Source organism: Nonomuraea sp. bgisy101 (assembly GCF_057708945.1).
This window is the reverse complement of sequence record NZ_JBYITD010000034.1, coordinates 55085-111968: the sequence shown is the minus strand read 5'-3', so window position 1 is coordinate 111968 and position 56884 is coordinate 55085. Positions and strand designations below refer to the sequence as shown.

The 56884-nt window shown below is 70.1% G+C and carries 55 protein-coding genes (2 of these 55 cut by a window edge); 12 read left to right on the top strand and 43 right to left on the bottom strand.

The window, feature by feature from the left end; all coding sequences use genetic code 11:
• The 7 genes from AC3EO4_RS44230 to argC form a co-directional block, all read right to left on the bottom strand.
• Positions 1–984, bottom strand: the 5' portion of a protein-coding gene (locus AC3EO4_RS44230) for an argininosuccinate synthase (RefSeq protein WP_431901746.1). The gene continues 216 nt to the left of window position 1, outside the view; the window shows 984 of its 1200 coding nt (coding positions 1–984); its start codon is at positions 982–984; its stop codon lies beyond the left edge, outside the window.
• A gap of 2 nt (positions 985–986) precedes the next feature.
• Complete coding sequence (locus AC3EO4_RS44225; RefSeq protein ID WP_379571555.1) at positions 987–1496, bottom strand: arginine repressor; 510 nt, start codon at positions 1494–1496, stop codon at positions 987–989.
• The gene (gene argF, locus AC3EO4_RS44220; RefSeq protein ID WP_431901743.1) at positions 1493–2491 is read right to left on the bottom strand and encodes an ornithine carbamoyltransferase; all 999 of its coding nucleotides are present in this window, start codon (positions 2489–2491) and stop codon (positions 1493–1495) included. The genes AC3EO4_RS44225 and argF overlap by 4 nt, the downstream gene beginning before the upstream one ends.
• Positions 2484–3653, bottom strand: a complete 1170-nt coding sequence (locus AC3EO4_RS44215; protein WP_431901741.1) for an acetylornithine transaminase — start codon at positions 3651–3653, stop codon at positions 2484–2486. The genes argF and AC3EO4_RS44215 overlap by 8 nt, the downstream gene beginning before the upstream one ends.
• Positions 3653–4525, bottom strand: coding sequence for an acetylglutamate kinase (gene argB, locus AC3EO4_RS44210; RefSeq protein ID WP_379571561.1), 873 nt, complete (start codon positions 4523–4525; stop codon positions 3653–3655). Before argB ends, AC3EO4_RS44215 begins: the two co-directional genes overlap by 1 nt.
• Complete coding sequence (argJ, locus tag AC3EO4_RS44205; RefSeq protein ID WP_379571563.1) at positions 4522–5676, bottom strand: bifunctional glutamate N-acetyltransferase/amino-acid acetyltransferase ArgJ; 1155 nt, start codon at positions 5674–5676, stop codon at positions 4522–4524. Before argJ ends, argB begins: the two co-directional genes overlap by 4 nt.
• Before the next feature lie 67 nt (positions 5677–5743).
• On the bottom strand, positions 5744–6769 hold the full coding sequence (gene argC, locus AC3EO4_RS44200) for an N-acetyl-gamma-glutamyl-phosphate reductase (protein ID WP_431901738.1): 1026 nt from the start codon (positions 6767–6769) through the stop codon (positions 5744–5746).
• A 213-nt stretch (positions 6770–6982) separates the two neighbouring features.
• Between argC and AC3EO4_RS44195 the strand changes: the two genes are divergently transcribed.
• The 4 genes from AC3EO4_RS44195 to AC3EO4_RS44180 all read left to right on the top strand — a co-directional run bounded on the left by AC3EO4_RS44195 (position 6983) and on the right by AC3EO4_RS44180 (position 11019).
• Positions 6983–8629: a class I adenylate-forming enzyme family protein gene (locus AC3EO4_RS44195; protein WP_379571567.1), complete on the top strand. Its 1647-nt coding sequence runs from the start codon at positions 6983–6985 to the stop codon at positions 8627–8629.
• Positions 8630–8804: 175 nt separating this feature from the next.
• Positions 8805–9209 carry a hypothetical protein gene (locus AC3EO4_RS44190; RefSeq protein ID WP_379571569.1) on the top strand — a complete coding sequence of 135 codons (405 nt, stop codon included), beginning with the start codon at positions 8805–8807 and terminating at the stop codon, positions 9207–9209.
• 62 nt (positions 9210–9271) lie between these two features.
• Positions 9272–9622 carry a nuclear transport factor 2 family protein gene (locus AC3EO4_RS44185; protein ID WP_431901734.1) on the top strand — a complete coding sequence of 117 codons (351 nt, stop codon included), beginning with the start codon at positions 9272–9274 and terminating at the stop codon, positions 9620–9622.
• A 101-nt stretch (positions 9623–9723) separates the two neighbouring features.
• Positions 9724–11019 carry an MFS transporter gene (locus AC3EO4_RS44180; protein ID WP_379571573.1) on the top strand — a complete coding sequence of 432 codons (1296 nt, stop codon included), beginning with the start codon at positions 9724–9726 and terminating at the stop codon, positions 11017–11019.
• Between the two features lie 2 nt (positions 11020–11021).
• Here AC3EO4_RS44180 and AC3EO4_RS44175 read toward each other — a convergent pair whose 3' ends face one another.
• Positions 11022–11768: a metallophosphoesterase family protein gene (locus tag AC3EO4_RS44175; RefSeq protein ID WP_431901731.1), complete on the bottom strand. Its 747-nt coding sequence runs from the start codon at positions 11766–11768 to the stop codon at positions 11022–11024.
• Positions 11769–11827: 59 nt separating this feature from the next.
• Positions 11828–12061 (bottom strand): hypothetical protein, encoded by a 234-nt coding sequence (locus AC3EO4_RS44170; protein ID WP_431901729.1) that lies wholly within the window; start codon positions 12059–12061, stop codon positions 11828–11830.
• Positions 12062–12136: 75 nt separating this feature from the next.
• Here AC3EO4_RS44170 and AC3EO4_RS44165 point away from each other — a divergent pair, with 75 nt between their 5' ends.
• The gene (locus AC3EO4_RS44165; protein ID WP_431901726.1) at positions 12137–12742 is read left to right on the top strand and encodes a Uma2 family endonuclease; all 606 of its coding nucleotides are present in this window, start codon (positions 12137–12139) and stop codon (positions 12740–12742) included.
• 77 nt (positions 12743–12819) lie between these two features.
• Here AC3EO4_RS44165 and AC3EO4_RS44160 read toward each other — a convergent pair whose 3' ends face one another.
• From AC3EO4_RS44160 to AC3EO4_RS44080, 17 genes are all read right to left on the bottom strand, one after another.
• Positions 12820–15375, bottom strand: a complete 2556-nt coding sequence (locus AC3EO4_RS44160; RefSeq protein WP_431901724.1) for a phenylalanine--tRNA ligase subunit beta — start codon at positions 15373–15375, stop codon at positions 12820–12822.
• The gene (gene pheS / locus AC3EO4_RS44155) at positions 15375–16472 is read right to left on the bottom strand and encodes a phenylalanine--tRNA ligase subunit alpha (protein WP_379571581.1); all 1098 of its coding nucleotides are present in this window, start codon (positions 16470–16472) and stop codon (positions 15375–15377) included. Before pheS ends, AC3EO4_RS44160 begins: the two co-directional genes overlap by 1 nt.
• A gap of 147 nt (positions 16473–16619) precedes the next feature.
• Positions 16620–17702 (bottom strand): sensor histidine kinase, encoded by a 1083-nt coding sequence (locus AC3EO4_RS44150; RefSeq protein ID WP_379571583.1) that lies wholly within the window; start codon positions 17700–17702, stop codon positions 16620–16622.
• 764 nt (positions 17703–18466) lie between these two features.
• Entirely contained in the window at positions 18467–19270 is an 804-nt protein-coding gene (locus AC3EO4_RS44145; protein ID WP_379571585.1) for a TrmH family RNA methyltransferase, read from the bottom strand.
• Between the two features lie 570 nt (positions 19271–19840).
• Positions 19841–20224, bottom strand: coding sequence for a 50S ribosomal protein L20 (gene rplT, locus AC3EO4_RS44140; protein ID WP_379571587.1), 384 nt, complete (start codon positions 20222–20224; stop codon positions 19841–19843).
• Positions 20225–20248: 24 nt separating this feature from the next.
• Complete coding sequence (rpmI, locus tag AC3EO4_RS44135; RefSeq protein WP_379571589.1) at positions 20249–20443, bottom strand: 50S ribosomal protein L35; 195 nt, start codon at positions 20441–20443, stop codon at positions 20249–20251.
• A 120-nt stretch (positions 20444–20563) separates the two neighbouring features.
• Positions 20564–21133, bottom strand: coding sequence for a translation initiation factor IF-3 (gene infC / locus AC3EO4_RS44130; protein WP_431901756.1), 570 nt, complete (start codon positions 21131–21133; stop codon positions 20564–20566).
• 331 nt (positions 21134–21464) lie between these two features.
• The gene (locus AC3EO4_RS44125; RefSeq protein ID WP_431901720.1) at positions 21465–22292 is read right to left on the bottom strand and encodes a shikimate dehydrogenase; all 828 of its coding nucleotides are present in this window, start codon (positions 22290–22292) and stop codon (positions 21465–21467) included.
• Positions 22293–22479: 187 nt separating this feature from the next.
• Positions 22480–23622 carry an endolytic transglycosylase MltG gene (gene mltG, locus AC3EO4_RS44120; RefSeq protein WP_379571593.1) on the bottom strand — a complete coding sequence of 381 codons (1143 nt, stop codon included), beginning with the start codon at positions 23620–23622 and terminating at the stop codon, positions 22480–22482.
• 229 nt (positions 23623–23851) lie between these two features.
• Positions 23852–25138 (bottom strand): endolytic transglycosylase MltG, encoded by a 1287-nt coding sequence (mltG, locus tag AC3EO4_RS44115; protein ID WP_379571595.1) that lies wholly within the window; start codon positions 25136–25138, stop codon positions 23852–23854.
• The gene (gene ruvX / locus AC3EO4_RS44110) at positions 25135–25617 is read right to left on the bottom strand and encodes a Holliday junction resolvase RuvX (protein ID WP_379571597.1); all 483 of its coding nucleotides are present in this window, start codon (positions 25615–25617) and stop codon (positions 25135–25137) included. Before ruvX ends, mltG (AC3EO4_RS44115) begins: the two co-directional genes overlap by 4 nt.
• A gap of 1 nt (position 25618) precedes the next feature.
• Entirely contained in the window at positions 25619–28291 is a 2673-nt protein-coding gene (gene alaS / locus AC3EO4_RS44105; protein WP_379571599.1) for an alanine--tRNA ligase, read from the bottom strand.
• Positions 28292–28311: 20 nt separating this feature from the next.
• Entirely contained in the window at positions 28312–28542 is a 231-nt protein-coding gene (locus AC3EO4_RS44100) for a hypothetical protein (RefSeq protein WP_431901716.1), read from the bottom strand.
• Complete coding sequence (locus tag AC3EO4_RS44095; protein ID WP_379571603.1) at positions 28539–28913, bottom strand: DUF948 domain-containing protein; 375 nt, start codon at positions 28911–28913, stop codon at positions 28539–28541. Before AC3EO4_RS44095 ends, AC3EO4_RS44100 begins: the two co-directional genes overlap by 4 nt.
• Before the next feature lie 96 nt (positions 28914–29009).
• Positions 29010–29402: a VOC family protein gene (locus AC3EO4_RS44090; protein WP_379571605.1), complete on the bottom strand. Its 393-nt coding sequence runs from the start codon at positions 29400–29402 to the stop codon at positions 29010–29012.
• A complete protein-coding gene (locus AC3EO4_RS44085; protein WP_379572095.1) occupies positions 29399–30643 on the bottom strand; it encodes a replication-associated recombination protein A in 1245 nt (414 codons plus the stop codon). Before AC3EO4_RS44085 ends, AC3EO4_RS44090 begins: the two co-directional genes overlap by 4 nt.
• Positions 30644–30712: 69 nt before the next feature.
• Entirely contained in the window at positions 30713–31177 is a 465-nt protein-coding gene (locus tag AC3EO4_RS44080) for a hypothetical protein (protein WP_431901714.1), read from the bottom strand.
• A gap of 189 nt (positions 31178–31366) precedes the next feature.
• Here AC3EO4_RS44080 and AC3EO4_RS44075 point away from each other — a divergent pair, with 189 nt between their 5' ends.
• The 3 genes from AC3EO4_RS44075 to AC3EO4_RS44065 are packed head-to-tail and all read left to right on the top strand — an operon-like array spanning position 31367 to position 34721.
• Positions 31367–32263 (top strand): peptidylprolyl isomerase, encoded by an 897-nt coding sequence (locus tag AC3EO4_RS44075; RefSeq protein ID WP_379571609.1) that lies wholly within the window; start codon positions 31367–31369, stop codon positions 32261–32263.
• Between the two features lie 60 nt (positions 32264–32323).
• On the top strand, positions 32324–33517 hold the full coding sequence (locus AC3EO4_RS44070; RefSeq protein WP_431901712.1) for a cytochrome P450 family protein: 1194 nt from the start codon (positions 32324–32326) through the stop codon (positions 33515–33517).
• Positions 33518–33527: 10 nt separating this feature from the next.
• A complete protein-coding gene (locus AC3EO4_RS44065; protein WP_379571613.1) occupies positions 33528–34721 on the top strand; it encodes a cytochrome P450 family protein in 1194 nt (397 codons plus the stop codon).
• A gap of 49 nt (positions 34722–34770) precedes the next feature.
• On the opposite strand, the gene aspS is transcribed toward AC3EO4_RS44065, so the two are convergent.
• Genes aspS through AC3EO4_RS44050 form a run of 3 tightly spaced genes read right to left on the bottom strand, consistent with a single transcriptional unit; the run spans position 34771 to position 38446 of the window.
• Positions 34771–36510: an aspartate--tRNA ligase gene (gene aspS, locus AC3EO4_RS44060; RefSeq protein ID WP_379571615.1), complete on the bottom strand. Its 1740-nt coding sequence runs from the start codon at positions 36508–36510 to the stop codon at positions 34771–34773.
• Complete coding sequence (gene hisS, locus AC3EO4_RS44055; RefSeq protein ID WP_431901707.1) at positions 36507–37766, bottom strand: histidine--tRNA ligase; 1260 nt, start codon at positions 37764–37766, stop codon at positions 36507–36509. The genes aspS and hisS overlap by 4 nt, the downstream gene beginning before the upstream one ends.
• Positions 37766–38446, bottom strand: a complete 681-nt coding sequence (locus AC3EO4_RS44050; RefSeq protein ID WP_379571619.1) for an MBL fold metallo-hydrolase — start codon at positions 38444–38446, stop codon at positions 37766–37768. Before AC3EO4_RS44050 ends, hisS begins: the two co-directional genes overlap by 1 nt.
• A 139-nt stretch (positions 38447–38585) precedes the next feature.
• On the opposite strand from AC3EO4_RS44050, the gene AC3EO4_RS44045 reads away from it, so the two are divergent.
• The 4 genes from AC3EO4_RS44045 to AC3EO4_RS44030 all read left to right on the top strand — a co-directional run bounded on the left by AC3EO4_RS44045 (position 38586) and on the right by AC3EO4_RS44030 (position 43150).
• Complete coding sequence (locus tag AC3EO4_RS44045) at positions 38586–39440, top strand: peptidylprolyl isomerase (RefSeq protein WP_379571621.1); 855 nt, start codon at positions 38586–38588, stop codon at positions 39438–39440.
• 38 nt (positions 39441–39478) lie between these two features.
• Positions 39479–40729: a DUF349 domain-containing protein gene (locus AC3EO4_RS44040; protein WP_379571623.1), complete on the top strand. Its 1251-nt coding sequence runs from the start codon at positions 39479–39481 to the stop codon at positions 40727–40729.
• A gap of 322 nt (positions 40730–41051) precedes the next feature.
• A complete protein-coding gene (locus AC3EO4_RS44035; RefSeq protein WP_431901704.1) occupies positions 41052–42107 on the top strand; it encodes a TOMM precursor leader peptide-binding protein in 1056 nt (351 codons plus the stop codon).
• Positions 42104–43150, top strand: a complete 1047-nt coding sequence (locus tag AC3EO4_RS44030) for a hypothetical protein (RefSeq protein WP_431901702.1) — start codon at positions 42104–42106, stop codon at positions 43148–43150. The genes AC3EO4_RS44035 and AC3EO4_RS44030 overlap by 4 nt, the downstream gene beginning before the upstream one ends.
• Here the strand turns inward: AC3EO4_RS44030 and AC3EO4_RS44025 are convergent.
• The 14 genes from AC3EO4_RS44025 to AC3EO4_RS43960 form a co-directional block, all read right to left on the bottom strand.
• Positions 43128–45425, bottom strand: a complete 2298-nt coding sequence (locus AC3EO4_RS44025; protein ID WP_379571629.1) for a RelA/SpoT family protein — start codon at positions 45423–45425, stop codon at positions 43128–43130. The genes AC3EO4_RS44030 and AC3EO4_RS44025 overlap by 23 nt on opposite strands.
• A gap of 74 nt (positions 45426–45499) precedes the next feature.
• Positions 45500–46021, bottom strand: coding sequence for an adenine phosphoribosyltransferase (locus AC3EO4_RS44020; protein ID WP_379571631.1), 522 nt, complete (start codon positions 46019–46021; stop codon positions 45500–45502).
• 155 nt (positions 46022–46176) lie between these two features.
• Complete coding sequence (gene secF, locus AC3EO4_RS44015) at positions 46177–47184, bottom strand: protein translocase subunit SecF (RefSeq protein WP_431901698.1); 1008 nt, start codon at positions 47182–47184, stop codon at positions 46177–46179.
• 1 nt (position 47185) lies between these two features.
• Complete coding sequence (secD, locus tag AC3EO4_RS44010) at positions 47186–48979, bottom strand: protein translocase subunit SecD (RefSeq protein WP_379571635.1); 1794 nt, start codon at positions 48977–48979, stop codon at positions 47186–47188.
• A 42-nt stretch (positions 48980–49021) separates the two neighbouring features.
• A complete protein-coding gene (gene yajC / locus AC3EO4_RS44005) occupies positions 49022–49423 on the bottom strand; it encodes a preprotein translocase subunit YajC (protein ID WP_379571637.1) in 402 nt (133 codons plus the stop codon).
• Positions 49424–49735: 312 nt separating this feature from the next.
• Positions 49736–50752: a Holliday junction branch migration DNA helicase RuvB gene (ruvB, locus tag AC3EO4_RS44000; RefSeq protein ID WP_379571639.1), complete on the bottom strand. Its 1017-nt coding sequence runs from the start codon at positions 50750–50752 to the stop codon at positions 49736–49738.
• A 49-nt stretch (positions 50753–50801) separates the two neighbouring features.
• Positions 50802–51422, bottom strand: coding sequence for a Holliday junction branch migration protein RuvA (ruvA, locus tag AC3EO4_RS43995; RefSeq protein ID WP_379571641.1), 621 nt, complete (start codon positions 51420–51422; stop codon positions 50802–50804).
• Positions 51419–51946, bottom strand: coding sequence for a crossover junction endodeoxyribonuclease RuvC (gene ruvC, locus AC3EO4_RS43990; RefSeq protein WP_431901693.1), 528 nt, complete (start codon positions 51944–51946; stop codon positions 51419–51421). The genes ruvA and ruvC overlap by 4 nt, the downstream gene beginning before the upstream one ends.
• Before the next feature lie 215 nt (positions 51947–52161).
• On the bottom strand, positions 52162–53310 hold the full coding sequence (locus AC3EO4_RS43985) for a GNAT family N-acetyltransferase (RefSeq protein ID WP_431901692.1): 1149 nt from the start codon (positions 53308–53310) through the stop codon (positions 52162–52164).
• Positions 53311–53353: 43 nt separating this feature from the next.
• Entirely contained in the window at positions 53354–54106 is a 753-nt protein-coding gene (locus tag AC3EO4_RS43980; RefSeq protein ID WP_379571647.1) for a YebC/PmpR family DNA-binding transcriptional regulator, read from the bottom strand.
• Positions 54107–54109: 3 nt separating this feature from the next.
• Positions 54110–54634, bottom strand: coding sequence for a pyridoxal 5'-phosphate synthase glutaminase subunit PdxT (pdxT, locus tag AC3EO4_RS43975; protein WP_379572097.1), 525 nt, complete (start codon positions 54632–54634; stop codon positions 54110–54112).
• 116 nt (positions 54635–54750) lie between these two features.
• Complete coding sequence (locus AC3EO4_RS43970) at positions 54751–55476, bottom strand: endonuclease/exonuclease/phosphatase family protein (RefSeq protein WP_379571649.1); 726 nt, start codon at positions 55474–55476, stop codon at positions 54751–54753.
• Positions 55477–55644: 168 nt separating this feature from the next.
• Positions 55645–56073: a MarR family winged helix-turn-helix transcriptional regulator gene (locus AC3EO4_RS43965; RefSeq protein WP_431901689.1), complete on the bottom strand. Its 429-nt coding sequence runs from the start codon at positions 56071–56073 to the stop codon at positions 55645–55647.
• Between the two features lie 151 nt (positions 56074–56224).
• Positions 56225–56884: the final stretch of an alkaline phosphatase D family protein gene (locus AC3EO4_RS43960; protein ID WP_379571655.1), read on the bottom strand. Its footprint extends 1032 nt past the window's final position; the window shows 660 of its 1692 coding nt (coding positions 1033–1692); the start codon falls outside the window, past its right edge — the gene reads right to left on this strand; the stop codon is at positions 56225–56227.

Sequence of the window (56884 nt, the reverse complement as noted above, 5' to 3'; positions counted from 1 at the left end):
GGCGATGAGCGTGTCGAGGGCGTTCTTCAGGGGCGAGAACCACAGGCCGTCGTAGACGAGTTCGCTCCAGCGCTGGTCCACGCCGCGCTTGAAGCGCGCCAGGTCGCGTTCGACGGTGACGTTCTCCAGCTCCATGTGCGCGGTGATCAGCGCGATCGCGCCGGGCGCCTCGTAGACCTCGCGCGACTTGATGCCGACGAGCCGGTCCTCGACCATGTCGATCCTGCCGACGCCCTGGGCGCCCGCGCGCCTGTTCAGCTCGTCGATGACCTGGAACGGCGTGAGCGCGCGGCCGTCGAGGGCCACGGGGACGCCGTGCTCGAAGGTGATGACGACCTCGTCGGCCTCGCGCGGCTGGGCGGGGTCGGAGGTGTAGGCGTAGATGTCCTCGGTCGGACCGTTCCAGATGTCCTCGAGGTAGCCGGTCTCGATGGCCCTGCCCCACAGGTTCTGGTCGATCGAGTAGGGGTTCTTCTTCGTGGTCTCGATCGGCAGGCCCTTGTCCTCGGCGAAGGCGATGGCCTTGTCGCGGGTCCAGGCGAAGTCGCGGGCGGGGGCGACGACCTTGAGGTCGGGGGCGAGCGCGGCCAGCCCCGCCTCGAAACGGACCTGGTCGTTGCCCTTGCCGGTGCAGCCGTGGGAGACCGTGGTGCCGCCGAACTGCTTGGCCGCGGAGACCAGGTGCTTGACGATCAGCGGCCGCGACAGCGACGACAGCAGCGGGTAGCGGTCCATGTAGAGGGCGTTGGCCTGCAGCGCGGGTACGCAGAAGTCGGCCGCGAACTCGTCTTTGGCGTCGATGACGACGGACTCGACCGCGCCGCAGTCGATGGCGCGCTTCTGGATGACGTCCATGTCCTCGCCGCCCTGGCCGAGGTCGACGGCGACGGCGATAACCTCGGCGTCCATCTTCTCGGCGAGGAAGGGGATGGCGACGGAGGTGTCAAGGCCCCCTGAGAAGGCTAGGACGACTCTCTCGGACATGATCATGATCCTTTGCGGTTGGCGATGTTGAGCAGGGCGTCGGCGACCGACTGCCCGCCCTGCGGATCGCGGCTGATGACGAGGATGGTGTCGTCTCCCGCCACGGTGCCGAGGATGGACTCCCAGTCGGCGTGGTCGATGGCGGAGGCGAGGAACTGGGCGGCGCCGGGCGGTGTCCTGACGATGACCAGGTTGGCCGAGGCCTCGGCAGAGACGAGGAGCTCTTCGGCGATGCGGTTGAGCCTGGCCGCGGGCGACTCCCCGGTGCCGAGGCGGGCCAGCGGGATGCGGCCGCCGCCCTCGCCGGGCAGCGCGTAGACCAGCGAGCCGTCCTCGGCACGCAGCTTGAGCGCGCCGAGCTCGTCCAGGTCGCGGGAGAGCGTGGCCTGGGTGACCTCGACCCCGCTCTCGGCCAGCAGCTTGGCCAGCTCGGGCTGGGAGCGCACGGCCTGGCGCTGCAGCAGGTCGGTGATCTTCGCCTGCCTGGCGACCTTGGTCATGGGAATGGTCATCGGGCCTCCTTCGTCGGCCCGAACGTACTGTGTTCGCCTGTGCTCTCGCCGCGCCCGGTCACCAGCCAGTGCAGGAGTGCCTTCTGCGCGTGGCGGCGGTTCTCCGCCTGGTCCCACACCACGCTGCTCGGCCCTTCGAGGACCTCGGCGCTGATCTCGTAGCCGCGGTAGGCGGGCAGGCAGTGCAGCACGATCGCCTCGGGCGCCGCGTGCGCCATCAGCGCGGAGTTCACCTGGTACGGCATGAGCGCGGCCACGCGCTCCTCCTTGCCGTCCTGTCCCATGGACACCCAGGTGTCGGTGGCCACGGCGTCCGCGCCGTGGGCGGCGACGACCGGGTCCTGGTGGACGACGACGGAGCCGCCCGTCCGTTCCGCGATCGCCGCGGCCCTGGTGAGGATCTCGGGATCGGGCTGGAAGCCGAGGGGGGCGCCGATCCGCACGTGCATGCCCGCGGTCGCGCCGCCGAGCAGGTAGGAGTGGGCCATGTTGTTGGCGCCGTCGCCGAAGTAGGCGAGGGTCAGTCCCGCCGTCCTGCCGAAGCTCTCCCTGACGGTCTGCAGGTCGGCGAGGATCTGGCAGGGGTGGTACTCGTCGGTCAGCGCGTTCACCACGGGAACGTTCGAGGCCGAGGCCATGGCGACGATGCGCTCCTGGCCGCCGGTCCGCCACACGATGGCGGCGACCTGGCGCTCCAGCACCTTGGCGGTGTCCTCGATCGGTTCGCCGCGGCCCATCTGGGAGGTGCCGCCGTCGATGATCATGGGTAGGCCGCCCAGCTCGCCGATGCCGACGGCGAAGGAGATGCGGGTCCTGGTGGACGGCTTGTCGAACAGGACGGCGACGGTCTTGGGGCCCTCGAAGGGCCGGTAGCCGTACGGGTCCTTCTTCATCGCGGCGGCCAGGTCGAGGACCTCGGCCTGCTCATCGGGCGACAGATCGTCGTCCTTGAGGAAGTGCCTGACGTGCGCAGGGTCCGCGGCGTGCCTAACCATGCGAGGCCTCCGTGAGGATCGAGGGAAGGGCGGCCACGAGCGACCGGATCTCCTCGGCCGTCACGACCAGCGGAGGGGCGAGCCGTACCGCGTCGGGTTGCAGGGCGTTGACCAGGAAGCCGGCGTTCTGCGCGGCCTGCTGCACCTTGGCGGAGACGGGCTCGTTGAGCACCAGGGCGAGCCACAGGCCGCGGCCGCGCACGCCCTTCAGCAGCGGGTGCCGCACGCCCTCCAGCCCCGACCACAGCAGCTCGGCGGCCCGGTTGACGTGGTCGAGGTCGACGTTGTCCAGGACGGCGAGCGCGGCGGCGCACGAGACGGGGTTGCCGCCGAACGTCGAGCCGTGATCGCCCTTCTCGAACAGCGTGCCGGCGAAGCCGAAGCCGACGCAGGCGCCGATCGGCAGCCCGCCGCCGAGGCCCTTGGCCAGGGTCAGGATGTCGGGGACGACGCCGTCGGCCTGGTGCGCGAACCAGTGTCCCGTCCTGCCGATGGCCGACTGGATCTCGTCGGCGACCAGCAGCGCTCCGGCCGAGGTGCAGATCTCCCTCGCGGCCTTGAAGTAGCCGTCCGGTGGCGGCACGACGCCCGCCTCGCCCTGCGTGGGCTCCAGGAAGACGGCGACGCACTCCTCGGTGACGGCCTGGGCGAGGGCGTCGGCGTCGCCGTACGGCACGAAGCGGACCTCGACGGGGAACGGGCCGAACTGGTCGCGGATCGCCTTCTTGCCGGTCAGCGAGAGGGCGCCGATGGTGCGGCCGTGGAAGCCGTTCTCGGTGGCGACGAAGTAGGAGCGGCCGGTGGCCCTGCCGTACTTGAGCGACAGCTTGTAGGCGGCCTCGTTCGCCTCGGTGCCGGAGTTGGCGAAGAAGACCTTGGCGGGCTCTTTCAGCAGCTCGAGCAGCTTCTCCGCGAGCAGCACCTCGGGCTCGTGCAGGAACAGGTTGCTGGTGTGGGCGATGGTGGCCACCTGCTTGGAGACCGCTTCCACCAGCGCGGGGTGGGCGTGGCCGAGCGAGTCGACCGCGATGCCGCCGATGAAGTCCAGGTACGGCCTGCCGTCCAGGTCCCACACCGTGCTGCCCTCGCCTCGGGCCAGAGCCAGCGGCGGGACGCCGTAGTTCGGCATGAAGGCGTTCTCGAACCTCTCATACAGGTTCATCAGGGCATCACCATGGTTCCGATTCCGTGGTCGGTGAAGATCTCGAGCAGCAGGGAGTGCGGCACGCGGCCGTCGAGGACGTGCGCCTGGGGCACGCCGCCGCGTACGGCGGTCAGGCACGCCTCCATCTTGGGCACCATGCCGCTGGACAGCGTGGGCAGCATCTCGGCCAGCTCGTCCGCCTTGAGCTGGTCGATCACGTCGGTGTCGTCGGGCCAGTTGGCGTACAGGCCCTCGACGTCGGTGAGGACGATCAGCTTCTGCGCCTGGAGCGCGACGGCGAGCGCTGCGGCCGCGGTGTCGGCGTTGACGTTGTAGACCTGGCCGTCCTCTCCGCGGGCGACGCTGGAGACGACGGGGATGCGGCCGTTGTCGAGCATGGCCCGGACGGCGCCGGGGTCGACCCTGACGATCTCGCCGACCTGGCCGATGTCGACAGCCTCGCCGTCGACGATGGCGTGCTTGCGCTCGGCGGTGAACAGGTGGGCGTCCTCGCCCGACATGCCGACCGCGAAGGGGCCGTGGTGGTTGATCAGGCCGACGACGTCGCGGTTGACCTGGCCGACCAGGACCATCCTGACGACCTGCATGGCCTCGGGGGTGGTGACCCGAAGTCCGGCGGTGAACGTCGACTCGATGCCGAGCCGGTCGAGCTGGGCGTTGATCTGCGGCCCTCCGCCGTGCACGACGACAGGCTTGAGCCCGGCGTAACGCAGGAAGACGACGTCCTCGGCGAAGCCCTCCTTGAGGGCCTCCTCGGTCATGGCGTTGCCGCCGTACTTGATGACGACGGTGGCGCCGCTGAACCTGGCCAGCCACGGCAGCGCCTCGATCAGCGTGCTCGCCTTGGCGAGCGCTCCGTTGGCTCTCATGAGCTGTACGCCGAGTTCTCGTGCACGTACGCGGCGGTCAGGTCCGTGGTGTGGATGGTCGCCGAGTGCGGGCCCGCCGACAGGTCGACGGTGATGGTGACATCGCGCGGGCGCATGTCCACCTTGGCGCGATCGTCGCCGACGGCGCCGCCCCTGCAGATCCAGATGCCGTTGATGGCGACGTTGATCCGGTCGGGCTCGAAGACCGCGTCGGTGGTGCCGACCGCCGACAGCACGCGGCCCCAGTTCGGGTCCTCGCCGTGGATGGCGCACTTGAGCAGGTTCGAGCGGGAGACCGTGCGGCCGACCTTGACCGCGTCGTCCTCGCTGGCGGCGCCGACGACCTCGATGGCGATCGCCTTGGAGGCGCCCTCGGCGTCGACCAGCAACTGCCGTGCCAGGTCGGCGCAGACCTCGGTGATCTTCTTCTCGAACTCGCCGAGGTCGGGGGTGACGCCGGAGGCGCCGCTGGCCAGCAGCAGGACGGTGTCGTTGGTCGACATGCAGCCGTCGGCGTCGAGCCGGTCGAAGGTCTTCGACGTGGCCTTGCGCAACACCGCGTCGAGCTGTTCCGAGGTGAGGTCGGCATCCGTGGTGATCACGCAGAGCATGGTCGCCAGCGCGGGGGCGAGCATGCCTGCGCCCTTGGCCATGCCGCCGACCATGTAGCCGCCGTCGCCGCGCTTGAAGGAGATCTTCGAGACGGTGTCGGTGGTGCGGATGGCGTCGGCGGCGGCCAGTCCGCCGTCGCGCGAGAGCTGCGTAGCGGCGCTGTCGACGCCCGCCAGCAGCGTCTCCATGGGGAGCCGCTCGCCGATCAGGCCGGTGGAGCACACCGCGATCTCGCCCGCGGAGTCGGCGAGCACGCCGGCGACCTTCTCGGCCGTGGCATGGGTGTCCTGGAAGCCCTCGGGTCCCGTACAGGCGTTGGCGCCGCCGGAGTTGAGGACGACCGCGCGCACCCTGCCGCCTGCCAGGACCTGCTGCGACCACAGGACAGGGGCGGCCTTCACGCGGTTGGCGGTGAAGACGCCCGCCGCGGCGCGGCTGGGCCCCTCGTTGACGACGAGGGCCAGGTCGCGGTGTCCGCTGGCTTTGATGCCTGCGGCGATGCCCGCGGCCTTGAAACCGAGGGGCGCTGTGACGCTCATGCGTCCTCCTTCGTCGGACGCATGAGCGTCAACGCACAGTGTCTGATGGTTCCCTCGCTACGCTCGCTCACGGGGCGACTCCGTTCTGGGGAAGACCGAGCTCTTCGGGTAGGCCGAGGGCGAGGTTGACGCTCTGGATCGCGCCTCCCGCCGTGCCCTTGGTGAGGTTGTCGATGGCGATGACGGCGACCACGCGGCCGGCCCGCTCGTCGAGCGTGACCTGCAGGGCGGCGGTGTTGGCGCCGTAGGTCATCGCGGTGGCGGGCCAGGTGCCCTCGGGCAGCAGCGTGACGAACGGCTCGTCCTTCAACGCGCTCTCGTACGCCTCGCGGAGCGCGGCCCTGGTGAGGCCGGGGGCGGCGGGAGCCGTACAGGTGGCGAGGATGCCGCGGCTCATGGGTGCCAGCATCGGGGTGAAGGCGACGGTGACAGGGACGCCCGCGACGGCCGACAGGCTCTGCTCCATCTCGGGGGTGTGGCGGTGGACGCCGCCGACGCCGTACGCGCTGACCGAGCCCATGACCTCGCTGCCGAGCAGGTTCGGTTTGAGCGCCTTGCCCGCGCCGCTGGTGCCGGTGGCGGCCACCACGACCACGTCGGGCTCGGCGACGCCCGCGCCGAAGGCGGGGAACAGGGCGAGCGTGACGGCCGTCGGGTAGCAGCCGGGTACGGCGATGCGCCGCGCGGCCTTGAGGAGGTCGCGCTGTCCGGGAAGCTCGGGCAGGCCGTAGGGCCAGGTGCCGGCGTGGTCTCCGCCGTAGAATTCGGCCCACGCGGCGGGGTCGGCGAGCCGGTGGTCGGCGCCGCAGTCGACGACCACGGTGTCGTCGTCGAGCTGGGCGGCGATCGCGGCGGACTGGCCGTGCGGGAGCGCGAGGAAGACCACGTCGTGCCCGGCGAGGATCTCGGGCGTGGTCTCCTGGATGACGCGGCCGGCCAGCTGGGGCAGGTGCGGCTGGTGAGCGCCGAGCGGACTGCCGGCGCTCGTCGCCGCGGTCAGCGCGCCTATTTCCAGCTCGGGGTGCATGAGCAGCAGGCGCGCGAGCTCACCCCCGGCGTAGCCGCTGGCTCCGGCGATCGCCACACGCTGCATATCCATTCACCCTTACTCATGTTTTTGCTTAGAAAGATTATGCATGTGAGCCGATGGGCATGCAAGCGAGCCGGGCCAGAGTGTCCACATGCCGAGATCGGACCAAACGGCTATTTAGTGCATAACCACTCACAGTTGCGGATCTAGCGCGACGTACCTACCGGTCGGTACTGTGAAACCTCCGGTTAACAGACCCTGCGGGAGTTCTTGCCCATGAGCATCACGCACGCCCAGGTCCAGGCCCAGCTCACGGCTGCCGGCCAGCTGTTCGAAACCGAAGAGCTCGGCTCCGGGATCCGCACGTGGAAGCACGCACCGGGACACTTCCGCACCCTGCTCGAGAACAGCCGCTTCCAGGGCGAGAAGGTCTTCCTCGTCTACGAGGACGAGCGCATCACCTACGAGGAGCACTACCGGCGGGCGGCGACGCTGGCGCGCAGGCTCGTCGACGACTACGGCGTCGCCAAGGGCGACAGGGTCGCCATCGCCATGCGCAACTACCCCGAATGGGTCGTCTCCTTCTCCGCCGTGCTGGCGGCGGGGGCGATCGCCGTACCACTGAACGCCTGGTGGACCGCGCAGGAGCTCGCCTACGGGGTCTCCGACTCCGGAGCCAAGGTGCTGATCGCCGACGGCGAGCGGGCCGAGCGCCTCGCGGACACGGGCGTGCCGATGATCGTCACCAGGGGCGCGGGCCGCGGGCGGCCGTGGGACGAGGTCATGGGCGAGGTCAGGGCGGACGTGACACTCCCCGAGGTGGAGCTGTCACCGGAGGATCCCGCGACGATCTTCTACACCTCCGGCACGACGGGACTGCCCAAGGGCGCACTCGGCAGCCACCGCAACCTCGGCCAGGCGCCGATGACCGTCGCCTACTCGCTCGTCAGGGCGGTCGTCCTGGCGGGCAAGGACCCGTCGGGCGTGTCCGGGGAGCGGCGGGTCACGCTGCTGACAGTGCCGCTGTTCCACGTGACCGGGTGCTTCGCCGCCCTCATGGGCACCATGTTCACCGGCGGCGGGCTCGTGCTCATGTACAAGTGGGACCCCGAGCTGGCGCTCCGGCTCATCGAACGCGAGCAGATCACCGGCATGACCGGTGTGCCCACCAACGCTTGGCAGCTGCTGTCGCACCCCGACGTGGGCAAGTACGACCTGTCCTCGCTCAGCGGCATCTCGTACGGCGGCGCCCCCGCCCCGCCCAAGCTCATGGAGCGCATCACCGCCGAGCTGCCGGGCCGCGCGCCCAGCAACGGGTACGGCATGACGGAGACGACGGCGCTGGCCATCAACAACTCCGGCGCCGACTACGCGCGCAGGCCGGACAGCATCGGGCTGCCGTCGGCGGTCGTGGACGTCCGTGTCTCCGACCCCACAGGGGCGCCGGTGCCCGTGGGCGAGATCGGCGAGCTGTGCCTGAGGGGGCCCAACGTCATCCTCGGGTACTGGAACAAGCCCGCGGCCACGGCCGAGACGTTCGTCGACGGATGGCTGCACACGGGCGACCTGGCGCGGGTGGACGACGAGGGATTCGTGTACATCGTCGACAGAGCCAAGGACATGGTGATCCGCGGGGGCGAGAACGTCTACTGCGCGGAGGTGGAGGCGGCGCTGTTCGAGCACCCGTCCGTGGACGACGTGGCGGTGATCGGGGTGCCGCACGACGAGCTCGGCGAGCAGGTCGGGGCGGTGGTCCGGCTGTCGGGACCCGCCACCGCCGAAGAGCTGACCACGTTCCTGAAGGAGCGCATAGCGGGGTTCAAGGTGCCCTCCCACTACTGGTTCAGGGAGGCCGAGCTGCCCAGGAACCCGGGCGGGAAGATCCTCAAGACGCGGCTGCGCCAGGAGGTCCTCGCCCTCTGACGCCGCATGACGTCGCGCCGCGCCCCCTTCGGCCGGGGCGCGGCCGATTTTCTTTCTCTTTCCGCAGGTCAGCGCCCCGCAGGGCGGCGCCGTTACCTCGCGCGTAATCGCGGGCTTGATGTCACCGATGACACGGTTGCACCACCGGAACGAAACACCTCCGAAGGAGCACCCGATGACCACCATCCCCGTCACCGCCGACCGGACCAGGTTCCTGCGCATGGCCCTGGCCGCGGACGCCGTCGTCACCGGTGGCAACGGCCTGATCTACCTGCTCGCCGCCGCTCCCGTCAGCGGCCTCCTCGGCCCGGACGCGGGGATCCTGCGCGAGATCGGCGTCTTCCTCCTCGTGTACGGCGCGGCCGTCGGATTCCTCGCCGGCAGGGCGAACATCAGCAGGGCCGCCGCCCAGGTGGTGATCGCCCTGAACATCGTCTGGACCCTCGGCAGCGTCGCCGCCGTCGCCACCGGCCTCATGGAGTTCACCACCATCGGCGCGATCTGGGCGATCGCCCAGGCCCTCGTGGTCGGCGCCTTCGCCGAGCTGCAGATCATGGGCCTGCGCAAGGCCGCCCGCTGACTCCCCGGCCACACACCGACCTGACCGACCATCCTGAACATCACTCGAAAGGGCGAACCATCATGACGATCGTCGAGCGCTACCTGGCCGCGTGGAACGAGACCGACGCCGAGGCCCGCGCCAAGGCCGTCGCCGAAGTCTGGACCGAGGACGCCACCTACACCGACCCGCTGGCCGACGTGGCGGGACATGATGGCATCGCCGCGGTGATCGCCGGAGCCCAGGAGATGTTCCCCGGCCTGGTCTTCACCCCCGGCGAGCTGCACGACGCCCACCACGACCTGGTCCGCTTCACCTGGCACCTCGGCCCCGCCGGCGGCGAGGCGCTGGCCGTCGGGTTCGACGTGGTGAAGCTGGCCGAGGACGGCAGGATCCGCCAGGTGCTCGGCTTCCTGGACAAGGTGCCCGGCTGACTCTCCCCCACCGCAGGCCCCCTGGATACCAGGGGGCCTGCTTCATGCCATGGCGAAAACCCTTTGCGCCGGCAGGCGGACCCGAAACAGAATGAACTCTCGTGTCCGATCGACTCAGGCGCCTGCTCGCTCACTTCACCATCGACCTGGGCCCGCTGCGCGACTCGCGCGACTACCGGCTGCTGATGGCCTCAGGCGTCATCACCATGTTCGGCACGTTCATCACGATGGTCGCGGTGCCGTACCAGATGAAGGAGCTGACCGGCTCCTACGTCGCGGTCGGCCTGGTGAGCCTGGCGGAGTTCGTGCCCATGGTGATCTGCGGGCTGTGGGGCGGGGCGATCGCCGACGCGCTCGACCGGCGCAAGGTCATCCTGCTGGGCGAGGTCGGGCTGATGGTCACCTCGGCGCTGCTGATGGTCAACGCGATGCTGCCCGACCCCCAGATCTGGGTGCTGTACCTGGTCGGCGCCCTGTCGACCGGCCTGGCCAGCCTGCAGCGGCCGAGCCTGGAGGCGCTGATCCCGCAGGTCGTCAGGCACGAACAGCTCGGGTCGGCGGCGGTGCTGGCCAGCCTGCGCTGGAACGTCGGCGCCATCACCGCGCCCGCGCTCGGCGGCCTGCTGGTGACCACGTTCAGCGTGGCCACCGCCTACGCGGTCGACACGGTCTCCTTCGTGCTCTCCCTGCTGCTGCTGTGGCGGATCAGGGCCGTGCCGCCGAAGGAGAACGCCGCCCCCGCGTCGCTGCGCTCGATGGTGGAGGGCGTCCGCTACGCGGTGAGCAGGCGCGACCTGATGGGCACCTACCTGGTCGACATCGCCGCGATGGTGTTCGCCATGTCGACGGCGCTGTTCCCGTTCATCGTCGACCACTACGGCGCGCCGCAGGCGCTCGGCCTGCTGTATTCGGCCGGAGCGGTCGGCTCGCTCGTCGCCTCGCTCACGGGGGCCTGGGCGGCGCGCGTGCAGCGGCAGGGTCTCGGGGTGATCCTGGCGGCCGCGCTGTGGGGAGCCGCGATCGCGCTCGCGGCGGTGATCCCCAACATCTGGGCGATCTTCTTCTGCCTCGCGCTGGCCGGCGCGGCCGACATGATCAGCGGCATCTTCCGGATGACCATGTGGAACCAGACCATCCCGGAAGAACTACGCGGCCGCCTGGCAGGCATCGAGTTGCTCTCCTACGCCAGCGGCCCGATGCTCGGCAACGCGCGGGCGGGGCTGATGGCGCAGGCGGGCGGCGCCAGGTTCTCGATGGGCGTGGGCGGGCTGCTGTGCGTGGGCTCGGTGGCGCTGCTGGCGTGGCTGCTGCCGTCCTTCCGTTCCTACGACGCCAGGACCAGCGAGCACGCCCTGGCCGAGAAGGCCCGCAGGGCGAGCGCCCCCGCGGAGGCGTGAGGCTAGGCGGGCCTGCCCTCGGCCTTGCCGAACACGCGCAGCGCCTCGGCGTCGGAGTGGACGCCTGTGACGTAGTCGGCCACCCAACCCTCGGCGTCGGCGAACCCGCTCTCCGCGACGATCCGGTCCGCCGCCGCCCGGGCGTCGAAAAGTGTGCGACGCAGCGTGACCGCGCCGCTGCCCGCGTCGAGCAGCGCCCAGTGGGCGCCCACCGTGCCGTACGGCATGCCGACCGAGCCCGGGTTGACCACCAGCCTGCGGTCGACGAGCCTGACGAACGGCATGTGCGTGTTGCCGAGCACGACCGTGTCGGCCGTGACACCGTCGAGCACCTCGGCCCACCGCTCGAGCGTGCTGTCGACCAGGATCATTTCGTCGTCGCGCCGCGGCGTGGCGTGCACGAACAACGTCGTGCCGAGCGCGCCCAGCTCCAGCTCCAGCCCCGCGGGCAGGCCCGCCAGCAGCTTCACCTGGTCCTCGCGCAGCCGCTCCCCCGCCCACTGCGAGATCGGGTACGCGCTGGGACTGCCGTGCGCCACCTCCACCAGCTCACGGTCGGCGTTGCCGTTCACCCACAGCGCCCGCTCCCCCAGCGAGACCAGCAGGTCGAGCGTCTCGACCGGCTGCGGCCCCGCCGCCATGTCGCCGGTGAGCACGAGCCGGTCGGCCGCCGCGACGTCGGGCTCGGCCAGGACGGCCTCCAACGCGGGCAGCACGCCATGGATGTCGGAGAGGACGGCGATGCGCATGCCTTCACGCTGCCGGAGCGGGCTGGGCCCCTCAAGGTCTTTCACCCGAGGCGCAACGGTCAGCCGCTCTCGCGCCAGCCGTCCCGCTCCTCCACCAGCGCGTCGACCTGGGGCAGATGCTCTCCGTCGAGCCCTTCGAGCACGACGAGCCACTGCGCGTCCTCGGCGTCGTCCTCGCCCGCGAGCGTCTCCCTGACCACGGCGGGCACGCCGAGCCCTGGAAACCACTCCGACAGCGTCTCGGCCACCTCTTCGGCGTCGTCCCGCTCGGCGAACACCAGCAACTGCCTCATGGACGAAAAGCCTAGAGGTCGGCCCCGCTTCCTCGTTCGCCAGGCCGGAGCGGCGTAGATTGCTACCGTAGACGTATGACGGCCGAAGCGGTGATCCCGGAGATGAAGCCTCCCTCGCTGCCCGACTGGGTCTTTCCTCCGCCGGAAGGGTTCGTCGCGGAGGACCTCGATCACATTCCGGAATTGCCCGCGCACACTGAGTTGATTGACGGAAGCTTGGTGTTCGTGAGCCCACAGCGCGACTTCCATACGTCGATCATGTACGTCCTTCAGAAGGGTCTGCTCGAAAGCGTCCCCACAGGGCACAGGGTGCGTAGGGAGATGGGCGTCAAACTGGGCCCCAGCCAGCGGCCGGAGCCTGACATGCTGGTTCTCGGGCCGGAGACCCCGATCGAGCGGGGCACCACCTTCTTCGAGGCCAGGCACGTCCTTCTGGTCGCCGAAGTCGTGTCGCCCGACTCGGCGGTGCGCGACCGCAGACGCAAGCCACAGCTCTACGCGGAAGCGGGCATCAAGCACTTCTGGCGCGTCGAGAACGACGCCGACCGCATCGTCGTCTACGTCTACGAGCTCGATCCCGCCACGGCCGCCTACGCGCTCACCGGCATCCACCACGACAGGCTGAAGCTCACCGTGCCGTTCGACCTCGACATCGACCTCACCGAGATCGACCGGCTCTGACCGGGGCCCGACGACACGACGCCGGGCATGACGAAGGGGCCCGAGGTGATCCTCGGGCCCCTTCGTCGTGTCCGGGCCTACGCCCCGCGCAGCTGGGCGCCGACGCGGTCGGCGGCCATCGCGACGGCCGCGTCGCGGGCGGCGGTGGTCTCCTCCACCGTCAGCGTGCGGTCGGCGGCGCGGAAGCGCAGCGTGTAGGCCAGCGACTTGTTGCCCTCGCCCACCTGCGCCCCGGTGTAGACGTCGAACAGCCGCACCGCCTCCAGCAGCTCGCCCGCACCGTCACGCAGCGCCGCCTCGACGTCCGCGACGGGAGTCCAGTCGGGGACGATCAGCGCGACGTCCTGGGTGGCGACCGGGTAGGAGGAGACGGGAGGCGTCTCGACCGGGCCCGGCATGGCCTGCTCCAGGCGGGTCAGCTCCAGCTCCATCGCGCTGGTGCGCGGCGGCAGGCCGTACGCCTCGACCACCCTGGGGTGGAGCTCGCCCGCGTGGCCGACGAGCACATCGCCCACGTAGAGGGCGGCGCACCTGCCGGGATGCCACGGCTCGTGCTGGTCGGCGACCACGGTGACGTCCACGCGCGCCTCCCCGGCCACCAGCCGGGCCGCCTGGACGGCATCGGCCCACGTGGCCTGGCGGCCCTTGCCCCACCAGCCGGAGCGCTCGAACTCGCCCGCCAGGACGACGGCGACCCGCTGCGGCTGCCTGGGCAGCGCTGCCTCGATCGACTGGAGCTCCTCGGGCGAGGGGCGGTGGTCGACGCCGAGCACGGGCGCCTTGGCGGGCGCGCCCTCGACGGGCCGGTAGACCAGGCCCGTCTCGAAGAGCGCCACGTCGCCGAAGCCGCGGCCCACGTTGCGTACCAGCGTCTTGAGCAGGCCAGGCAGCAGAGTGGTGCGCAGCAGCGGCTCGTCCTCCGACAGCGGGTTGGCCAGCCGCACGGCTCGGCGGCGCTCGTCGCCGTCCGGCAACTGAAGGTGGTCGAGGTCGCGCTCGCCGATGAACGGGTAGGCGAGCACCTCGACGTAGCCCGCGCCGGCCAGCGCGCGGCCGACCCGCCTGCGCAGGCGCTGCGCCTCGGTCAGCCCCGCTCCCGCGGGCGCCTTGGGCAGGATCGAGGGCAGGTCGGCGTAACCCTCGAGCCGGATGACCTCTTCGGCCAGGTCGTTGGGGTCGGTGAGGTCGGGACGCCACGACGGCGGCGTCACGGTGATCATGTCGTCGCCCGTCACCGCCAGCAGCCCGTCGGTGTCGCCGCCCGACACCACGCCCGTGGCGTCGACTCCGCCGCGCTGCGGCGCGGGGTCGGCGCCCGCCACGACCTCGCAGCCCACCTGCTCCAGGCGGGTGACGACCGTCTCACGCGAGTACGGCACGCCGGCCACGTCGCCGGGGTGCGAGGTCGGAATCGCGATCCGCACCCGCGACACCTCGGTCTGGGCATGCGTCACGCCGGGAACCTCGGTGGCCCCGCCGAGCGAGGTCAGCAGCTGCACCGCCCGCCACGAGGCGACCAGCGGCAGCTCGCGGTCGACGCCGCGCTCGAAGCGCTTGGACGCCTCCGACACCAGGTTGTGCCTGCGGGACATGCGGGCAGTGCCGGTGGCGGAGAAGTGGGCCGCCTCGATCACGATGTCGGTCGAGGCGTCGGAGATCTCGGTGCGCAGGCCGCCCATGGTGCCGGCCATCGAGATCGCGCCCGATCCGTCGGTGATCAGGATGTCGTCGGTCTCGAGCTTGCGGACGACGTGGTCGAGGGTCTCCAGCGTCTCGCCCTGTGCCGCGCGCCGTACGACGATCTCGCCGGTCAGCTTCGAGCGGTCGAAGGCGTGCAGCGGCTGGCCGAGCTCCAGCATCACGTAGTTGGTGACGTCGACGGCCAGCGACACCGGTCGCATGCCCGCCCTGGTGAGCCTGGTCCGCATCCACAGCGGGCTGGGCGCCGACGGGTCGAAGTCGCGCACCTCGCGCAGCACGAACCTGTCGCACGCGGTCGGGTCGCCGATCGAGGCGGGGTAGGACGCCTCGGTGTCGGCGGGCAGCTCGACGGCCGCGGGGTCGTGGAAGGCCACGCCGAAGGCGACGGCGGCCTCGCGCGCCACGCCCCTGATCGACAGGGAGTAGCCGATGTCGGGGGTGATCTCCAGCTCGAGCACGTCGTCGCGCAGGCCGAGCAGCTCCACCACGTCGGTGCCGATCGGGGTGTCCTTGGGCAGGACCATGATGCCGTCGTGGTCGTCGCCCAGGCCGAGCTCACGCTCGGAGCAGATCATGCCCTCGGACAGCCGCCCGTAGGTCTTGCGCGCGCCGACCTCGAAACCACCCGGCAGCACGCCGCCGGGCAGCACGACGGGCACGCGGTCGCCGGCCACGAAGTTGCTGGCGCCGCAGACGATCTGGCGCGGCTCTGCCTCGCCGACCTCGACCATGCAGTGGCGGATCGGCTTCTTGAAGCCGGTCAGCTCCTCGACGGTGAGCACCTCGCCGACGACGACGTTCTTCACGTCGTGGCCGTGGGAGGTGATGCTCTCGAGCTTGAGGCCTGCGGCGGTGAGCTTGTCCGCCACCTCGTGCGCGGTGACGGCGGGGAGGTCGACGTGCTCCCGCAGCCAGGAAAGCGGGACCTTCATCAGATCTCCATTCCGAACGGGAGGGTGAAGCGGACGTCGCCCTCGACCATGTCACGCATGTCTTCGGCGTTGTGGCGGAACATCAGCGTCCGCTCGATGCCCATGCCGAAGGCGAAGCCGGAGTACTTGCGCGGGTCGACGCCGCAGGCGACGAGCACGCGCGGGTTGACCATGCCGCAGCCGCCCCACTCGATCCAGCCCTCGGACTTGCAGGTGCGGCACGGCGGGTTGCCCGGGACGGCCGAGGCGCCCCTGCACACGAAGCACTTCAGGTCCATCTCGGCCGAAGGCTCGGTGAAGGGGAAGTAGTTGGGCCTGAACCTGGTCGTGATGCCCTCGCCGAACATGACCTCGGCGAACCTGTCGAGCGTGCCCTTCAGGTGGGCCATCGTCAGGCCCTCGTCGATCGCCAGGCCCTCGACCTGGTGGAAGACGGGCGTGTGGGTGGCGTCGAGCTCGTCGGTGCGGAACACCTTGCCAGGCGAGACGACGTACACCGGCACGCCCCGCTGCAGCAGCGCCCTGATCTGCACCGGCGAGGTCTGGGTGCGCAGCACCTTGCCCGAGTCGGTGGACTCCACGAAGAACGTGTCGTGGTCGGAGCGGGCGGGGTGGTCCGTCGCGATGTTGAGCGCGTCGAAGTTGAACCACTCGCCTTCGAGCTCGGGACCCTCGGCGACCTCGTAGCCCATCGCGACGAAGGTGTCGGCGATGCGCTCCTGCATGGTCGTGAGCGGGTGGCGGGCGCCCCTCGGGGCGCGGTCCCACGGCAGCGTGACGTCGACGGTCTCCTCGACCAGGACGCGGGCGTCGCGCTCGGCCTCCAGCTCGGCCTGGCGCGCGGCGAGGGCCTCGTTGATCGCCTTGCGGGCGCCGCCGATGCGCTTGCCCGCCTCGGCGCGGGCCGCGGGCGGCAGGGCGCCGATCTCGCGGTTGGCCAGCGCGATCGGCGAGCGGTCTCCGGCGTGCGCGAGGCGCACCTGCTTGAGTTCGTCGAGGTCGCCCGCCGCCTTGATCGCGGCGACGGCGTCGGCCTCCGTGCGCGCCAACTCGTCGGCGTGCAGAGGGGTGACCTCGACGGGGTCGTAGTCAGACAAGAGAGAGCTCCGTATCCAGGGCTTGAGCGGACCCGAGTCTAGTCGGATCGGCAGGAAGGGTCGTGCGCGGCGACACCTGCCTGTGGAAAACGGGAGGCCGCGCGCCGCGCCTGTGGAAAGCCCGTCGGGGTCCTTGCTCGCCGTACGTCAGGCGAAGTCGGGGGTCCCGGCGGGCATGGTAAATCGGAACTCAGCCCCGCCCTCGGGCGCCCGCTGCACGGTGATCGTGCCGCCGTGGGCCTCGACCAGGCCCTTCACGATGAACAGGCCAAGACCCGTGCCGCCGCGCCTGCGGCTGTTGCCTCGCCAGAACTGCCTGAACACGCGCGGAGCCAGCTCGGGCGCGACGCCCTCGCCCTGGTCTCGCACGGACACGGCAACTCCCCAGCCGACGGATTCGATGTCGATCGTGACGGTGCCCCTACCGTGGCGCACCGCGTTCTCCACCAGGTTACCGAGAATCTGGTCGATCTTGTCGCCGTCGAGCCACATCTCGGGCAGCTCGTCGGCGACCGACAGCCTGAAGCGGCTCTCCGGCTCCCCCGCGGCCACCCTGCCTGCGATGATCTTGCGGGCTCGGGCGGGGATGTCGACGACGGCCCGGTGGATCTCCAGCCGCCCCGACTCGATCCTGGAGACGTCGAGCAGCTCGGTGATCAGCCTGGTGACCCTGTCGGCGTCGTTGTTGACCGTCTCCAGCATCACGAGCTTCTGCTCTTCGGTGAAGCGCGACCACTTGGCCAGCAGCGTCGCGGTGAACCCCTTGACGCTGGTGAGCGGGGAACGCAGCTCGTGGGCGACGGTGGAGACCAGGTCGGCTCGGCTGCGTTCCAGCCTGGCCCTCGCGCCGCCGTCCCTCAGCGTGATCGTGACGCGCGTGACGTCGCCGCCGCGCTCGGGCTCGCGCACCAGCCTGGCCGACACGTGCAGCTCCTGCCCGCCGGGCAGGTGCAGCGGCCGCTCGGGCACCCTGGTCCTGGTGCGCAGGCCGCCGTCGGGGTCGAGGCACTTCCACCACTCGCGGCCGTCGTGGTCGCGGAACGGGAACACCTCGTTGAGGTCACCGCCGACCGCGCGCTCACGGCTGACGCCGGTGAGCCTGGCCGCGGCCCTGTTGACGGCGAGGACCACGCCGAAGCGGTCGGTCACGATGAGGCCGTCGGGAAGGTCGTCGATCGGCACCGTGCACGCCGGATCGGCCGCTCGCCAACCGGTATCTTCGCCCTGCACGAACCCCGCCTCCTCGACCTACAAGGGCGACAATAGCGGGTTTCGCACGCCCGAGGGCACCCGCGCACATGCCGCGAACCCCTGTACGGCACCGGTTTTCCGCCGTTCGCCACCCACCGTGCACGACCACCGCCGAGCCGCCACCCACCGTGCACGGCAACCCCAGACACACCATTCATCGTGGACGGTCACGACCGTCCCGTGCCCACCAGAGGCGCGGCTACTCACTCCCGCAAGAAGACAGCACATCGCGTACGGCCACCGCCGCACCCGACATGCAGGCCCCCACCTGTTCGACTAGATGGCACGTCGTGTACAGCCACCGCCGCGCCCGATGCGCGGCCCTCCACTCGTTCGAGGAAACGGCACATCGCGCACGGCCACCACCCGCCCGATACGCGAGCCCCCACCCGTTCAGGAGACGACACGTCGTGTAGGACCATCGCCCGCCCGATGGGTGGGCGCCCAGCTGTCCAGCGAGGCGGCGAACAAGTTCGCCGGCGGGCCGAGATGACGAGGCAGGCACCCCCACCCGTCGGGAGCGAACCTCACCCGGCGAGCGCGACCGGTCCCGCCGGGCGGCCGTCCGCGCGCGAGGCCGTCCTGCCTGGCGGTCGCGCGTCCCGTCGGTCCGCCTGGTGGGCGCGTGTCACCCGCCCGTCCGCCGGGCGGTCGCGTGTCACCCGCCGGTCCGCCGGGTGGGCGCGTGTCACCCACCCGCCCGTCTGCCGGGCGATCATGCCCCGCGGGTCGGCCGTGCGGGGTCAGGCGTTGCGCTGGGCCCTGGCCGAGGCGTACAGGCACACCGCGGCCGCCGTCGCCAGGTTGAGGCTCTCGGCCTGCCCGTAGATCGGCACCCGCACCACGTCGTCGGTGAGCGCCAGGATCTCCTCCGGCAGCCCCCACGCCTCGTTGCCGAACACCCATGCCGTCGGGCCCGACAGGTCGACGTCGTCCAGCGTGTGCTTGCCCGCCCCGTCGGCAGCCAGCACCCGCAGCCCGCTGTCCTTCAGCCGCTGAACGGCCTGGGCGACCGGCGAGCCGATCACCACGGGCAGGTGGAACAGGCTGCCCGCGCTCGCCCTGACGCACTTGCCGTTGTAGGGGTCGACCGAGGCGTCGGTGAACACCACGGAGTCGGCGCCCGCCGCGTCGGCCGTACGCATCACGGTGCCCGCGTTTCCCGGGTCACGCACGTGCGCGAGCATCGCCACCAGCCGCGCCCGCGAGGTGACGGCCTCCTCCAGCGGGGTGTGCACGAACCGGCAGATCGCCACCAGGCCCTGAGGTGTCACCGTCTGGGCCAGTTCGGCCATCACCTCGCCGCTGGCCCGCTGGACCGGGACGCCCTTGAGCAGGGCCTCGCTGATGAGGTCGCCGTGGCGTAGCTCGGCCTCGGCGGTGGTGAACAGCTCGACGACGACGTCGTCCAGCCTGAGCGCCTCCCGCACGGCCTGGGGTCCTTCGGCGAGGAACTTGCGGTCCTGGTCCCTGAAGGCGCGCTTGGTGAGCCTGCGCGCGGCTTTCACGCGCGGCGACTTCACGTTGGTCAGTTCGGATCCCGCCATGCTCCAGTCCCCCACTCGTCGAACGCTCGTGCCCCGCACCAGCCATTGTCCAGCCCTTGCCGCCCGCCCCCGACCATGTGAAGCGACCGGAGGGGCCGCTGGCGACGATCACGCACTTCACCGGGGACACCCTGGCGGCGGGCATTCCTCCGGCAGGCCGGCGGCACATGCCTGGAGAACCATCGCCCCCGCGGGACGCGTCCCCTCCCGCCACGGGTGGTTTCGGTCTCCCGGCTGACAGCCGTTCCCGCGACCCGCTCACGCGGCGCTCGTGAGGAGCCGCCGCCTCCGGCCCGACAGGGCGCGCGTGGAACCGCCACCGCTTCCCGCGGGCCCGACTGCCCGGCGCTCATGGGGAGCCCTCCAGGCGAGCGCCCCTGTGGCCGAGGGCTCAGGGTCCTCAAGGGGACGCGCGGCGGCCCGGTACCGGGTGCGGACGTCACGCGTACAGGTCCGCGGGGCCTGTCGGCCGCCGTGAGACCCGTGGGCCGCCGCGAGCGCGAGTCCGTCCGGGCAAACGAAACGGGCCCACCGACGGGGCGGTGGGCCCGTGAAGACCGTGTGGAACGATCAGCCCGCAGCCGGAGCGTTCACGTTCGCCGGCAGAGCCTTCTTCGCGGCCTCGACCAGCGTCGCGAAGGTCTGGCTGTCGTTGACCGCCATGTCGGCGAGGATCTTGCGGTCGACCTCGATGTTGGCCAGACGCAGACCCTGGATCAGACGGTTGTAGGTGATGCCGTTCTGACGGGCCGCCGCGTTGATCCGCTGGATCCACAGGCGGCGGAAGGCGCCCTTGCGGTCCTTGCGGTCACGGTAGGCGTAGGTCATCGAGTGGAGCATCTGCTCCTTGGCCTTGCGGTACAGCCTGGACCGCTGGCCACGGTAACCGCTCGCCCGCTCGAGGACGACCCTGCGCTTCTTCTTGGCGTTGAGCGCCCGCTTCACGCGTGCCATGTTCTATCTCCCCGGGGACTTGCGCTACTTAGCGAGCAGCTTCTTGATCTTCTTGGAGTCAGCGTCGGAAACGACGACTTCATTCTTGAGACGGCGCGTCAGCGTGGACGACTTCCACTCGTTGTAGTGCGCGCGGCTGGCGCGACGGCGCTTGAGCTTGCCGGTGCCGGTAAGCCGGAACCGCTTCTTCGCACCGCTGTGCGTCTTCATCTTCGGCATCTCGCCGTCTCTCCTCAATTCGTCCGTGCCAACATCCCGGGCCGGTGCGGGCCGGCCCGGTTGCGGCTGTGTTCCTCTGGCGCTGGCTGGGTTGCCTGTAAGGCTAACCCGAACTGCGGGTCACTCTTCCGGTGCGGAAGGCTCCTCGCCGCCACGCTGTGCCTTGGCCGCTGCCTTTTCGGCCTTGGCCTCGGCCTTCTTCTTGTGCGGACCGATCACCATGATCATGTTACGGCCGTCCTGCTTGGGCTGGGACTCGACGAAGCCGAGCTCCGTGACGTCCTCGGCCAGCCTCTGCAGGAGCCTGAAGCCCAGCTCGGGACGCGACTGCTCACGCCCGCGGAACATGATCGTGACTTTGACCTTGTCTCCCGCCTTGAGGAACCGCACCACGTGACCCTTCTTGGTCTCGTAGTCGTGCGGGTCGATCTTCGGCCGGAGCTTGATCTCCTTGATGATCGTGTGCGCCTGATTCTTGCGCGCCTCGCGCGCCTTCATCGCGGACTCGTACTTGAACTTGCCGTAGTCCATGAGCTTGCACACGGGCGGACGAGCCGTGGCCGCGACCTCGACGAGATCGAGGTCGGCCTCCTGGGCGAGCTTCAGGGCGTCGTGGATGGAGACGATGCCGACCTGCTCACCGTTCGGGCCGACGAGGCGAACCTCGGGCACACGGATGCGCTCGTTGATGCGGGGCTCAGTGCTGATGGGGCCTCCTAGGTTGCGATCCCTACGCGCTCGATCGTGCCGGGCATCCGCACGCGCATAAACGCGAAAATGCCCCGCACGTCGCGCATGCGGGGCCACTGAGCTCACCGGCTCAGCGGCCGTAAGCTCCCCGGAGTAAGTCCGGCGTGATCCTGGACCTGGACGCCTCGTGGCGACTCAGGTGGGAGGGAGACCTCCGCTTGCGCGTCCAGCAGGCATGCCGGACCGATCAGGGAGCTACGTTACCACAACCACGGGAGTTCTTCGAATCATCCCGTCGCCCGTGACTTTTCCCGGACTCCACCTGGCGGGCTCAGCGCAGGGTGGCGCGCCTGAGGATCTCGGCCTCGCCGGCCGCGCGCATCGCCTCCACCGGCACGTCCGCGCACCCCGTCATCAGCTCCACCTGCCGCACCGCCTGGTGGAGCAGCATGGGGAACCCGCCGACCACCTTCCCGCCCTCGGCCTCGACCGCGTCGGCCAGCCGCGTCGGCCAGGGGGCGTAGACGACGTCGAACAGCGCGGGCACCCGCGCCACCTGCCCGGCGAACATGTCGGCGGCGCCGCCCGGAAGCGTGGAGACCACCAGGTCGACCTCGAGCAGAGCGTCGAGCTTGTCGAACGTCTCGACCGCCAGCGCCACCCCGAGCCGCTCGGCCACCTCGGCCGTCTCCCCGGCCCTGGCGGGATCACGCACGACGAGCGTGGCCGAGCCGGTGCCGAGCTCGCGCAGCGCGGCTAGCGCGGAGGCGGCGGTGGCCCCGCCGCCGAGGACCAGCGCCGAGCCGGGCGGGGGGATGCCCGCCTCGGCCAGCGCCTGCCGGATCCCGTACACGTCGGTGTTGTCGCCATGCCTGGCGCCGTCGCGGAAGACCACCGTGTTGGCCCCCCCGACCGCGACGGCCAGGTCGGAGACGGTGTCGAGCAGCGGGAGCACGGCGCGCTTGAGCGGCATGGTCAGCGACAGCCCTGCCCAGCCGGCGGCGTCGAGCATGGCGGGAAGCCCTGCCTCGTCGCACTCGCGCGCCTCGTAGGTCCACCCGGTCAGCCCCATGGCGGCGTAGGCCGCCCTGTGCAGGAAGGGTGAGAGCGAGTGCGTGATCGGTGAGCCCAGCACCGCCGCCCGTCCCGTGGTCCGCACACCTGCTCCTTCCGCCGCGCCATGCTCTCCAGGACACCATCTTCCCGTACGGCCGGCCGCCCGGGCACCACCCCTGGCACGTGGCCGGGCTCCGTCCAGGGATACGCGTCACCGAGCGCGCGTGGCCGGCCGCCCCGACGGAAGGCCGCAGGAGGCGGTGGCACGCCGCGTGACACCGCCCCTGAGCTCACCCGCCGCCGTTGCGCTCGAACTCCTGCTTGAGCTTCCAGAACTCGTCCTCGCTGGCGGTGAACTTCGTGACCCTGTTCTTGGGATCGGTCGTCACGAAGAACCTGTAGCCCTCGTCGCTCGGGTTGAGCGCCGCCTCGATCGCGTGCTCGCCGGGGTTGCTGATCGGTCCGGGTGGCAGCCCCTGGTGCTTGTACGTGTTGTACGGCGACTTGGTCTCCAGCTCGGCGTGCGAGGCGGAGATGCCGTACTTGCCGAGCGCGTACATGACCGTGCTGTCCATCTGGAGCTTCATCGGCGGCTTGAGCGCGAGCCTGTTGTAGATCACCTCGGCGATCTTCGGCATGTCCTCGTGGTTGCCGGCCTCGGCCTGAACGATGCTGGCGACCGTCATGATCTGCGCCGGCGTGTAGCCGAGCTGCTTGGCCGATTGCTCCAGGTTGGTCGCTCCCGCCGCCTGCGTGTAGCGGTCGACCATCTGGGTGAGCATCTGGGTGGGGCTGGCGTTGGGCTCGAACTCGTAGGTCGCGGGGAAGGCGTAACCCTCCAGGCCTCTGGCATAGGACGGCAGGCCGATGGCCTCCTTGTCCTTGGCCGCCTCGACGAACGCCTTCCTCGGCTTCTTGGTCTGTTTGGCCAGGATGTCGAAGACCTCGCTGAGCCGTACGCCTTCCTTGATCAGGATGGTGTTCTGCAGCTTCTTGCCCGACACGAGCGCCTCGACGGCGGCGGCGGCGGACATGCCCTTCTTCAGGGTGAACTGGCCGGGCCGCAGCTCCGAACTCTTGCCCGCGGCGGCGATGGCGTTGGTGAAGGCCCGCTCGCTGGCCACCACGCCCTGGGCCTGCAGGGTCTTGGCGACGTCGGTGGCGTTCTGGCCCTCCTTGACCTGGATCACCACTTCGGTGGTGCCAGGTCCCTTGAAGTCGTCGGGCACCAGCGCGTCGCTGAGCCACAGGTAGCCGTAGTAGCCGCCACCGCCGAGGATGCCCACGAGGACGATCACGGCGAGTAGCGGGGCGAGGAATCCGCCGCGGTTGCGGCGCCTGCGCCTGCGGCGGCCACGCCCGTTCTTGCCGGAACCGCGGGAGCGGCCCCTGGCCCGACCTTCGTCGTCCTCGGCGCCTAGCAGAAAGTCCATATCGAGATCGTTCATAGATGCGGTGGCCAATCTCCCGGTACGAGCGGCCTGGCGTCAAGGGGGTGTGCCAAACCGGTGGGGGTTACCGAGCCGAACGAGGGGATCCGCCGGCCTTTAGCCGGTGACCAGCGGTTATCACTATGGGTAGCAATGCTAGGGGATGCGGGATGCGCGAACGCCCCCACCCTGGCCCTTGGCCTCGGCGGGACTAAGAGGGTCCCGATGAGCATCAATGTGTCCCGAGGTAGTCGTTCAGCTCTTCCCGGTATCTCACGAACTCACTCTCTTTGTCGGTGAATTTCGTGATTCTATGCGCCGGGTTCGTTGTGACAAACCAGTTCCAGTCTCCCTTGGCCGGGTTGAGCGCCGCCAGCAGCGCCTTCTCCCCCGGGTTGGCGATCGGCCCAGGAGGCAGTCCCTTGTGCCGGTAGGTGTTGTACCGGGAGCGCACCATGGTGTCCGCGTGCGACACCTTCAGCGTCCGCCGGTTGAGCGCGTACGTGATGGTGGCGTCGAGCTGGAGCGGGGTGCCGCCCCTGAGCCGGTTGTAGATCACTCTAGCGATCTTCGGATAGTCGCCGTCCCTGCCGCCCTCGGCCTGGACCAGGCTGGCAACGGTGACGGCCTCCAGGGGCGTGAGCTTGACCCGCGCCGCGCGCGACTCCAGGGCGATGCCGGTGGCCTCCTGCTTGAAGCGGGTGACCATCTGCCGCAGCAGGTCGCTCGCCGTGGTGCCGGGCTCGACCTCGTAGGTCGCCGGGTACAGGAAGCCTTCGAGACCGCGCGCGTAGCCCGGCAGGCCGAGGGTCGGCACCCTGGCGGTCTGGAAGTCCTTGAGCGGGATGCCCGACTGCCTGGCCAGGTGCGGCAGCGCCTCGGCCAGCCGCATGCCGTCGGGCAGCGTGACGCGCTTGACCACCCGCGAGCCAGGAGTCAGCAGCAGGTCGAGCGCCGCGCCCGCGGCCATCCGCTTGCGCATCACGTAGGAACCGGGATACAGGCTGGCCGCTTTGGAACGTTCCTCTGCGATGTTGGCGAACGACCTGGCGCTCGCCACCACGCCCGCGTCGGCCAGGAGCGCGCCGATGTCACCCGCGCTGGCGCCCGGGTCGATCCGGACGGTGACCGTGCCCGCCCCGGCCCCCTCGAAGTCGTCGGGCATGACGTACGGCTTGAGCACGACGAAGCCCGCGGCGCCGAGAGCCAGCACCGAGGCGGCCGCGCCGCCCGCCAGCACTCCGGCCTTGCGCACGGCCCTGTCCCTGCCCCGGAAGACGAGCTCGTCCACCGGGTCCGCGAGCGGGATGACCCTGCCCGCGGCGGGCATGTCAGGACCGTCGTCACCGGTCTCGTCCTCGCCGTCGGCGGGCCTGGCGAAGGGGATGACCTCGGCCAGCGAGTCACCGTCGTCGTCGGGCCCTCGCGCGGAAGGCAGCTCGGCGACCGGCAGCGGAGCGGTGTCGTCCAGGGAGTAGCCCGGCCTCGAGCCGGGTCCCTCGTCGTCCGGCCCGCTCACCGGGCAGCCCCGTCGTCCGCCCCTGTGGGCGGATCGACGGGTCTGCCTGGTGGTCTGTCCGTGGCTCTTTCCGCGTCGAGAGCGTCCTGCAACAGCACGACGGCTGCCGCCTGGTCGACGACGGAACGCTGCTTCTTGGCCTTGACGCCGCTGGCGCGCAGCCCCTGCTGGGCGGCGACCGTGGTCAGGCGCTCGTCGAACAGCCGGACGGGCACGGGCGCCAGCCGTACGGCGAGGTCGGCGGCGAAGGAGCGCGCCAACGCCGCGGCCTGGCCCTCACGTCCCGACAGCGACGTGGGCAGCCCGACGATCACCTCGATCGCCGCGTGCTCGTCGGCCAGGACCGCGATGCGGTCGAGGTCGCCCGCACCGCGTCTGACGGTCTCCACCGGAGTGGCCAGCATCCCCGAGGGGTCGCTGCGGGCCACTCCGATGCGTACTGACCCGACGTCGACGCCGAGTCGCGCGCCGAACCGCATGTCAGGCGAGCTGACCCGCGATGGTCTCGTCGACCACGCGCAATGCCTCGTCGATCGACTCAGGACGGGTGCCCCCGCCCTGAGCGACATCGTCCTTGCCGCCACCGCCACCCCCAAGCGCCTTGGCGGCGACGCCGACCAGAATTCCGGCCTTGAGCCCCCGCTCGCGCCCCGCCTCGTTGACCGCGGCAACCACCACAGGCCGGTCAGACGGAACGCCGGCGAGCACGACGACCGCCGGACGGTCGCCAGGGAACCTGCCGCGCACGTCAAGCGCGAGCTTACGCAGATCATCGGGCCCGGTTCCATCAGGCGCGCGGTGCGTCACGATGGATACTCCGTGCAGGTCACGGGCTTGTGCGGCCAGGTCGCCCGCGATCTGGAGCACCTGGGCCGAGCGCAGCTTCTCCAGGTCCTTCTCCGCCGTGCGCAGCCGGGAGACGATGCCCTCGATGCGCTCGGGCAGCTCCTCGCGGCGCACCTTGAGCTGCTCGGTCACCTGGGCGACCAGCAGCGACTCGCGGGCCAGGAAGCGGAAGGCGTCGATGCCGACCAGCGCCTCGACGCGGCGCACGCCCGCGCCCACCGACTGCTCGCCCAGCACCTTGACCAGGCCGAGCTGGCCGGAGCTGTGGACGTGGGTGCCGCCGCACAGCTCGCGGGAGTAGTCGCCGATCTCCACGACGCGGACCTCGTCGCCGTACTTCTCGCCGAACATGGCCAGCGCGCCCATCGCCCTGGCCTCGGCCTGGGAGGTGTAGAAGGCGTTGACCTTGAGGTCGTTGATGAGGACCGCGTTGACCTCGTCCTCGACGTCGCGCAGCATGCTGGGCGCGACCGCCCCGGCGGCGGTGAAGTCGAAGCGGAAGCGGCCGGGAGAGTTCTCCGAGCCCGCCTGCGCGGCCGACTCGCCCAGGGCGTTCTTGAAGCCGCGGTGCACGAGGTGGGTGGCGCTGTGGCTGCGCGAGATCGCCTTGCGGCGCTCGACGTCGACCTCGGCCTGCACCTCGTCGCCCACCCGCAGCTCGCCCGAACGGATCTTGCCCCTGTGGACGACCAGGCCCTTGATCGGCGACTGGACGTCGAGCACGTCGACGTGCGCGCCCGAGGTGCGCAGCACACCCTGGTCGGCGAGCTGGCCGCCGCCCTCGGCGTAGAAGGGGGTACGGCCCAGCACGACCTCGACGCTCGTGCCCGCGCCCGCCGCCGGCACCGAGGCGCCGTCGACGAGGATGCCGACGACGCTGGACTCCGCGGTGGTCAGGTCGTAGCCGAGGAAGTCGACCGTGCCGGCCTTCTCCAGCAGCTGGCCGAAGACGGAGATGTCGGCGTTGCCGGTCTTCTTGGCCGCCGCGTCGGCCTTGGCGCGCTCGCGCTGCTCCTTCATCAGGCGGCGGAAGCCCTCTTCGTCGACCTTCAGACCCTGCTCGGCCGCCATCTCCAGCGTGAGGTCGATGGGGAAGCCGTAGGTGTCGTGGAGCTGGAAGGCCTGGTCGCCGGAGAGCGTGCTGCCGGCCTTGCGCTTGGTCTCCTCGACGGCGACGTCGAAGATGGCGGTGCCGGTGCGCAGCGTGCCGAGGAAGGAGGCCTCCTCGGCGTCGATGACCGCGTGGATCTGCGGCGCGTCGTTCTTCAGCTCGGGGTACTGCTCGCCCATGACGTCGATGGCGACCGAGGTCAGCTCGTGCATGTAGCGCTCCTCGCCCGAGCCGAGCAGGCGCAGGTTGCGGATGGAGCGGCGCAGGATGCGGCGCAGCACGTAGCCGCGGCCCTCGTTGCTCGGCGCGACGCCGTCGGCGACCAGCATGGTGCCGGTGCGGACGTGGTCGGCGACCACGCGCAGGCTGACGTCGGCGCGCGGGTCGCGGCCGTAGCGCGCCCTGGTGAGCTCGGCGGCCTTGTCGAGGATCTTGTAGGTGGTGTCGATCTCGTAGATGTTGTCGACGCCCTGCAGGATCGCCGCCATGCGCTCGAGGCCCATGCCGGTGTCGATGTTCTTGGCGGGGAGCTCGCCCGCGATGTCGAAGTCGGTCTTGCTGCGGACCACGCTGAGCTGGTCCTGCATGAAGACGTTGTTCCAGACCTCGAGGTAGCGGTTCTCGTCGGCGATGGGCCCGCCCTCGCGTCCGTACTCGGGCCCGCGGTCGTAGTAGATCTCCGAGCAGGGCCCGCCGGGGCCCGGCACGCCCATGCTCCAGTAGTTGTCCTCCAGGCCGCGGCGCTGGATGCGGTCGGCGGGGACGCCGACCTTGTTGTGCCAGATGTCGAAGGCCTCGTCGTCGTCGAGGTAGACGGTCGCCCAGAGCCTGTCCTCGGGGAAGCCGAAGCCGCCCTCCGACTCAGGCTTGGTCAGCAGCTCCCAGGCGTAGGGGATCGCCAGTTCCTTGAAGTAATCGCCGAAGGAGAAGTTGCCGAGCATCTGGAAGAACGTCGCGTGCCTGGTGGTCTTGCCCACCTCGTCGATGTCGGGCGTGCGCACGCACTTCTGCGCGCTGGCCAGCCGGACCGCCGGAGGCTTGCGCTGCCCCAGGAAGTACGGCTTGAAGGGCACCATGCCCGCAGGCACCAGGAGCAGCGTCGGGTCCTCAGCGATCAGGCTGGCCGAGGGCACGACCTTGTGCCCACGCTCCTCGAAGAAGCGCAGGAAGCGGCGGGCGATCTCTGCCGACTCCATATCAGCGGCCATCCTTTGCATTAGTGGGTTGTGTCAGGGTTGTCGAGCCCGAAGCGGGATCGCAACTCGATTTCGCGGTCGGCGGCCTCGCCGAGCGCGTCGGAGGTAAAGTCTCTCACTTGCAGCAGCAGCCCGCTGGCGCCGTCGGCGGCGCGGCGAGCCACGTGGTCGGGTTTGAGCGCCTGCAGCTTGCGCATCACCCAGGCGGCCCCGAACGCGCCGAGCGCCATGTAGAACAGCCGCCTGATCATCGCCGCCGCCTGCTGCGCGGGTGCTTGCGCGCCTCGATGGCCCTGCGCACGCCGTGGCTGAGCGCGGAGACCCTGATGAGCGGGCCGGTGAAGATGGTCTGCGTGACGGCGCTGAGCTTGGCGGCGTGCCCGCTGACCTGCTTGACGTCCCTGGTGATGGCCTCGACGGCGACGAGCTGCCTGTTGGCCTCGTTGACCGTCATGCTCATGTCCTCCAGCAGCGGGACGACCCGCTCGTTGAGGTCGGCGACCAGCTTGGTGGTCTCCCTGAGCAGGCGGGCGAGCTTGACGAGCACCATGGCCAGAAAGCAGACGAGGATCGCCCAGGCCATGGCGACGATCAGCCCGGCCAGTTCTCCTGCGGTCAGCATCAGCGGATCCGTCCCCGTTGGCGTCGTGGAATGGAGAAGACCCTATCGTGCCTGATACAACGCGACGGCCTGCCTGCGGCATGTCGCGCGATCGTCTCATCCCGGCGGCGACCAGGAGGTGGCGACCAGCTCGACCTCGAAGCCCTGCTCGTTCTCCAGGTAGGCGGCGTAGTGGGCGGGTCCGCCCGCGTGCGGGTGCCGGTCGGCGAACATCAGCCGCCAGCCGTGCGCTCCGGCCTCCGCCGCGATCGCGTCGACGTCGTCGGCGTGGAAGGCCAGGTGGTTGAGGCCTGGCCGCATCCTGTCGTACGGCTCGCGCACCCGCGCGGGGGACTCCTCCACGACGACGTAGGTCGCCCCGTGCCGCCACGACCTGCCGCCTTCCCATTCCTGGAAGGGCTCGTAGCCGAGCCGGGCGAACAGCCAGGTGAAACCGGGCAGCACCGCGTCCAGCGACTCGACCCACAGCTCGACGTGGTGCAGGGTCACGACGATCCCCTCAGGAAGTCGCGGATCCTCCCCCAGCGCTCGGCGACGCCTGCCTCGGCTCCGTGCCTGGTCGGCTCGTAGTAGCGGCGCTCACGGACCTCCTCGGGCGCGTAGTCCTGACGGACCAGGCCGTGCTCGAAGTCGTGCGGGTACTTGTAGCCCTTGCCGTGGCCGAGCTTGGCGGCGCCCGGGTAGTGGGCGTCGCGCAGGTGGCCGGGCACCTGGCCGATCAGGCCGCGCCGCACGTCCTCGCCGGCGGCGCCGATGGCCTTGACCACGGCGTTGGACTTGGGCGCCAGCGCGCAGTGGATGACGGCGTGGGCCAGGTTGATGCCCGCCTCGGGCAGCCCGATGAGCTGGACGGCCTGGGCGGCGGCGACCGCGGTCTGCAGGCAGGTGTTGTCGGCCATGCCGACGTCCTCGGAGGCGAAGATGACGATCCTGCGGGCGATGAATCTTGGGTCCTCGCCCGCCTCGATCATGCGGGCGAGGTAGTGGAGCGCGGCGTCGGCGTCGGAGCCGCGCATCGACTTGATGAAGGCGCTGATGACGTCGTAGTGCTGGTCGCCCTGGCGGTCGTAGCGGACGGCCGCCTTGTCGACCGCCTTTTCCACGACCTCGACCGTGATGTCGCCTGCCAGCAGGGCCGCGGCCTCGAGGTAGGTCAGCGAGCGGCGCGCGTCGCCGCCCGCCAGGCGTACCAGGTGCTCGAGCGCCTCGGGGGCGAGGGTGTTGCGGCCCGCGAGGCCGCGCTCGTCGGTGACGGCCCGCTCGAGGACGGCGCGGATGTCGTCGTCGGACAGCGACTCGAGGGTGAGCAGCAGGGAGCGCGACAGCAGCGGCGAGATCACGGAGAAGAAGGGGTTCTCGGTGGTGGCGCCGATGAAGGTGACCCACCTGTTCTCCACGGCGGGCAGCAGGGCGTCCTGCTGGGCCTTGTTGAAGCGGTGGACCTCGTCGACGAACAGCACGGTCTGCCGTCCCGTCATGCCGAGTTCGCGACGGGCGTTGTCGATGGCCGCCCTGACGTCCTTCACGCCCGCCGACACCGCGGAGATCTCGACGAAGCGCCGCTTGGTGACTCCCGCGACGACGTAGGCGAGCGTGGTCTTGCCGGTGCCGGGAGGCCCCCACAGGAACAGCGACATGGGCGCCTCGCTCTCCACGAGCCTGCGCAGCGGCGTGCCCTGGCCCAGCAGGTGGCGCTGGCCGAGCACCTCGTCGAGCGTGCGGGGGCGCATCCGCACCGCAAGGGGCTGTGGGGTGGCCTCCTCAGCGGCCGAATCGAACAGACTCTCCACAAAACGAGCCTACAGGCCCCACACTGCCCTGGCGCCCGAATCCCCTGCTCGGAACACGTAGTAGCCCGCCGCCACGGCCAGCACCACCGTCACCGCCGTCACCGCCGTCGAGACCCACGCGGGCACGTTCGTCTTGGTGCGCGCCAGGTAGACCGACAGCAGGGAGGCGACGCCGAGGGAGGCGGTGGTCAGCAGCAGGGGCAGGGCGAAGCTCTGGTGCTCGGCGATGCGCTGGCCCAGTTCCCCCTCCACCTGGGAGAAGCGCGCCTCCTTCAGCGCGCCGCCGCTCTGGCGGGCAGCGAAGACCGCGGCGGGCGCGGCGACGGCGAGCAGCACCACCGCCCATCCGAGGTGCGGCCTGATGCGGGGCACGAGGGCGTGGGCGGCTGAGACGCCGGCCAGCAGCGGGGTCAGCACCACTGCGAAGTGGATGATCAGCGGGTGAGCGGGCAGACCGAGGATCTCGTTGAACATTTTACGACTCCGTTCTCATATGACTACGGATCCCACCACGCCGCGGTTCACCGAGACCGGTTTCTCATCTACTTCTCAGGACATACACCCCATCTGTCGCTCCAGCTCCTTACGTCCAGCACATTCCCAAGCCCGATAGCATGCGCGGAGCAGTTTGGTCATGTGTCGGCAAACGTGGAGGAAATACCGGTGAGCGGCGAAGACCGCCAGAGCCAGCTGGCGCGGGAGCACAAGGAGCGGCAGGCGCAGCGTGCGGCCGAGCAGGCCGCGAAGGCCAAGCGGAACACCTTCATCGGCGCGGGAGTGGCGGTGGCACTCGTGGCGGGCGGCATCGTCGCGGCGACCACGATGCTCGGCACGAGCGACGCCAAGCCCGTGGCCGAGGACGCGCCCTCCGCCTCCCCCAAGGCCAGCACCTCGGTGCCGGCGGTGCCGTCGGCCGCGCCCTCGGCCTCGGCGGGCCCCGTCTCGTGCACCTACACGAAGCAGAACGACCCGGCCATCCCGACCAAGTTCGTCGGCCTGCCGGGCAAGAAGCCGAACAAGAAGCTCAAGCAGATGACGATCAACACCAATCGCGGCGAGATCGTCATCGACCTGATGACCGAGCAGGCGCCGTGCACGGTCAACGCGATGGCCTTCCTGGCGAAGAAGAACTTCTTCGACAACACCAAGTGCCAGCGCCTCGTCACCCCCGACGTGTCAGGCCTGCACCTGCTGCAGTGCGGCGACCCGCTGGCCAAGGCCGACGGCGTCAACCCCACCGACGGCCAGGGCTCGTCCGGCTTCACCTACGGCGACGAGAACATCGGCATGCCGTACACCCAGGGCGTGGTCTTCGTGACGCAGCCGAGCGGCGCGGCGGGGCAGAACGGCAGCCAGTTCGCCATCTCGCTGTCCAACGACAACACCCAGATCCAGGGCGAGTACGGCGTGCTCGGCGTGGTCAGCAAGGGCATGGACATGATGCTGGGCCTGGCCAAGGACGGCAAGGACCTCATCGTCAACCCCAACGACGTCACCGGCGACGGCGGCACCACCGCGCTGAAGAACCCGCTCGTCATCAAGGACGTCCGCGTCTCCTAGTGATCCAGGTCACAGCGGCGCCGCCGCCCGGCCCGGCGAGGACGGGGGCACGCTGGAGCAGTGACCGACACACTGCCGTTCGAGTTCTTCTTCTCCCCGGAGTTCAGCGCCGACCCCTACGCGGTCTACGCCGGACTCCGGGCGAAGGGGCCAGTCCACCCGATCGACTTCCCGCCCGGCGCCACCTCGTTCGTGGTCGTCGACTACGAGTACGCCAGGCCCGCGTTGAACGATCCGCGCCTGTCCAAGAACCTCGCGAACGGGCCTGAGTGGTTCCGCGACGCGATCTCGCAGCAGAACCCCGTGCTGGCCGACAACATGCTGATGGCCGACCCGCCCGACCACACGCGGCTGCGGCGCCTGGTGCAGAAGGCGTTCACCCCGCGCAGGATCGAGGAGCTCCGCCCGCGCGTCCAGCAGATCACCGACGAGCTGATCGACGCGTTCAGCGGCGACAGGATCGAGCTCATCGACGCCTTCGCCTTCCCTCTGCCGATCATCGTGATCTGCGAGCTGCTGGGCATCCCCGACGCCGACAGAGCCGACTTCCGCCGGTGGTCGGGCGCGCTGGTCAACCCGGCCGTCACAGAGGAGCTGGCCGCGCAGCGCGACGAGGCCGGTACGGCACTGCGCGCCTACTTCACCGGGCTGATCGCCGAGCGGCGCGCCACCCCCACCGACGACCTGGTCGGCGCGCTGGTCACCAGCACGGAGCTGAGCGAGCAGGAGCTGCTCTCGACGCTCGCCCTGCTGCTGATCGCCGGGCACGAGACGACCGTCAACCTCATCGGCAACGGCATGCTGGCCCTGCTGCGCAACCGCGACCAGCTCGACCTGCTGCGCGCCAAGCCCGAGCTGCTGCCGAACGCGGTCGAGGAGTTCCTACGCTACGACGCGCCCGTGGAGCGCGGCACCTTCCGCACGGCGCTGGAGGACCTCGAGATCGCCGGGACGCACATCCCGAAGGGCAGCTTCGTGCACGTCTCGATCGGCGCGGCCGGCCGCGACCCCAGGGCGTTCGAGCGGGCCGACACGCTGGACATCGAGCGCTCCGACAACCGCCACGTCGCCTTCGGGCACGGCATCCACTTCTGCCTCGGCGCCCCGCTGGCGCGGATGGAGGGCCAGATCGCCTTCGGCTCGCTGCTCGGCCGGTTGCCGAACATCGCGCTCGGCTGCGAGGAGAAGGAGCTCAGCTGGCGCTTCAGCGGCTCCATCCTGCGTTCCCTGTCCGCCCTCCCGGTAACGATCTAGGGTGGTCGGCGTGCCGGACAAACTTCCATTCGAGTTCCTGTTCACGCCCGAGTTCAGCAGGAACCCCTACGCCGTCTACACCCCGTTGCGAGGTCAGGGACCGGTCTTCCCGATCGACTTCCCGCCCGGCTTCGAGGCGTACCTGATCATCGATCACGAGCACGGCAGGGCCGCGCTGAACGACCCCCGCCTGTCCAAGGACATGCAGCGGTTCGGCGACTACTTCAGGGCGATCGCCACCGAGGACGACATCCTCTTCGACTCCAACATGCTGTCGGTCGACCCGCCCGACCACACGCGGCTGCGCAGGATCGTCTCCAAGGCCTTCACCCCGCGCAGGGTGGAGGAGCTGCGTCCCCGCGTCCAGCAGATCACCGACGAGCTGATCTCCTCCTTCGACGGCGGCACGGCCGAACTGCTCGACGAGTTCGCCTTCCCGCTGCCGATCATCGTGATCTGCGAGTTGCTCGGCGTGCCCGCCGACGACCGCGACCTGTTCCGCGAGTGGTCGGCCCTGCTGGTCAACCCCACCTTCGAGCCTGAGGAGGTGGAAAGGCGCAGGGCGGCTGCCCGGGCGACGACCGCCTACTTCCGCGAGCTGAGCAAGGAGCGCAGGGCCGAGCCACGCGAGGACCTGATCAGCGCGCTGGTCGCCATGGACGAGCTGACGGAGAAGGAGCTCATCTCCACGCTCAGCCTGCTGCTCATCGCGGGCCACGAGACGACCGTCAACCTCATCGGCAACGGCGTGCTCGCGCTGCTGCGCAACCGCGACCAGCTCGACCTGCTGCGCGCCAAGCCCGAGCTGCTGCCGAACGCGGTCGAGGAGTTCCTTCGCTACGACGGCCCCGTCGAGCGCTCCACCCCGCGCTTCGCCGCCGAGGACCTGGAGATCGCGGGCACCCGCATCCCACGGGGCTCCATGGTCCACATCTCGATCGGCGCGGTCGGCAGGGATCCGTCGGTCCACGCCGACCCTGACACGCTCGACATCACCCGCTCCGACAACAGGCACATGGCCTTCGGGCACGGCATCCACTTCTGCCTCGGCGCCCCGCTGGCCCGTATGGAAGGCCAGATCGCCATCGGCACCCTGCTCGACCGGCTGCCGGGCCTTGAGCTCGGGTGCACGGAGGAGGAGCTGAGCTGGCGGCTGACCGGCTCGGTCGTCCGCGGTCTGTCCCGGCTTCCCGTCCGCTTCTGAACGGCGATGAGCCGGTACGGCAGGCGTACCGGCTCATCGACCCGCCGGACTAGGCCTCCTCGTCCTTCGGCTTGGCGTCGACGCCGGCCTCCTTGCGCTGCTCGTCGGTGATCGGCGTCGGCGCGCTCGTGAGCGGGTCGAAGCCCGAGGCGGTCTTCGGGAAGGCGATCACGTCGCGGATCGACTCACCGCCCGACAGCAGCATGCAGATCCTGTCCCAGCCGTAGGCGATGCCGCCGTGCGGGGGCGGGCCGTACTTGAACGCCTCCAGCAGGAAGCCGAACTTCGACTCGGCCTCCTGCTTGGAGATGCCGAGCACGTCGAACACGCGCTGCTGCATCTCGGCGCGGTGGATACGGATCGAGCCGCCGCCGATCTCCATGCCGTTGCAGACCATGTCGTAGGCGTAGGCCAGCGCCTCGCCCGGGTGGTCCTGGAAGTTGTCGGCCCACTCGGGCTTCGGCCCGGTGAACGGGTGGTGGACCGCGGTCCAGCCGCCCTCGCCGTCCTCCTCGAACATGGGGGCGTCGACCACCCACAGGAACGACCACTGCGACTCGTCGATCAGGCCGCAGCGGCGGCCGATCTCGAGCCTGGCCGCGCCGAGCAGGTCGCGCGAGGTGTTGCGGGGGCCGGCGGCGAAGAAGATCGCGTCACCCGGCTCGGCGCCCACCTTGTCCGCCAGCCCCCCGGCCTCGGACGGCGACAGGTTCTTGGCGACGGGGCCGCCGAGCGTGCCGTCCTCCTGCACCAGCACATAGGCCAGGCCGCGGGCGCCGCGGGACTTGGCCCACTCCTGCCAGCCGTCCAGCTCCTTGCGGGTCTGGGAGGCCCCGCCGGGCATGACGACGGCGCCGACGTAGTGGGCCTGGAAGACGCGGAAGGTGGTGTTCGCGAAGTACTCCGTCATGTCGACGAGCTCCTGGCCGAAGCGCAGGTCAGGCTTGTCGGAGCCGAAGCGGGCCATCGCGTCGGCGTAGGTCATGCGCGGCAGCGGCGTGGGGATCTCGTAGCCGAGGATCTCCTTCCAGACCCTCCCGATCAGCGCCTCGCCGATCCCGATGACGTCCTCCTGGTCCACGAAGGACATCTCGACGTCGATCTGGGTGAACTCGGGCTGCCTGTCGGCGCGCAGGTCCTCGTCGCGGTAGCACTTGGCCAGCTGGTAGTAGCGCTCCAGTCCGCCCACCTGCAGCAGCTGCTTGAACAGCTGGGGCGACTGGGGAAGCGCGTACCACTTGCCCGGCTGCAGCCGTACCGGCACCAGGAAGTCGCGGGCGCCCTCGGGCGTCGAGCGGGTCAGCGTCGGCGTCTCGACGTAGACGAAGCCGTGCTCGTTCATGACCTCGTTGGCCAGGTAGGTCGCCTTGGAGCGGACCCGCATGGCGTGGGCGACCTGCTGGCGGCGGATGTCGAGATAGCGGTAGCGCAGGCGCGCCTCCTCCGACACCCCCGTGCTGCCCTCGATGGGGAAGGGCAGCGGCGCGGCCTCGCTCAGTACCTCGACCGTGGTGGCGACGACCTCGATCTCGCCGGTGGGCAGGTCGGGGTTGGCGTTGCCCTCGGGACGGACCCTGACCTCGCCGATCACCTTCACGCAGTACTCGTTGCGCAGGCCGTGGGCGTCGTCCTCCTCGCGGAAGACCACCTGCGAGGAGCCGGAGGCGTCGCGCAGGTCGATGAAGACCACCCCGCCGTGGTCACGGCGACGGGCCACCCAGCCCGCCAGCGTCACCTGCTGCCCGGCGTGCTCCTTGCGGAGCTCCCCGGCCTTGTGCGTGCGAATCACTGCAGCTTTCCCTTCAAGACGTCAGCGACCTGGGCCAGCGGCACCTCGGTCTGCTCAGCGGTGGTCAGGTCCTTCACTTGCACGGCTTGCGCCGCCAGGTCACGATCGCCGAGGATCAGCGCGAACCGGGCGCCCGAACGGTCGGCGCCCTTCATCGCGCCCTTCAGCCCCTTGCCCCCGAAGGCCATGTCGGCCGCGAGCCCGGCCCTGCGCAGCTCCTCGACGAGCAGGAACATCCTGCGGCGCGCCTCGTCACCCAGCGGGACACCGTACACCTGGACGCGGCTGTCGGCGGTGTCGCCGAGCAGACCCTCGGCCTCCATCGCCAGCAGCGTGCGGTCGACGCCGAGCGCCCAGCCGACGCTGGGCAGCGAAGGGCCGCCGAGCATCTCGCTGAGCCCGTCGTAGCGCCCGCCGCCGCCGACGGCCGACTGCGACCCGAGCCCGCCGTGGACGAACTCGAAGGTGGTGCGGGTGTAGTAGTCGAGGCCGCGCACCAGGCGCGGGTCGTCGGTGAAGGGCACCTCGCAGGCGGTCAGCAGGCCGCGGACCTCCTCGTGGTAGGCCTTGCACGACTCGCACAGGTGATCGATCACCAGGGGCGCGCCCTTGAGCTGCTCCTGCACCTCGGGGCGCTTGTCGTCGAGGACCCGCAACGGGTTGATCTCGATTCTGGCCCTGGTCTCCTCGTCGAGGTCGAGCACGCGCAGGAAGTCCTGCAGCGCGGCCCGGTAGACGGGCCGGCACGTCTTGTCGCCGAGGGAGTTGAGCAGCAGCGTCACCTCGCGCAGGCCGAGGTCGCGGAACCCGCGCCAGGCCAGCACGATCAGTTCGGCGTCGAGTGCCGGGTCCTCGGCGCCGAGCGCCTCGGCCCCGACCTGCCAGAAGTGGCGGTAGCGGCCCTTCTGCGCGCGCTCGTAGCGGAACTGGCTGCCGGAGTACCACAGCTTGACCGGCAGCTGGCCCGTGTGCAGGTTGTGCTGCAGGACGGCGCGCACGACGGGGGCGGTGCCCTCGGGGCGCAGGGTCAGCGACCTGCCCGCCTTGTCGGGGAAGGTGTACATCTCCTTGGACACGACGTCGGTGGACTCGCCGACGCCGCGTTTGAACAGCTCGGTGTCCTCGAAGACGGGCGTCTCGATGTAGCCGTAGCCCGCCTGCCGGACGGGGGAGACGAGTGTCTCGCGCACGGCGAGGACCCGCTCGGAGCGGGGCGGCAGCCAGTCGAAGGTGCCCTTGGGTGCTTGGAAAGTCATCAGATCCCTCGTGTGGGACCGGCGTGCGGCGCAGCTTCCTTGAGATAAGGGTTGGAAGCGCGCTCGCGGCCGATCGTGGTCTGCGGTCCATGGCCCGGCAGGACGACCGTCTCGTCCGGCAGCGGCAGGCACTTGGCGGCCAGGCTGCGCAGGATCGTCGGGTAGTCGCCGCCCGGCAGGTCGGAGCGGCCGATGGAGCCGGCGAACAGCAGGTCTCCCGAGAACATGATCTCCTCGGGCGGCAACCTGAAACTCACCGACCCCCTGGTATGGCCGGGGGTGTGGTCGACCACGAACTCCATCCCGGCGAGCTCCATGACCGCGCCGTCGGACAGCTCGCGCACGTCGTCGGGCTCGCTCAGCGTGATGCCCCCGAACAGCTGGCTCGAGGTCGGCGACCAGCCGGCAGCGGGGTCGCTCAGCAGGTGGCGGTCCTCGGGGTGGATCCACGCGGGGACGTCGCGCGCGCCGCACACGGGGGCGACCGACCAGACGTGGTCGAGGTGACCGTGGGTGAGAAGGACCGCGACGGGCTTCAGCCGGTGCTCGCGCAGCAGGTCGTCGACGCCGTCGACCGCGTCCTGGCCGGGATCGACGATGACGCACTCCTCGCCGGCGGCCGGCGCCACGAGGTAGCAATTGGTCTGGAACGCCCCTGCGGGGAAGCCTGCGATGAGCATCTGCCTCGGCTGAGTCTCGTCAAGAAAGCGGATGAGAATGTAACCGAAGCGTACCGGTGCTGGCCGCCGGGCTGCGAACCATTACCGGTTGGCCGATACGATTCGCCCACCTCAGTTGATTCGATAGGGAGGCAAAGCGGTGTCCACGGGCAAGGACCGCCAGCGTCAGCTGGCACGTGAGCACTACGAGCGGCAGATGCAGCGTCGTGTCGAACGCGAAACCAAGGCCAAGCGCACCGCCGTGATCGGATCGACCGTGGGCGTCCTGGTGGTCGTGGGCGGCGTGATCGCCGCGGTCACCCTCCTCGGCGGCGGCGACGACACCTCGGCGTCCGAGACGCCCTCGGCCGCGCCCTCCGCCTCGGCCTCGGCCGTGGCGGGCCCCAAGCCCTTCGACCCCGCGACGGGCGAGTGCGGCTACCTCGCCGACACCAGCGGCACGGTCAAGGACGTCGGACTGCCGCCCGCCAAGGCGGAGGCCAAGGACGCGACCATGACGCTCAAGACGAGCCAGGGCGACATCGTCGTCGAGCTCAACGGCGTCAAGGCCCCGTGCACCGTCAACTCGCTCAAGCACCTGGCCGCCAAGAAGTACTACAACGGCAGCAAGTGCCACCGTCTCGGCAGCGCGCAGTTCCCGATGCTGCAGTGCGGCGACCCGACGGCCAAGGCCGACGGCAAGGCGCAGGGCGACGGCCAGGGTGGCCCCGGCTACCGGCTGGCCGAGGAGAACCTGGAGGGCGCCACCTACAAGCGCGGCGTCATGGCGATGGCCAAGACCAGCGAGCCCGGCACCACGGGCAGCCAGTTCTTCCTGGTCTTCGGCGACATCGGGCTGAGCCCCGACTACACGCCTGTCGGTACCATCACGAAGGGTCTCGACATTCTCGACAAGGTCAACAAGGCGGGCGTCATCACTCCTGGTCCGGACGGCACCGGCGCACCGAAGGAGACGGTCGAAATCAAAGACGTGACAATCTCTGCCAAGAGCTGACGTAATACAACTAGGGGCAGTAGTCCCCGAAGGGTCTGATGAGAGTGCGGGAGGACACGGTGAGCACCGACCCGTGGGGCCGGGTAGACGACGACGGCACCGTCTACGTGCGTACGGCCGAGGGAGAGCGGGCCGTCGGGTCCTGGCAGGCCGGTGAGCCCGAAGAAGCGCTGGCCTACTTCCACCGCAAGTACGACGAGCTGGCGGGCCAGGTCCAGCTGCTCGAGCAGCGTGTCAAGGGCACCGACCTGGCTCCTGCGCAGGCCGAGGCGACCATCGTCAAGCTGCGCGAGGCCGTGGCCGACGCGCATGCCATCGGCGACCTCGGCGCGCTCGTCCAGCGCCTCGACGCGCTGACGGAGCTGGTCGCCAAGCGCCGCGAGGAGGTCAAGGCCGCGCGCGACGTGGCCAGGGCCGAGGCCAAGGCGGTCAAGGAGCGCATCGTCGCCGAGGCTGAGCGGATCGCCGACGAGACGACCCACTGGAAGTCCGGTGGCGAGCGGCTGCGCCAGCTGGTGGAGGAGTGGAAGGCCGCCGAGCGCATCGACCGCGTCACCGAGGCCGCCCTGTGGAAGCGGCTGTCGGCCGCCCGCACGGCCTTCGCCAAGCGGCGCAAGGCCTACTTCGCGGGGCTCGACGAGCAGCGCGAGGGCATCCGCGCCTACAAGGAGCGGATCGTGGTCGAGGCCGAGGCGCTGGCCGACTCCACCGACTGGGGCCAGACGGCCGCCGTCTACCGCGAGCTCATGCAGCAGTGGAAGTCGGCGGGCAGGGCCTCGCGCGAGGCCGAGGACGAGCTGTGGGGCCGTTTCAAGGCCGCGCAGGACCAGTTCTTCCAGGCCCGCTCGGCGGTCTTCGCCGAGCGGGACGCCTCGCTGGCGGCCAACGCGGAGGCCAAGGAGGTGCTGCTGGCCGAGGCGGAGAAGATCCTTCCCGTGACCGACCCGCGTGCCGCCCGGGCCTCGCTGCGCACGATGCTGGAGCGCTGGGAGGCCGTCGGCCCCGTGCCGCGCGAGCAGCGCGACAAGCTGGAGGGCGGGCTGCGCCGCATCGACGAGGCGGTCCGCAAGGCCGAGGAGGCGGAGTGGAAGCGCTCCAACCCCGAGGCGAGGGCGCGCGCGCAGAGCGCGGTCGACCAGCTGCGCGCCTCCATCGAGCAGTTGGAGAAGAAGCTCGGCAAGGCCCAGGCCGCCGGGCGCGCCAAGGACGTCAAGGACGCCGAGGAGGCGCTGGCGGCCCGCCGTTCGTGGCTGCAGGAGGCCGAGCGCACGCTCGCCGAGTTCAGCTGATCTCGCGGCTCCGGGCGGGTGCGCCGCCCGGAGCCTGTCAGGCCGATTTCCCGCCGCATACGTTCTGAGATTCAACCTTTCCTGATTTCTTCGGAAAAACCCCGAAAAACGTGATCACAGAGGGTCATTGGGCCTCCCCCTTTTTCCCTTTTTCTTCTTAAGATCACAGGGCTCTCAGAGGTATCGGCGAAAGGGGTCAAGATGACGATCGAGATCAAGCCCGTCGAAGAGGTGGAGACGACCGGTAACAGCAACAGCTGCTGAACCCGTTCGTGCGGGGCCTCGACAGAGGTCCCGCACCACCTCTCTTGGAGCCCCGCCCATGCGCGAACGGATTCAGGTGAATCCGGCGTTCCCCTTGTACATCGACGACTCCCGCGAACAGGTCCGGCTCGGCGACTTTCCGCCGACCGGCCGCGTGCTCTCCTCCGCGGAAAAGCCGCTGCGCGAATTGTTCAGGCTCTGCGCGAAGCGTCCTCGTTCGAAGGAGGAGCTTTACCGGCTGCTCGACGGCGTCACCCCCGGCGAGATAGACGCGGCCGTCGGGCAATTGCTCGCCGCCCGCCTCCTGGTCACCGAGAGCGATCTGTCCGCACTGACCGCCGACGACCGCCTGTCCAGGCAGGCGCTGTTCCTGTCGATGTTCCATCCGGCCGGCCGGGCGGTCACCGCCATGCGCGAGCTCGCCGACCTGCGGATCACCGTGCTCGGCGCGGGGGCCATCGGCGGCGCGGTCGCCGTCCAGCTCGTCACCGCGGGTGTGCGGCGGCTGACGCTCGTCGACGACGACCGGGTCGAGCCGTCCAACCTGCACCGCCAGCACCTCTACACCACCGCCGACATCGGCAGGCCCAAGGTCGGCGCGGCCGCCGCCAGGCTGCGCGCGCACCGGCCCGACGCGGAGATCGCCGAGATCGAGCGCCGCGTCGAGGGCCCGGACGACGTCCCCGTCGAAGGCGCGGACTTCGTGGTCAACACCGTCGACACCCCGCAGCCGCACATCCTCCGCTGGGTCAACAGGGCCTGCGTCCGGGCGGGCGTGCCGTTCGTGACCGGGGGCTTCAACCAGCACGTCGGCCTGATCGGCCCGCTCGTGGTGCCGGGCACGACCGGTTGCCTCGCCTGCAGGGAGCGCACGCTCGCCGAGCGGTACGGCTCGGCCGAACTGCCCACCGCCGACAACGCCGGAAGGACGATCCCCGCCTTCGGCCCCCTTTGCGCGGCGGTCTCGGGCCTGCTGGCCGCCGAGACCGTCCGTCACCTGACCGGCACGGGCCCGCCCGCCATCGAGGGCAGGACCGTCCACCTGGATCTGCTCGACCTGACCACCACCGCCCACGCCTTCGAGCGCCTCCAGGACTGCGAGGTCTGCGGGTGAAGCCCGACCTGACCTTCCTCAGCGTGGTCGAGGACGGCCCCGACGACTACGTGGTGGGCAACGGGGCCAGGTTCGTCAACGTTCCCGGCATCGCCGCGAAGGTGCTGGCGCTGCTGGACGGCACCAGGACCGTCGAGGAGGTCAGGAAGGAGGTGCTGGAGCGCCACGGTGCCGACGTGGACGTGGCGGCCTTCGTGGGCGGTCTGGACGGCCTGGGGCTGCTCCAGGAGCCCGACCTCCCGCCGAGCCCCTGGGACCGTGTCAGACCCGCGCACGTGCGCTGGCTCTTCTCCCCCGCCGCCAACGCCGTCGTCGCGCTGGCGGCGCTCGCCACCGTCGCCGCCGTGGTGGCCAGGCCGCGGATCGCGTCCGGCATGTCGGGGCTGGTCTGGTCGGACAGCCTGTCGTTCACGCTGGCGTTCGCGGTCGGCTCCTGGGTGCTGGTCCTCGTCCACGAACTCAGCCACATCCTCGCCGCACGCTCGCTCGGCGTGCGTGCGCAGCTGTCGCTCGGCACCCGCCTGCAGTTCCTCGTGGTGCAGACCAACGTCACCGGCGTCTGGCGGCTGCCCCGCCGCGCCCGCTACCGCGCCCACCTGGCGGGCATGCGCACCGACCTGTTCCTGGCCGCGTGCGCCGCCTGCGCGCTGTACGTCGCCGAGAACGCCGTGGCCCGCCTGGTGCTGGCCATCTGCGCCTCGCAGATCGTCTGGCAGTTCCTGTTCTTCATGCGCACCGACGTCTACTACGCCTTCGCCAACGCCACCGGCAACAAGAACCTCATGGCCGACGCCCAGGCCTACCTGCGCCACCGAGGCGCGGACACCCCGCGCGGCGTGCGGGTCTACGCCTGGTTCCTGATCGCCGGCCGAGTGCTGGGCCTGGCGTTCCTGCTCGGCTACACCGTCCCGATCACGCTCGCGGTGTGCGGGCAGGCCTTCGCCGAACTCGGAACCTCGGTGCAGCCCGTGCTCACGCTGGCGATCGTCGCCTTCGGCTGGGGGCTCTACCTGTGGGTCTTCATCCGCCAGAGGCTCCGCTGACCCGGTAGACGTCGTAGACGCCCTGGATGCTGCGCACCGCCTTGAGCACGTGGCCCAGATGCTTGGGGTCGCCCATCTCGAAGGTGAACTTGCTGACCGCCACCCTGTCGCGGGAGGTCGTCACCGACGCCGACAGGATGTTGACGTGCTGGTCGGACAGCGTGCGCGTGACGTCCGACAGCAGTCGCGGCCGGTCGAGCGCCTCCACCTGGATCGCCACCAGGAACACCGAGTCCTCGTTCGGCGCCCACGTCACCTCGACGAGCCGGTCGGGCTGCTCCTTCAGCTGCTCCACGTTGGAACAGTCGGAGCGGTGGACCGACACGCCGTGGCCGCGGGTGACGAAGCCGACGATCTCGTCGCCGGGCACGGGCGTGCAGCAGCGCGAGAGCCGCACCCACACGTCGGAGTCGCCCGCCACCACGACCCCGGCGCCGCCACCGCCCCTGGGACGGCGGCTGAGCCTGGTCGGCAGCGAGACCTCGGCGATGTCCTCCTCGGCGCTGTCGACGCCGCCGATGGAGGCCACGAGCTTCTGCACGACCGCCTGCGCGGCGATGTGCCCCTCGCCGACGGCCGCGTAGAGGGCCGACACGTCCGGGTAGCGCAGGTCGCGGGCGAGCGCCAGCAGCGCCTCGCCCGACATGAGCCGCTGCAGGGGCAGGCCCTGCTTGCGCATGGCCCTGCCGATGGCCTCCTTGCCCGCCTCGATCGCGGTCTCGCGGCGCTCCTTGGAGAACCACTGCCTGATCTTGTTGCGGGCGCGGCCCGACTTGACGAACTTCAGCCAGTCGCGCGAGGGACCCGCGTCGGGAGACTTGGAGGTGAAGATCTCGACGGTGTCGCCGTTGCCCAGGCGCGACTCCAGCGGCACCAGGCGGCCGTTGACGCGGGCGCCGATGCACCGGTGTCCGACCTCGGTGTGGACGGCGTAGGCGAAGTCGACCGGCGTCGCCCCCTCCGGCAGCGCCACCACCTGGCCGCGCGGGGTGAAGACGTACACCTCCGACACCGACAGGTCGAAGCGCAGCGACTCCAGGAACTCTCCCGGGTCGGAGGTCTCCTTCTGCCAGTCGAGGAGCTGGCGCAACCACGCCATGTCGCCGCCCGGCTTGACCTTGCCCGAAGGGCCGGGTGTGCCGGCGTCCTCCTTGTACTTCCAGTGGGCCGCCACGCCGTACTCGGCCCTGTGGTGCATGGCGTGGGTGCGGATCTGCAGCTCGACGGGCTTGCCCTCGGGGCCGATCACCGTGGTGTGCAGCGACTGGTACATGTTGAACTTGGGCATCGCGATGTAGTCCTTGAACCGGCCGGGCACCGGGTTCCACCGCGCGTGGATCGTTCCGAGCGCCGCATAGCAATCGCGGACCGAGTCGACCAGGACCCTGATGCCCACCAGGTCGTAGATGTCGTCGAAGGCCACGTCGCGGGCGATCATCTTCTGGTAGACCGAGTAGTAGTGCTTCGGCCTGCCCTTGACCACCGCGCGGATCCTGGCGTCGCGCAGGTCCGCCGAGACCTTCTCGATGACCTCCTGCAGGAACAGGTCCCTGCGCGGGGCCCGCTCGGAGACCATGCGGGCGATCTCGTCGTAGCGCTTGGGATAGAGCATCGCGAACGCGAGATCCTCGAGCTCCCACTTGATCGTGTTCATGCCCAGGCGGTGGGCCAGCGGGGCGAAGATCTCCAGCGTCTCGCGGGACTTCTGCTGCCTCTTGTGCTCCGGCAGATAGCGCATCGTGCGCATGTTGTGGAGGCGGTCGGCGAGCTTGATGACCAGCACCCTGATGTCGCGCGACATCGCCACGACCATCTTGCGCACGGTCTCGGCCTGCGCGGCGTCACCGAACTTGACCTTGTCGAGCTTGGTGACGCCGTCGACGAGCAGCCCGATCTTGTCACCGAAGTCGCCACGCAGCTCGTCCAGGCTGTAGGCGGTGTCCTCGACCGTGTCGTGCAGGAGAGCGGCGCACAGCGTCTCGTCGTCGGTGCCGAGCTCGGCCAGGATCGTCGCCACGGCCAGCGGATGGGTGATGTACGGGTCGCCGCTCTTCCGCTTCTGGTCGCGGTGATGGTAGGCGGCCACGTCGTAGGCACGCTCGATGAGGCGAAGATCCGCCTTGGGATGGGTGGCGCGGACCGTCCTGAAAAGCGGCTCCAGCACCGGATTCATGGCCCCACCCCCAAACCGTCGTCGACGCACCGCTGGAACGCCGGACCCTCCATCGGAATTTCCGGCGTCGGTTACGTCGGGCACGACTACCTCACGGGGCACACAGACTCCTTACGTTCGAGTCCAGATCCCTCAGTGTATCCAGGTGTGTCACCCGCGCGTCGGCCGGTCGGCAATCACACGATCACGAGCGCCCGCAGGTCGATGTCCGCCAGCCGCTCACGGCCCTTCAGGAAGGCCAGCTCCATGAGGACGGCGACGCCGACGACCTCGGCACCCGTCCTCCTGATCAGCTCCACCGTCGCCTCGGCCGTGCCGCCCGTGGCCAGCACGTCATCGACGATGAGAACGCGGTCGCCGGGCTCGAACGCGTCCTGGTGCACCTCGATGGTGGCCGAGCCGTACTCCAGGTCGTAGGAGGCCTCCAGGGTCGCGGAGGGCAGCTTGCCCTTCTTGCGGACCGGCACGAAGCCCGCGTTGGCGCGGCAGGCGGCGGGGGCGGCCAGGATGAAGCCGCGCGCCTCGATTCCCACGATCTTGTCCACGCCGGGGAAGAGCCCCGCGAGCGCGTCGACGACCGCGCCGAAGGCCTGCGGGTCGGCCAGGAGCGGGGTGATGTCCTTGAACACGACGCCCGGCTTCGGGTAGTCGTTGACGTCCCTGATCCGGTCGAGGATCAGCTGGCTCAGCTCGCTCACGTCGGGCTCTCTCCCTCATCGTCTGGTGCGTCCGTCTGCCGGACGCATCACCTTCCCACACACCCGCCCCGCCGACGACACCGGACCCGTCCGGCCGGTGGCAGGGCGACGCCCCCGTCCCCGATGAGGGAGCGAGGGCGTCGAAGGTGGAGCGGTCAGTTCTTGGCGGTGGCGGGCCGCTTGGCGCCGCCCTTGCCCCCGCCGGTGGAGGCCAGGCGCTTGGCGATCGCCTGGTACCTCGGCTCGCGCTCCTTCAGCGTCACCAGCAGCGGCGTGGCCACGCACAGCGAGGAGTACGTGCCGACGAGCATGCCGACGAACAGGGCGAGCGAGAGGTCCTTCAGCGTGCCCGCGCCGAGCACCGTGGTGCCGATGAACAGGATCGCCGCCACCGGCAGGATGGCGACGAGCGAGGTGTTCAGCGACCTGATCAGCGTGTGGTTGAGCGCGTCGTTGGCGGCCATCGTGTACGTCTTCTTGGAGGTCGTGCCGAGCTTGGCGGTGACCTCCTTGATCATGTCGAACACGACGACCGCGTCGTACAGCGAATAGCCCAGGATGGTGAGGAAGCCCAGCATGGTCGCAGGGGTGACCTCGAAGCCCGACCACGCGTAGATGCCCGCGGTGATGACCAGGTCGTGGATCAACGCGACGATGGCCGCCAAGGCCATCTTCGGCTCGAAGGCCATGCTCAGGTACAGGATGATCGCGAGCATGAACACGCCGAGGCCGATCCAGGCCTTGTTCGCCACCTCACCGCCCCACGAGGCGCCGATCGAGGTGATGGAGATCTGCTTGGCGTCGACGCCGAGATCCTCGGAGACCGACTTCTGCACCCTGCTGAGGTTGGCCTCGTCGAGGGTCTCGGTCGTCACGCGCCAGCCGGCGGTGCCGGCCTGCTGCACGATCGGCTGGTGGACGCCCGCGTCGGTCATGGTCTCGCGGACCTGCTCGATGGTGGCCTTCGGCGCGGTGAAGGAGAACACCGAGCCGCCCTTGAACTCCACGCCCAGGTTGAGCGGGCTGCCGTGGGTGACGGCGCTGAAGACCAGACCCGCGATGGAGAAGGCGATGAGGAAGGCCGAAAGGCCGTACCACAGCTTCCTGCGGCCGACGAAGTCGACGTCGATCTCGCCTCGGTAGAGGCGACGCCCGAGTCCCATGTCAGGCCTCCTGCGGGGTGGTCGTACGAACAGTCTCCGGCCCCATGCGCTCGGCGTCGAGACCGGAGAGCTTGTGACCCTTGGCGAAGAACTTCAGCCTCGCCAGCAGCGCGATGAACGGCTTGGTGAACAGGAACACCACCAGCACGTCGATGAGTGTCGTGAGGCCCATCGCGAAGGCGAATCCTGCCACGCCGCCGACCGCCAGGAAGTAGAGCACGATGGCGGCGATGAACATGACCGCGTCGGCGATCAGGATCGTGCGCCGCGCGCGCACCCAGGCCACCTCGACGGCGGCGCGCAGCGTGCGCCTGCCCTCCTTCATCTCGTCCCTTATTCGTTCGAAGTAGACGATGAAGGAGTCGGCGGTGATACCGATCGAGACCACCAGACCGATGATGTGCGGCAGCGACAGGCCGAAGCCCGCGTAGGTGCCGAGCAGCACGACCGCCTCGTAGGTGATGATCGAGGCGACCACGAGGCTCAGGACCGCGACCAGGCCGAGGCCCCTGTAGTAGAGCAGCGAGTACAGGACCACCAGGCCGAGACCGATGGCGCCGGAGATCAGGCCGCCCATCAGCTGGTCCTGGCCGAGCGTCGAGGAGATCGTGTCGATCGAGCTGCGCACGAACTTCAGCGGCAGCGCGCCGTACTTCAGCTGGTCGGCCAGCTGGGTCGCGGTCTGCTGGGTGAACCCGCCGCTGATCTCGGCACGCCCGCCGGGGATCGGCTCGTTGATGTTCGGGGCGGTGATGACGACACCGTCGAGGACCACGGCGACCATGTTGCGCGGCGGCTGGGCCTTGTAGGCCTCGGTGGTCAGGGTCGACCAGGCCGTGGCGCCCTTGGCCTTGAAGTTGAGCTGGACGACCCACTGGCCGGTGGTCTGCTGCACGCCGGCGCTGGCGGTGTCGATGTCGGTGCCGACGACCCTGGCCTTGTCGAGGATGTACTTGGCGGTGCCGTCCTCGTCACAGGTGACGTACGGCTTGCTCGGGTCGTCCTGGACGCCCTGGCCCTTGTTCTTGGCGCAGTCGAGCTCGTTGAACTGCTTGACGAGCGCGGGGTCGATGCCCGCGAGCGCGGGGTCCTGCGACGGCTGGGCGCTCGGCTGGGCACTGGGCTGCGCGCTCGGCGTCGCCTTGGCGTTCTTGCCCTTGTCCTGGCCCTTGCCGTCCTGGCCGTTGTCCTGCCGGCCCTTGTCCTGGCCCTTCTGCTCGGCACCGGCGGTGGCAGAGGGCGACGGGTTGGGCGAGGTCAGCGCGGACGACAGGGCCTTGCCCGTCGGCGAGGCGCTGGGCGACGGGGCGTTGGCCGACGGCTGGGCGCTCGGCTGTGCGGAAGGCTGCCCGCTCGGCTGGCCGCTGCCCGAGGGCGTGGGCGCCTGGGTGGGCATGGTGCTCGGCTGCGGCTGGGCCGCCTCGGCGGCCAGAACCTGGCGGAAGCGCAGCTCCGCCGTGGTGCCGACCAGCTTGATGACCTCGTCCTTGCCCGCGCCGGGAACCGAGATGACGATGTTGTCGCCCGACTTGGCGACCTCAGCGTCGGAGATTCCGGTGCCGTTCACCCGGTCACGGATGATGTTGACGGCGAGGTTGAGGCTCTCTTCAGAAGGGGGAGAGCCGTTCGGTGTGATCGGCGACAGAGTCGCCGTCGTGCCGCCCGCGAGGTCGAGTCCGAGCTTGGGCGTGAACGCCGGGTGCAGGAACATCGCCCCGCTCATGGCGAGGATGAGCGCCAGGAGCAACAGGAGCGTGCGCCCCGGCTTGCTCTGGCCGCTGGTCGGTCGGGCCACTGGTCGTCTGTTCTTTCAGTTAGAGGTTTGCCGCAAGCCTAGTCAGGACTTCTTGCTATTCGTGTCCTCATCGTTGTTGCGGTCGACCGGCTCGTCGACTCCGTCGGAGTCCTTGGTCTCAACCGTCTCGGGCGCAGTCGTCTCGGAGACCGCCGTACCGGCGATCTTGTCGTCGGTGGTCGGGGTGAGGACACGGCCGACGGCCGCCTTCACCCAGCGGGTCTCCACGCCGGGCGCGACCTCCAGGATGACATCCTCGTTGTCAACGGCGACCACGGTGGCGAACAGACCAGTGGTGGTCATGACCCTTGCGCCGGGCGCCAGGGAGTTCTGCATCTGAACGGCTTCCTGCTGCCGCTTGCGCTGCGGCCTGATGAGCAGGAAGTAGAACACCACTACCAGCAGGACAAGCGGCAGGATGTTCATGAGCGTTGCTGAGTCCACGAGGGCGACCTTCCATCGTCTATCAAAGATGATGACACCGGCTTCGAGCCGGAAATTCCATGCGTTGCGTCGAGGGCCGCGCCGCTCAGCCCGTCAGCTTACACAGCCAGCCAAGCCACGGAGTGTAGGCGGTTGTTGCGAAACCCGGCAACGAGGCAGCGGTTCGGCGCGCGGGGAAGTTCCCAATTCGCAATGCTTGCAACCGTTCTGTGACCCCGGGTGCCGCCCCTCAGGACGGCGGGCCGTCAGGTTCCATCTTGACAGAACACGCCCGAGCTTGACAGAAGCACGCCCGCGGATCAGCACGTCAGATCAGAAAGGCGCCTCCGGCGGCGGGGTGAGCCCCAGGTGAAGCCAGGCGGCGCTGGTGGCGACCCGCCCGCGCGGCGTGCGGGCCAGCAGCCCCTGGCGCACCAGGAACGGCTCGGCCACCACCTCCACCGTCTCCGGCTCCTCTCCCACGGCCACCGCCAGCGTCGAGAGCCCGACGGGTCCGCCGCCGAACTTGCGCAACAGCACGCCGAGCACCGCCCGGTCGAGCCGATCGAGGCCCTCGGCGTCGACCTCGTAGAGGTTGAGCGCGGCCGAGGCGATGTCGCGGGTGATGACACCGTCGGAGCGGACGTCGGAGAAGTCGCGCACCCTGCGCAGCAGCCGGTTGGCGATACGGGGCGTGCCGCGCGAGCGCCTGGCGATCTCGTGCGCGCCCTCGTCGGGCAGCGACACCCCAAGCAGCCTGGAGGAGCGGCGCAGCACCTGCTCGAGCTCGGCCACCTCGTAGAAGTCCATGTGAGCGGTGAAGCCGAACCTGTCGCGCAGCGGGGCGGGCAGCAGGCCCGCCCTGGTCGTCGCCCCCACGAGCGTGAAGGGCGCGATCTCCAGCGGGATCGCGGTCGCCCCTGGCCCCTTGCCGACGATGATGTCGACCCTGAAGTCCTCCATCGCGAGGTAGAGCATCTCCTCGGCGGGGCGGGCCATCCGGTGGATCTCGTCGATGAACAGCACCTCCCCCTCGGTCAGCGTCGACAGGATCGCCGCCAGGTCGCCCGCCCGTTCCAGCGCGGGACCCGAGGTGATCCGCAGCGGGGCGCCGAGCTCGGCTGCGACGATCATGGCGAGGGTGGTCTTGCCCAGCCCGGGCGAGCCGCTCATCAGCACGTGGTCGGGCGGCCTGTCACGTTTGACGGCGCTCTCCAGCACCAGCGACAGCTGTTCGCGCACCCGCGCCTGACCGATGAAGTCGGCCAGCCGTTTCGGCCGCAGCGCCGCCTCGATCTGCAGCTCGTCGCCCTCGGCGTCAGGCGACACCAGGTCGCGCTCGATGCTCACCGCTTCTCCCTATCGCCGTTCGCGCGGTCGCGCCAGGCCCCCGGCCGCCTCATCGGACGCTCAGCGCCCGGAGCGCCGCCTTCAGCAGCGCGGCCACCTGCGGCTGCCTGCCCGCGACGACCTCGGCGTCGGCCTGCGGCTCCACCAGGGCGATCGCCTCGTCGGCGTCTCTGGTGGAGTAGCCGAGCCCGACGAGGCCGGAGTGGACCTGATCGCGCCACAGCGGGACGGCGCCGTGGCCGTTGAGCGCGGCGTTGACCGCCTCCTGCGGGGTGCCGAGCTTGTCCTTCAGCTCCAGCACGATGCGCTGGGCGCCCTTCTGCCCGATGCCGGGGATCCTGGTGAGCGCTTTGAGGTCGGCCGAGGCGACAGCGAGGCGCAGCGAGTTGGGCGTGTGGACAGCGAGCATGGCCAGCGCCAGCTTCGGGCCCACGCCACTGGCCGTCTGGACCAGCTCGAAGACCGTGCGTTCGTCATCGGTGGCGAAGCCGTACAGGGTGAGTGACTCCTCCCTGACGACGAGGGAGGTGGCCAGCCTGCCGTGCTCGCCGACCCGGAGGGTGGCGAGCGTGCCCGGCGTGCAGTGCACCAGCACGCCCACCCCGCCGACCTCGAGCACGGCCGCGTCGGGCGCGAGCGCCGCCACGACCCCGGAAACCGACGCGATCACAGCGCACGTCCTCTCGATGCCTTGGCCAGCGCCTCGGCCAGTCTGTTCTGGGTGCCGCCCCGCCACACGTGGCAGATGGCCAGGGCGAGCGCGTCGGCCGCGTCGGCGGGTTTGGGCATCTCGGCCAGCCGTAGCAGCCTGGTGACCATGGTGCCGATCTGCTTCTTGTCGGCGGTGCCGCTGCCGGTGATGGCGGCCTTGACCTCCGAGGGCGTGTGGAGGGCCACGGGCAGGCCGCGCCTGGCGGCGCAGAGCACCGCGATGCCGGCCGCCTGCGCGGTGCCCATCACGGTGCGGACGTTGTGCTGGGCGAAGACGCGCTCGACGGCGACCGCGTCGGGGCGGACGTCGTCGAGCCACCGCTCGATGCCGCGCTCGATGCCGACGAGCCTGGCGCCGAGCTCGTCGTCGGCCGAGGTGCGCACGACGCCGACCGCGACGAGCGTCAGCGGCGCGCCGGGGCGGCCCTCGACGGCTCCGAGGCCGCATCTGGTCAGCCCTGGGTCGACGCCCATCACCCGCACGGCCCGCCCTCCGTTCGCTGCCGAACATCTGTTCGGCAGCGAACTCTACCCTGGTTGGGCGGGCGGCGCACGGCGAACACGCGTCGGGGGGCGAGCGGGACGCCGGTCCAGGCCGGGGGCCGAAGGCGCCGGCGTCGAACAAGCGGATCTCGTCGGCATCCTCGCGCAGCCCGAGTCCGAGCGTGATGGTGGCGGGAGCGGAGAGGCGGGGAGGATCAGAAGTAGTCGAGCATGTAGGGGGTGCCGGCGAACGCCGCGTCCAGCGCCTCGTCGAACTCCTCGGGGCCGGACAGCATGCCGCCGAGCCGCAGCGTCGAGGTCGGGATCCCGGCGTACAGCGCCGACAGGCCGTTGACGGTGAAGCGCGGCCCCTCCCCCTCGGCGGCGCCGGCCGTGCCGGAGCCTCCGGAGATCTCCAGCCGCCAGGTGCCGGTGTTGGCAGGCCGCTCCGGATCCTCGACCGTGACCAGGGCGTTCGCCGAGACCACCGAGGGGAAGCCGCGCCTGGCGATCGCGTCGGCCACGTCCACGACGCGGAACATCCACCGCGTCCTCTTGACCTCCTCCTTCCCCCGCTCACGCAGCAGCCACAGGACGGGGTCGTCGGGCGCGACCACCGCCGTGACCTTCGTGGCGACCGAGGAGGAGGTGCCGACCAGCGACCACAGCGCGCGGGCGGTCGCCGCCGAGCCTGCGACGAGATTGTCGACGGAGATGTCGCCGTCGTCCCACGTGTAGGTGACGTAGCCGTCGTCGGCCAGGTACAGGAAGTCGTCCTCGTCGCCGAGGAAGTCGCGCCACGCGGCCTCGTCCCAGCAGATGGGGCCGCTGGCGCGGTTGGCGGCGTGGACCCGGCCGACGATCGCGATCACCTCGGCGGCGTCGCCGGGTCCCATCCTGCGCAGCTTGACCGGTTCGGTGGGGCGGATGGTGCGCAGCGCCTCCGGAGACAGCGTGACGACGTTCTCCGCGCCCGCGTGCTCCCAGCCGAGCGAGCGGTAGATCGGCGTGGTGGCGGGGTAGAGGGCGGAGACCGCGTCCCCGAGTTCGGCGGCTCTGGCGAGGATGGCGCGCATGAGCCGCCTGCCCACGCCGCGCCCGCGGTCCTCGGGGTTGACGACCACGCCCGCGATCCCCGCCATCGGCTGCGGCCTGCCGTGCCACCACTGGGTGAAGCCGGGCAGCCGGCCTGCGCCCGCCAGCCTGGAGCCGTCGAAGACGCCCAGGTAGCGCCCCCGCTCCATGGTGGCCCGCGCCGTCGCGCGCCAGGCGTCGACGGTGTCGTCGGGCACCGGTCCGAAAGATCGCTTACGGGTGTCGAGGACGGCGTCGAGGTCGTCCGGCGTCAGGTCACGAATGTCCACAGCAGGTCAACCTACGCACCGCGGGACACGCCTGGCGAACCGTTTAGGCGTCGAGCTTCTCCATGATGTCGTCGCTCACGTCGAAGTTGGCCCAGACGTTCTGCACGTCGTCGCTGTCCTCCAGCGCGTCGATCAGGCGGAACACCTTGCGCGCGCCGTCCTCGTCGAGCGGGACGTTCATCGTGGGAAGGAAGCTCGACTCGGCCGAGTCGTAGTCGATGCCCGACTCCTGCAGCGCCTTGCGCACCGGCACCAGGTCACCGGCCTCGGAGACGACCTCGAACGACTCGCCCAGGTCGTTGACCTCCTCGGCACCCGCCTCGAGCACCGCGACGAGCACGTCGTCCTCGGACAGCCCGTTCTTGGGCACGATCACGACGCCCTTGCGGTTGAACATGTACGACACCGAGCCCGGGTCGGCCAGCGAGCCGCCGTTACGGGTCAGCGCGACGCGCACCTCGGAGGCGGCGCGGTTGCGGTTGTCGGTCAGGCACTCGATGAGCACCGCGACACCGCCGGGCGCGTAGCCCTCGTACATGATGGTCTGCCAGTCGGCGCCGCCCGCCTCGAGGCCGCCACCGCGCTTGCGGGCGCGCTCGATGTTGTCGTTGGGCACCGAGTTCTTCTTCGCCTTGAAGATGGCGTCGAAGAGGGTGGGGTTGGCATCCGGGTCAGGGCCACCGGTCCTGGCCGCCACCTCGATGTTCTTGATGAGCTTGGCGAAGAGCTTGCCGCGCTTGGCGTCGAGTGCGGCCTTCTTGTGCTTCGTCGTCGCCCATTTGGAGTGGCCGGACATTACCTAGAGCTCCCTCACCATGTTGACGAAATATTCATGCACGCGTGTGTCCCCGGTCAGCTCCGGGTGGAACGATGTCGCGAGCAGCGGCCCCTGGCGGACCGCGACGATCCTATCCCCAGGGGGAGCGGTCGCCAGCACCTCGACCTCAGAACCCACCGATTCCACCCATGGGGCGCGGATGAAGACGGCGTGCACGGGGGCGCCGGCGAAGGACAGGTCCGACTCGAAGGAGTCGACCTGGCGGCCGAAGGCGTTGCGCCTGACGACCATGTCGATGCCGCCGATCGTCTGCTGCCCGTCGATCCCGTCCTGGATCCGGTCGGCCAGCATGATCATGCCCGCGCACGAGCCGTAGGCGGGCATGCCCTCCTTGACGCGCAGCCGCAACGGCTCGAGCATCTCGAAGATCTCGGCGAGCTTCCACATCGTGGTGGACTCCCCGCCGGGGATGACCAGCCCGTCGACGGTCTCGAGCTCGGCGGGCCTGCGCACGGCCATGGCCTTCGCGCCCGCCTCCTCCAGCATGTGGACGTGCTCGCGCACGTCTCCCTGGAGTGCGAGTACACCGATTGTGGGCACGGTCGTCCTTCCTTCGTGGTCCGGGTTCCCCTGATTCAACACCAGAGCGGTCCGTGCTCTTCCTACAGGGCCACCCTGACCGCCATCGGCAGATGGTCGGAGCCCCCGGTCTCCGCGCCGACCCAGCACCGCAGCACCCGGCCCTTCGGCGCGAAGAGATAGTCGATCTTGCGCTTCTTCACGTAGGTCCACCGCATGCGCGGATCGCACTCGTCGTAGAAGCCGTAGGCGGCGACCCTGCCGGGCGTGAGGTTCAGGTCACCGCCGAAGACACTGGTGTGGCCCGCCTTCGGCGCGGCCGCCATCAGCTGCCTGACCTGCCTGTGCCGGTACGGCGCGCCGCGTTGCGCGTCGTCGTTGGCCATGCCGGACGACAGGTGGGTGCCGCAGGCCCGCACCTTGACGGCCGCAATCGTCGCGCACAGCGCGGCGCGCCTGGCGAACCAGGGCGGAGAGGTCAGCGGCACGGTCTCGAAGTCGGCCGCGTGGTCGGCGACCGCCACCGTGACGCTCTGCGCGCCCCTCGGGCGGCCGTTCCTGTCGGGGTGGCACTCGTACGGTCTGCCCTCCGCCGTCGTCAGACCCCATGACCTGACGGTCCAGCTCCGTCCTGTCCGCCATTCGAGCCACTGCTCGAGCGTGCCCGTGGCGCCGGTGCAGAATTCCTGCAGGAAGATCACGTCAGGATCGCCGAGAAGGCGGTCGCTGATGTGCCAGGCCAGTTCCTGCGGGCTCCTGCGGTACAGCTCGCAGGCCGCGTTGGTGCCCGTGCAGACGTTCCAGGTCATCACCGTGATGATGGCTTGATCCAACATGAACCGCTATGCAACCACTTCCTGGAAGGTGTGGTCCATGTCCACGCGGGCCAGGGGGCGCAGGTGGTGCCTCCTGGCGTACAGGACGGCGATGCCGGCCAGGCAGCACACCGCCCCAGCGTGTACATGATTCTCCTTCTGTTACTGTCGCCGCCCCAGCTTGTCGAGGGCGGGCAGGGCCGCGGTGAGGGCGGCCCGCTCCTCGGGGCTGAGCTGGGCCAGCTCGCGGGCGATGAACTCGGCCCTGGCTCTGCGTACGGCACGCAGCCTGGCGCGCCCCTCCTCGGTGAGCTCGACCGTCCTGACGCGGGCGTCGGCCGGGTCGATGCCCCTGGCGACCAGACCGGGATCCTCCAGGCGGTTGATCTGGACGGTCATGGTGGGGAGCTGGACGGCGTGCTCCTCGGCCAGCTCGGTCATCCGGCGGGGGCCGTTCTCGAGCGAGCCGAGGACGGAGTACTGCTGGCTGGTGATGGGCTGGCCCGCGACGGCTCGCCGGACCAGCAGCACCAGGTGACGGAGGGTGGCGGCGAGTCGCGTCGCGAGGAGGTCGGGGTCGTCGGACGTCATACTGAGGCAGATTAAATTAGTCTGACTAAGTATTCAACGGAAGTAAGGGCGACGCCCCCTGCGGGGACGCCGCCCAGGCGCCGAGAATTCCGGACACCGGGACCCGGGGGCCGCCGGCGGCGGCCGGGGATCGGGTGTTCGGAGGGTTCGGCTAGGGGCGCTCGGTCTCCAGGCGCACCGTGTCCTCGACGGTCATCTCGGGCACCGCTCTGATCGACGGGTCGAGCGGACGCAGGTACGTCTGCTGCACCCCTGGCACGCGGTCCTCCACCACGAACGTCGCCCTGGTGTACACCTGCGACCCGGGCGTCTGCACCTGCGGCACCACGCGGAAGTCGGCGGTCATCAGGTCCCGCTCGATCTTCGTCAGCACGTAGCCGCGCTGGTTGTTGTAGAACTTCAGGTGCGGGTTGATCTTGAGGAACGGGTGTGTGGCGGGGTTGGAGTCGGCCCCGTTCCCACCGGTGCTGATCGACGTGGCGACCAGCTCGGCGCCCACGGACGGCCCGGTCGGGTCGTCGTAGTCGAGCTTCAGGTCGCTGGCCCAGTGCGCGTGCACGTCTCCGGTCAGCACGACGGGGTTGCGCACCTTCGCGTCGATCCAGCCCTGGGTGATGCGCCGGCGGGAGGCCACGTAGCCGTCCCACGCGTCCATGCTGGTGACCTTCGCGGGCCCGGCGTTGTTGTCGCGCTGGGCGAAGAAGACCTGCTGCCCGATGATGTCCCACTGCGCCTGCGAGTGGTGGAAGCCGTCGAGCAGCCACTCCTCCTGCGCCGCGCCGGTGATCGAACGCGCGGGGTCCACCGCCGC

Coding starts and splice junctions, on each gene's coding strand:
- AC3EO4_RS44225 (WP_379571555.1), bottom strand. CDS start 1,496: ATGACCATTCCCATGACCAAGGTCGCCAGGCAGGCGAAGATCACCGAC.
- argF (WP_431901743.1), bottom strand. CDS start 2,491: ATGGTTAGGCACGCCGCGGACCCTGCGCACGTCAGGCACTTCCTCAAG.
- AC3EO4_RS44215 (WP_431901741.1), bottom strand. CDS start 3,653: ATGAACCTGTATGAGAGGTTCGAGAACGCCTTCATGCCGAACTACGGC.
- argB (WP_379571561.1), bottom strand. CDS start 4,525: ATGAGAGCCAACGGAGCGCTCGCCAAGGCGAGCACGCTGATCGAGGCG.
- argJ (WP_379571563.1), bottom strand. CDS start 5,676: ATGAGCGTCACAGCGCCCCTCGGTTTCAAGGCCGCGGGCATCGCCGCA.
- argC (WP_431901738.1), bottom strand. CDS start 6,769: ATGCAGCGTGTGGCGATCGCCGGAGCCAGCGGCTACGCCGGGGGTGAG.
- AC3EO4_RS44195 (WP_379571567.1), top strand. CDS start 6,983: ATGAGCATCACGCACGCCCAGGTCCAGGCCCAGCTCACGGCTGCCGGC.
- AC3EO4_RS44190 (WP_379571569.1), top strand. CDS start 8,805: ATGACCACCATCCCCGTCACCGCCGACCGGACCAGGTTCCTGCGCATG.
- AC3EO4_RS44185 (WP_431901734.1), top strand. CDS start 9,272: ATGACGATCGTCGAGCGCTACCTGGCCGCGTGGAACGAGACCGACGCC.
- AC3EO4_RS44175 (WP_431901731.1), bottom strand. CDS start 11,768: ATGCGCATCGCCGTCCTCTCCGACATCCATGGCGTGCTGCCCGCGTTG.
- AC3EO4_RS44170 (WP_431901729.1), bottom strand. CDS start 12,061: ATGAGGCAGTTGCTGGTGTTCGCCGAGCGGGACGACGCCGAAGAGGTG.
- AC3EO4_RS44165 (WP_431901726.1), top strand. CDS start 12,137: ATGACGGCCGAAGCGGTGATCCCGGAGATGAAGCCTCCCTCGCTGCCC.
- AC3EO4_RS44160 (WP_431901724.1), bottom strand. CDS start 15,375: ATGAAGGTCCCGCTTTCCTGGCTGCGGGAGCACGTCGACCTCCCCGCC.
- AC3EO4_RS44145 (WP_379571585.1), bottom strand. CDS start 19,270: ATGGCGGGATCCGAACTGACCAACGTGAAGTCGCCGCGCGTGAAAGCC.
- rplT (WP_379571587.1), bottom strand. CDS start 20,224: ATGGCACGCGTGAAGCGGGCGCTCAACGCCAAGAAGAAGCGCAGGGTC.
- rpmI (WP_379571589.1), bottom strand. CDS start 20,443: ATGCCGAAGATGAAGACGCACAGCGGTGCGAAGAAGCGGTTCCGGCTT.
- mltG (WP_379571593.1), bottom strand. CDS start 23,622: ATGGACTTTCTGCTAGGCGCCGAGGACGACGAAGGTCGGGCCAGGGGC.
- ruvX (WP_379571597.1), bottom strand. CDS start 25,617: ATGCGGTTCGGCGCGCGACTCGGCGTCGACGTCGGGTCAGTACGCATC.
- alaS (WP_379571599.1), bottom strand. CDS start 28,291: ATGGAGTCGGCAGAGATCGCCCGCCGCTTCCTGCGCTTCTTCGAGGAG.
- AC3EO4_RS44100 (WP_431901716.1), bottom strand. CDS start 28,542: ATGATCAGGCGGCTGTTCTACATGGCGCTCGGCGCGTTCGGGGCCGCC.
- AC3EO4_RS44095 (WP_379571603.1), bottom strand. CDS start 28,913: ATGCTGACCGCAGGAGAACTGGCCGGGCTGATCGTCGCCATGGCCTGG.
- AC3EO4_RS44085 (WP_379572095.1), bottom strand. CDS start 30,643: ATGCGCCCCCGCACGCTCGACGAGGTGCTCGGCCAGCGCCACCTGCTG.
- AC3EO4_RS44080 (WP_431901714.1), bottom strand. CDS start 31,177: ATGTTCAACGAGATCCTCGGTCTGCCCGCTCACCCGCTGATCATCCAC.
- hisS (WP_431901707.1), bottom strand. CDS start 37,766: ATGACTTTCCAAGCACCCAAGGGCACCTTCGACTGGCTGCCGCCCCGC.
- AC3EO4_RS44050 (WP_379571619.1), bottom strand. CDS start 38,446: ATGCTCATCGCAGGCTTCCCCGCAGGGGCGTTCCAGACCAATTGCTAC.
- AC3EO4_RS44040 (WP_379571623.1), top strand. CDS start 39,479: ATGAGAGTGCGGGAGGACACGGTGAGCACCGACCCGTGGGGCCGGGTA.
- AC3EO4_RS44035 (WP_431901704.1), top strand. CDS start 41,052: ATGCGCGAACGGATTCAGGTGAATCCGGCGTTCCCCTTGTACATCGAC.
- secF (WP_431901698.1), bottom strand. CDS start 47,184: ATGGGACTCGGGCGTCGCCTCTACCGAGGCGAGATCGACGTCGACTTC.
- AC3EO4_RS43980 (WP_379571647.1), bottom strand. CDS start 54,106: ATGTCCGGCCACTCCAAATGGGCGACGACGAAGCACAAGAAGGCCGCA.
- pdxT (WP_379572097.1), bottom strand. CDS start 54,634: ATGCTGGAGGAGGCGGGCGCGAAGGCCATGGCCGTGCGCAGGCCCGCC.
- AC3EO4_RS43970 (WP_379571649.1), bottom strand. CDS start 55,476: ATGACCTGGAACGTCTGCACGGGCACCAACGCGGCCTGCGAGCTGTAC.
- AC3EO4_RS43965 (WP_431901689.1), bottom strand. CDS start 56,073: ATGACGTCCGACGACCCCGACCTCCTCGCGACGCGACTCGCCGCCACC.